This window comes from Candidatus Accumulibacter sp. ACC007 (assembly GCF_907163205.1).
GTDB classification, from domain to species: domain Bacteria; phylum Pseudomonadota; class Gammaproteobacteria; order Burkholderiales; family Rhodocyclaceae; genus Accumulibacter; species Accumulibacter regalis.
The window spans coordinates 57,672-115,342 of record NZ_CAJQUD010000010.1 but is presented as its reverse complement, the minus strand read 5'-3'; the positions used below and the strand labels follow the sequence as shown (position 1 = coordinate 115,342).

Genomic DNA, 57,671 nt, shown 5'->3' with positions numbered 1-57,671 from the left:
CGCGTCGGGGCGGGCGTGGACGCGATGAAAGATAAGGATCGACAGGCGCGGCGTGGTCAGGCGATGCAAGAGTCCGAACGCGCTCCGGGTGGCGCCGGCGAGCAGCGTGTCCACGACACCTCCTGCAGGTTTGGCGGGAGTCAACGGGGCAGCCCGGGCTTGCGCAGGGTGACCAGAATCCAGCCGCGCAGAAAGCGCAAGGCCTCGAAACGGCTGATCAATTTCTCGTAGCACGTGCCGACGAAGAAAAGGGCGCCGTTGAACATCAGGTAGTTCGGGTACTGGCTCAGGTACTTGAAAGACGCGATCTCCAGCCCTGCCGACGCCGCCAGACGTTCGACATCGCCCCTGGTATTGGTCCGGTAAGCGGTCGGGAAGGTGTCCTCCTCTTCGCGCCCCTCGACCATCTTGACAATCCGGGCGTGGAAGCGGTTGGGAACCAGGCGCGCGACCACGGTTCCGTAATCCCACATGTTGGCGGTCAGGAAGACCACCTCCCCGCCCGGACGCAGGATACGCGCGAACTCCCGGTACACCGACGCCGGGTCGGTGAGATGCTCGAAAACACTGCGCGACATGATCAGATCGACGCTGGCATCGGGCACGGGGATCTTGGCAAGGTCGGCATTGTGCGTTTCGATACCCGGCGGGACATCGGTAAAACTGACCAGCTCGACGCCAATCAGCGTCTTCGCCCGGCCAAGAAACTTTCTCAGGACGGGAACCGTGCGCCCGCAGCCCGCGTCAAGGAGAGTCGCGTCGGGGGTCAGGAGTTTCTCGACATGCTCCTCATAGACGCGATACGGATGGACGCTGTCGGCGTAGTACTTGCGGTGCAGGGTGTCGGCTAGTTTGGTCATTTTGATTTTGGCTTCAGGTTTACAGTGAAAAGCGGGTCAGCGACGCGAACCCCCATCGCCCGCCGCCAAGGCCGCAGCCTGAGGTAACGGGGAGGCAATCTGGGCACGCACAATGGCAGATCACTGCCTGCTCGCAGTAAGGGGCAATGGTGGCGGAGCCGTTGCGCTGGTTGCCGCGGCGGCCTGCCCGCCTTTCCGCTCACGCACCGTAGCGTCGGCAAGCACCACGATACCAAGAATGTAATAGCTGACATCGAAATGGGCCAGACTCAGAAAAGCCCCCCCGACGCTGTAACCGGCGATACTGACCTGCACCATGCGCATCAGAAGTGGTAGCCAGTCCGCATACTCGGGATCTTCCTTGCTTTCCCGGGCAAGCCTCCCGGCCATTTTCCAGGCAGTGATGCCGAGCAGCAGATAGAGCGCCAGCCCGGGGAAGCCATGTTCCCCGAGCATCTGGAAATAGATGCTGTGAGCGACATAGACGTTGCCATCGAGATTGTGGCCAAGGCCTTCCGCGGGGGCATAGATCGCAAACACCTGCGGCGTATCGACAACGAATCCACCGCCCACCAGCGGCCGGTCGAGGGCCAACGCCCACAGCGTTTTCCAGGTGTAGATGCGCGACATCGCCGAACCATCGTCCTCGTAGTTCTCGATGCTCTTCATCCGCCCGGTCCACGAATCGGGCATGAACATGACCGCCATCGCCACCGTCAGGGCGAGCACGAAGGTGGTCAGAACCGGGCGGCTGCTTTTCAGGCCGAGGAAGGTCGCCATGGCCAGCAGGGCAAGCAGGGCGCCGCGCGATTGCGAGCCCAGGATGCTCAGGGTGATGGTCACGAAGCAGACCAGAAGGCCGAGACGAACCACACGGCGAGTGGCCATCTTGTACAGGTAGTGGAAGAAGGGAAGCAGCATCACCAGCGCCAGGCCAAGCGCATTGTTATCGGCCGCCATGCCGCCGTCGGGCCCATAGACGCGCCCGCCGCCACCGGTGAGCACGGTCCATACGCCGCCCTTGACGCCGTAGAAGCCGATCGACAGCGCGATGACCCAGATCAGACGCTCGATTTGCTCGCGCCCACGGATCAGCATCAGGGTCACGAACAGCATGAGGTGGATCTTGACCACGAAAACCCAGCGGTCGAGAACCACCTGCGGCGCGTTGATGGCAAAGAAGCTGGTGATGGTCATCCAGAAGATCAAGACCAGGTAGACCACGGTCACCGCGTTCACCGGAAACGGACGGCGCTCTTTCGAAAAGAGGAAGGCGACCAGCGTGGCGATCGCCACCATCTGACCGAAGGGCATCGTGCGCGCAAACCCGTAGGCGGCGCGGTGCGGAATCATCATTGAAATCCACGCCCAGACATAAACGCCGAGACGGGGACTGCGCAGGATGAATGGCAGCAGGCCAATGACGATTGCCGTGATCACGAGGTCACGCACGGCTCCCCTCCTGCACTGGCATGCCGGCCTTGACCTGGCTGATGACGTAGCGGAACTTCCCGGATGACTCGTTGGCGATCTCGGCGACTCGCTCGACCCGGATATCGACCCTGGCGCCCAGGCGTCCCTTGAAATCCCGGATGATCCGCTCCTCGCCGGCAGGGTCAAAAGCGGGCCCGGTGACGAGTTTGACGACCGTCTGGTCGATCGATATCTGCTCGATGCGGAAACGTTCGACGCCGGGCAGGTCGCGGACGGTGTAGATCAGAGCCAGGCCGTGCATCACCGTGCCGTCCTGGGCGACGACGAAGTCGGTGGTCCGGCCCTGCACCTCTTCGAGCACCGGCAGCCCGCGGCCACAGGGACAAGGCTTGTCGCCGAGGATACCGACATCGCCGGTGCGGTAGCGAACAAAGGGGAAATCCGCCGTCCCGAGGTGGGTGACGACGATTTCGCCAGCCTCGCCGCGCGCGCTGGGCGCGCCGTCCGGACGAACGGTCTCGACGATGATGTCCTCGGCGCTGATGTGCAAGCTGCCCGACGGGCACTCGTGGGCGATGAAACCCGCGTCGCGGGCGCCGTAGCCGTTGGCCACGGGACAGCCAAAGACCTCGCTGATCACCGCCCGCTGCTCGTCATAGAGCTTTTCGGAGGTCACGAAAGCGACCTTGATTCCCAGGCTGCTCATGTCGATGTTCTTCTCACGAGCGTGCATGGCAATCAGCGAAAGGCTCGACGGGTAACCGAAAAGCATGGCCGGACGAGTCGCACGGATGGTATCCACGAAACGGTCGAGGTTGGCCGGGGACATTTCGAAGGCGGGCAACAAATGGCTGCGCATGAGCCCGTCGCGCAGGCGACGGATACGGTCCTGCGCGCCCAGTTCGACCGGACTTCCCCAGACCACCAGTTCGCGGTCACCGATGTCCACGTCCCACCAGCGGGTTGCCCGCCACTTGGCCGCCACGTCGTGACTCTTGCGCCCCTTGCCCATGAAGAAGATCAGCGGCTCGCCCGACGACCCGCCGGTGTTGTAGCGCGTCAGCGGGCCGTGCCCGTCGGCCTTGAGGCGCTCGACGTTGGCCCGGATGTCCGGCTTGTCGAGCAACGGCAACGCGGTCAGGGCGTCGCTGGAGCGTACCGACTGCGGGTCGAAGCCGCGTTGCCGGAACATCTCCCGGTAATAGGGAACACGCTGCCCGATGTCGACCAGGAACTCGCGCAGGCGCCGGTCGCGTTGGCCGGCGAGTTGCTCCGCAGACCACCACTGGCTTTCTTCCAGGCGCACCCGCAAGGCCAGCGAAGCGTGTCCCTTGATCCGCTCGTGCAGCGGAAACAGGAAGCGCGAACAGATTGCCGTATACAAGCTCACGCTCGCCTCCTGACGATGACGGTGTCGTGCACCCTGCGGCACGCCATCGCCAGCCACAGGCCGGCTGCGCAGCGGCGGCAGGGCTCAGCCATTCGTTTCCAGCCGCCGGCTGCTCGCCCCGACGGCAGCAGGCACGGAGCGCGCCAGTGCGCGGAACTCCGTCACCAGCACGGCGACGCGACTGTCCCATGTATTCGCCGCTGCGTAGTCGCGAAGCCGCTGACGGTCCCAATGGCGATCAAGCGCCTCCGCCAGTGCCTGCGTCAGCGCCCCGGCGTCGGCGAAGGGCACGATGCTTCCCAGATGCGGAGCGCTCACCACTTCCGCGTTGCCGCCGACATCGGTGGTCACCACGGGCAAGCCGCAGGCCATCGCCTCGAGGAAGACGTTGGCCCAGCCCTCGTTGCTCGTGGCGAGCACGAAGACGTCGGCCGCCGATAGCGGCCAGCGCAGTTCGGCCGCTGGCAAGGCACCGAGAAAATGGACGACGCCGTCCAGGCCCAGCGACGTCACCTGTTGTTTCAGGCGCGCACCGATATCGCCTTCCGGGCTCGGTCCGCCAACCACCAGGTAGCGCAAGCCGGGAAAGCGCTCGCGCAAGGCGGGCAGGCAGTCGATCACCCGGTGAAAACCCTTGCGTTCAACCAGGCCCCCGGCCGATACCAGCACCGGCGCATCGAGCGGAAGGCCCAGCCGGCTGCGCGCTGCGGCTTGCTCTTCGGGGAAGAAGCAGGCCAGGTCGACGCCATTGCCGACGACGCGGATGCGGTTCGTGTCAGCCCCCAGCTCGCCGGCATGCCGACGCAGCGAGTCGGACACCGAGAACACGCGCGACGCACCGTTCAGCGCGGCGACGATTTTCCGGCGCCGTACCGGATCGGCCGAAAGCGAGACTTCGCTGCCGCGCATGGTAATCGTCACCGGCAGGCCGAGCCATCGACCGAGGAGCACCGCGGCGTGCCCGCAAGGGTAGGCGAAATGGGCATCGATGATGTTCACGGGAGCCTCTCGCCTGAGCCGCTGCAGGAGCCGCAGGCAAGCGAGCGCGATAAAGAAACTATCCAGCCCGCGGAACAGGCCAGGCACCGAAAAATAGCGTGGCAGCAGGATCCGGATACCCTCCTGCACCTCGGCTCGCGGTGCCGGAGGGCGGTAGTTCGGAACGAAGCAGCGAATCAGCCCCTGCAGCGGGAACCACGGAACCGGGACGACGACGGTCATCGGCAGCTCGGCGGCGACACGAAACATGCGTGCCCGGATGAACATGCCCGCGCCGGGGGTGCCACTGTGGGGAAAGAGGTTGGTCAACACCACGAGGTGTGGCTGCAGCGCACCAGGCAACTCGCTTGCCCTTCGCCGCTGACCGGGCTCGCCAGCGGGCCGGCTTTCGCCGCTTCCCGTCACGCGCCCTTGTGGCGCCGGCAACGAGGAACGTCGCGCCTGGCAGCGACCGAGCAGCGAGACCAGCAGCGCCAGTAGCGCCGCGATCACCAGACCGCCAACGATCAACAGGTGCACGCGCACACGCTGCAAAGCCTCGACGAGCAGACGATTGCCCGGCTCCTCGATGATTCGGATGGGCGGATACACCCCCTGGGCGATGCCACCGAGTTGCTCGAGCGATCGCGAGACGCTTCCGAACGTACGCACCAGCGGCGCGCGATCGTAGGAGAAGACGTTGTTGCCCCACACCATGTACCATTGGCCGAGGCCTTGCCGATAGTACTCCCACGCTTTCTCCTCGATGACGAAGCCGGGTCGAGCGGCGGGGTCCAGTCGCGCAATGCGCAATGACGAGGGGTCTTCGCGCAGCGCCCGGCGAAATTCAAGCGCCGACAGCGGCACGCCCTCCGGGCCAAGGAAATAGTTGTTGTTGAAGATGCCCACCAGTTGCCAGCGACCCAGTTGCCGGTTCCAGATCTCCGGCCAGGTGTGGCCATGGCCACCGAAACCGTCGAAGGAAAAGGCCCAGGCGCGTACCGGAAGGCCGGCAGCGATGGCCAGCCCGACGAAAGCGCGCACGAAATCGCCGCAGTAGCCTTGTCCCTGGGTGACGATGCTGCGGTGGGTTTGCCGCAGGTCCGCCTGAATCGCGCCGCCCGACAGGACCGGACTCGATCCGAGCAGGTGCCGGCTGATGGCCAGCGCCCGCTCCCAGTCCGAAGACATCTCCTTCAGCCCGAGACGATCGACGACGTCGGCAAACTCCGGGTAGGGTGCCCCGCGCTCGAGCATGAAGTCGGCCGGAACGTTCGCCGGCGTCCAGTTGAAGTCGGTTTCGCCGCGCTGGCCACGAGCGCCAGAATCGGCGAGCAGGAGGGCGTGCCGCATGCGCACCATTTCGGTCGAACTGGTGAAGTAGGGGGCCAGCGACAGCAAGGCCAGCAGCAAGGCGGCCAGGCTGACCCACACCCCGCGCCGCCAGAAGCGAACAGCGTCCGACACGCTCGCGGCTCCTACCAGCAGAGGCCATCGACCCGGGCGGCGATCGCTTCGCCCCGGGGCAGATTGACCAGATCGAGCAACACCTGCTCGGGACGGCACAGTCGAGCCAGCGTCGCGGCGACTTCGGGCGTCGACAGCCCGACGACGAGCACCTCGGACTCGGCGATGACCCCTTCCAGATCGGCGCGCATCATCTCGCCGATGTGCGGCAGGTGACGCTCGATGAAGCTGCGGTTGGCGCCCAGGAGGCTTGCCAGGTGGACTTCGGGATCGTAGATCGTGAGTTGCATTCCCTTGCCGATCAGCTGTTCGGCCAGCGTCACCAACGGGCTCTCGCGCAGGTCGTCGGTGCCGGTCTTGAACGACAGGCCGACGAAACCGATCTTGCGCTTGCCGAGCGCCAGCAGCTTGCGCAGCGCCAGATCGAGGTGATTGCGATTGGACTGCATGATGCCGGCCAGCATGGGAATCTCGACGTCGTGCATCTTCGCCAGATAGGTGGTGGCGCGCAGGTCCTTCGGCAGACACGAACCGCCGAAAGCGAATCCGGGCTTGAGATAGGCCGGCGAGATATTGAGCTGGTGGTCCTGGCAGATCAGGTCCATGACCTCGAAAGGCTCGACGCCCAGGGCTTCGCAGAGCCGCGCAGTTTCGTTGGCGAAGGTGATCTTGAGGGCGTGAAAGTTGTTGCAGCAATACTTCATCATCTCTGCCGAGCGCACCGAGGTCTCGATGAAGCGGCACGGCAGCTTGCCGAAGAGCTCGCGCAGGCGCTCGACGGGGTAGGCATGATTGGCGCCGACGACGGTGAACGGCGGCTTGTCGTAGTCGCGAATCGACGACCCCTCACGCAGGAACTCGGGCTGGAAGCAGAGGAAGAAGCCTTCACCGTCCTTCTTGCCCGAATGCTTCTCGATGATCGGACGCAGCACATCCTCGACCGTACCCGGGACCAGCGTCGAACGCAGGACGACGATGTGCGGCGCGCTCTTGCCGGCAATCGCCCGGCCCATTTCTTCCGCCAGGCGCAGGATTGCGCCCTGATCCTGGCTGCCGTTGGCGGCCGAAGGCGTACCGACGCAGACCAGGGAAATCTCGCTGTCGAGCACTGCGCGCTGGGCGTCTGTGGTCACCGCGACACGGCCGCTGGCCGCGGCAGCGGCCATCAGGTCGACCATCCCCTCTTCGACCACCGGCGTTTTTCCGGCCATGATCAGATCGAGCTTGGTGGCGTCGATATCGACGCCGATCACCTCATGGCCGTCACGCGTCAGACACGCCAGCGAGACAGCCCCAACGTAGCCCAAACCGAAAATGCTGATCTTCATGCGAGTTTTCCTTTGCTTTCCCAAAAGTTCCCGACGCCGCGATCGATGATCCGATCGAGCCTCTCCATCGAGTGCGGCCAGGCATGATTGCTCAGCATGCGCTGCCGCCCGGCGAGCGCCAATCGCTGCCGTTCCGCCGGATCATCCAGGATCCGCAGGATGGCGTCAGAATATTCCTGGGGAGTATCCGCGACAAGGAAGTGTGTCACGGACTCGGCATCGACACCACCGGCAGCGACGCGGCTGGTGACCACCGGCACGCCCATGGCCATGGCCTCGAGAATCTTGTTCTGCGTGCCGCGGGCGATATTCAGCGGCGCGACCATCAACGCCGAGCGACGCACGAAGGGACGCACGTCCGGCACCGAGCCGGTGACCGTGACCCCGGGCAGGTCGCCGAGCTTGCGCATTTCGGGAGACGGATCGGCGCCGACGATGAGCAACTTGAGCTGCGGCCGGTGCGACTTCAGTGCTGGCCAGATCTGCGTGCAGAAGCGCGCCATGCACTCCTGATTCGGGTAGTAGTCCATGCGCCCGATGAAGCTCAACGTGTCGGCGTCGTAGGCCTCGTCGGTCGGGCAGAAGAAATCGGCGTCAACGCCGTTCGGAAACCAGTCCGTAGGCACACCGGTGCGATAGCTTTCGAGGGTCTCCCACTCGGCACGCGTGGTCGCCGTACACAGGTCGAAGCGCTGCGCCAGACGCTTCTCGGCAGCGAGCATCTTGGTGCCCTCGAGGCGATAGCCAAGCGACAGCGGGAAAGGCTTGTAATTGGCGTACTCGAGCCACTTCTGCGAGTCCATGTCGCCGAAGTCGAGAATCTTCGGCACGTCGCGAACGTGCTCCACATACTGGGCGACGGACGAGCAATGAACGAAAATCAGATCCCATTTCTGCGCGCCGAGCAGGCGCTGCACGCTCGCCTGCAGGGACGGCGAGAAAAAGAAACCCATCGACGAAGGCGTCGCCAGCGGCAGCCGGGCGACCATGCGCAGCGCCTGCAGCGGAGCGGACACCTGCGCCACTTCGAAAGCCGCGCAATGGGCGGCGATCCCCTGCCCTTCCGCAGCCTCCTCCGGCGAGCGCGCGAGCGAGCAGACGGTCACGCGGTGGCCACTCGCCGACAGGTGGCGGATCATGTTGAAGGGTCGGATCTTGCCGCCACGCTTGGGCGGAAACGGAAAGCGGTGACAGATATAGAGGATGTTCATGCAACGTAGCTCTTGAGTTCTTCGGCGACATCGGCGGGATCGCGACGATCGAGGAATATCCGGCTCCAGATTTCCAGATTCATCATCGCCAGCAGGATGTCGGTACCATCGATGCGGTTGGCCTGATGATCGGCGATCAGCCGATTGACCACCCCCTGATTGAACAGGCCGCGCGCCTGCACCACGTCGGCGGCGAGCAGCCGCTTCAGCAGGGGAGCCAGCTCACGCTTCAGCCAGGCGCCCATCGGCGTGCCGAAGCCACGCTTCTTGCGGTTGAGGATCTCGTCCGGCAGCAGATCGGCGAGCGACGCCTTGAGCAGGTGTTTGAGGCGGCCGTCGCGAACCTTGATCGAAGCCGGCATGGCCGCCGCCAGCTCGACCAGCTGATGGTCGAGCAGCGGCACCCGGCATTCGAGCGAGACCGCCATGCTCATCTTGTCGGTCAGCAGCAGGAGGTCGTCGGGGAGCTGCGTCTCGGCATCGACGGCAAACATCCGGTTCAGCTCGTCCTCGTTGCCGGCCGCCGCGAAAGCACGCGCCAGGCTATCCGAGGGGCCGGCCGCCGACTCCTCGAGCAACAAGGCGGAAACGTGGCGGCGACTGAGGACCTGCAGGTAGCTCCGATAGCGTTCGTCGGAACTCATTTCGGCGCTGGCCATGAAACCCTTGGCCAGGCGCAGATTGTTCAGCATGCCGGAATGCCGGTCGGTCGGCAGGCGCCGCGCAGCGTAGCTCGCCATGCGCCGCAACCAGCCCGGCCAGCGGCGGTAGCGCCTGGCGTAGTGACCACCGAGATAGCGTCGGTAACCGCCAAAGAGCTCATCGCCGCCGACGCCCGAGAGGATCACCTTGACGTCCTCGCGGGCAAACGCGGAGACCAGATAGGTGGTGATGAAAGCGGTATCCGACAGCGGTTCGTCCATATGCCAGAGCAGCTTGGGCAACAGCGCAACGACGTCGGGCTGGACGACGATCTCGCGATGGTTGGTGGCGAACAGCTTGGCCACCTGGCGCGCATAGGGCAGCTCGTTGTACAGCGCCTCGGCTTCGCCGCCGGAAAAGCCAATGGCGTAGGTGCGGATCGGTTGCTCGGAATGGCGAGCCATCAAGCCGACCACGGCGCTCGAGTCGACACCGCCGGAGAGAAAGGCACCGATCGGCACGTCGCTGACCATCTGCATGCGCACCGACTCGTCGAGCTGGACCTGGACGCGCTCGATCCACTGGCTCTCGGAAAGGCCGCTGACGATCTGCTCGGGCAGCCGCCAGTAGCGCCACTCGCGCACTTCACCGTCCTCGACGGCGAGCAGGGTGGCCGGAGGCAGCTTGCGGATTCCCTTGAAGATGCACCCGGGCGCGGCGACGTAGCCCAGATGCAGGTAATCGGCGACGACCTCGCGGTTGAGTTCGGCACTCACCCCGGGCAAGGCCAGCAGCGCCTTGGCTTCACTGGCGAAGGCCAGGCGTTGCCAGTCCTGCAGGACGTACAGCGGCTTCACGCCTAGCCGGTCACGACCGATCAGCAAGCGCCGCCGACGCGCATCCCAGAGCGCGAAGTCGAACATCCCGTTGAGGCGAAGAACGAAGTCGTCGCCCTCCGCATCGTAGAGGTGCAGGAGCACCTCGGAATCGGATCCGGTCTTGAAGCGATAGCCCTTGCCCTGCAGCTCGCTGCGCAACTCGCGGAAGTTGTAGATTTCGCCGTTGCACACCAGCCACAGGGTGCCGTCGGCATTCGACAGCGGCTGGTGACCACCCGCCAGGTCGATGATCGACAAGCGGCGCATGCCGATCCCGCACGGGCCATCGACATGACTGCCTTCGTCGTCGGGACCGCGGTGCCGGATACGATCGCCCATGCTCGACAGCATGCGCGGCTCGACACTCAGACCGTCAAAACGATAGATACCGTGAATACCACACACAATGGCGACTCCGAGTCAGATGGCGGGAGCGGACTGAGCGCGTCCAGCGCCGGCCAGCGCCCGGCGGTAGACCTCCCGATAGCGGGCAACGCTGCTCGCCCAGGTCCGTTCGACCTCGACAAAGCGGCGCGCCTGGGCAGCAATCTGCGGCCACTGCGAGCGTTTGGCGAGAAGGTCATCGAGCGCCGCCGCCAGCGCCGCGGGATCGCCGGCCGGAAACAGGAAGCCGGTCTCGCCGTGGCGAACCAGCTCGCGGTGACCGCCGACGTCGGAAGCGACGAACATCCTTCCCTGCGCCATCGCCTCCAGGGGCTTCAGCGGGGTGACCAGCTCGGTCAGCCGGATCGGCAGGCGCGGATAGGCGAGCACGTCGATCAGCTCATAATAGCGTTGCACGTCGGCATGCGCGACGCGGCCGGTAAAGATGACGCGATCGTGCAGCCCGGCGGCCAGCGCCTGCGCCTTCAGATTGGCCTCCTGCGGGCCGCCACCGACGAGCAGCAGACGCAGCTGCGGATGCCGGGGAAGCATCTGGCGAGCCGCCTCGATCAGCAGATCGAGACCTTCATAGCCGTAGAACGAGCCGGCAAAGCCAAGCACCGTCGCGCCGTCGAGTCCCAGCGAGCGGCGTAGCGTGGCATCCGCCTGGACAGCGAACTGAAACAGGCCGACATCCACCGCATTGGGGATCACCGTGATGCGCTCGGCCGCGATACCGCGCCCGGCGATGTCGCGGCGCAGCCCTTCACAGATCGTCGTCACCTGATCGGCGCGGCGCAGGGCCAGGCTTTCCAGGGCACGCGACGCGCGATAACGCAGACTGCCCTCCACCGTCGTGCCGTGATCGACCGCCGCATCCTCCCACGAGGCGCGCATTTCATAGACCACCGGCAGCCGCCGACGACGTCCGACCCAGAGACTCGGCAGGGCGTTGAGCACCGGCGAATGGGCGTGGATCAGGTCCGGCCGGGTCTCCCCGATGAGCTGATCGAGGCGGGCCGCAGTCAGGCGCATCTGGGCCAGCAGACCAACGCCCTCGACGCTCGGCGTGCGCTGGAAAGACCAGCCGTCGACCTCCTCGTGCAGCGCCGGGCCGGCGCCCTGCTTGGGTGTCGTGAGATGGACGGTCTGCCAGCCGAGCGCGCGCTGTTCGCGCAGGATGGCCAGCGAGCGAAAGCTGTAGCCGCTGTGCAGTGGCAGCGAATGGTCGAAGACGTGCAGGATGCGCAAGCTCATGCCGGTGCCTGCAGACCCGTGACCAGCGCCGGATCGCTCACTGGCGCGTCGAGCACATTGCGCAGGAAGGCTTCGAACATGAGCACCGTCCACAGCGGCGAGCTGTAGTCGCGCACGCCCGACTGATGGGCATCGACGAGATGGCGCAGATAGTCCTGGTTGAACCAGCCGGTTTCGGCCAGACGCGGACCGAGCACCGCCTCGCGGACGCGTTCGCGCAATGGACCGCGGAACCAGCGTGCCAGGGGAACGGCAAAGCCCATTTTCGGGCGATAGAGGATGTCCTGCGGCAGGCTGGGCTCGAGCGCCTTCTTGAGCAGGAACTTGCCTTCCTGCCCGCGCACCTTGAGTGAAGAGGACTGCGTCGCCATCCATTCGACCAGTTCGTGATCCATCAGCGGCTCGCGCACTTCGAGCGAGTGCGCCATGCTGGCGCGGTCGACCTTGGTGTTGATGTCGCCGACCAGGTAGGTCTTCAGGTCGAGGTACTGGATCAGCGCCAGCGGATCGTCGGTGTTGGCCTTTCCGGCATGGCTGCGAAAGACTTCCTCGGCGCTGTAGCCGGCCAGTTCGCGCCGGAAAGCGGCGCTGAACAGCTGCGTGCGCATCGGCCCGCGCAGGATCGACACGGAATGAAAATAGGCTTCGACCGAAGTTCGGGCCATGCCTTCGAAAGTGGTCTTGGCGCGAAACATGCGCGGCGCCCAGTCGGCTTTCGGATAAACCCGCCCGAGGAGGCCAAAGATGCGCCGGCGCACGCCGTGCGGCAACGCCGCACGCAACCGCTCTTCCATCAGGTGCATTCGATAACGCCGGTAACCGCCGAAGGTCTCGTCGCCGCCATCGCCCGAAAGCGCCACCGTCACGTGCTTGCGCGCCAGCTGGCAAACGCGGTAGGTGGGGATCGCCGAGCTGTCGGCATAGGGTTCGTCGTAGAGCCGGGCCAGGGTGTCGATGAGATCGAAATCGTCGCTGGCGACCAGCTCGCAGTGGTGGTTGGTGCGGTAGTGGTCGGCCACCTGCTGGGCAAAGGCAGCTTCGTTGAAGGCCGGGTCGTCGAAGGCAATCGAGCAGGTATTGACCGGCTCGGCCGACAGCCCGGCCATCACCGCGACGACGGCGCTCGAATCGACGCCGCCGGACAGGAAAGCGCCAAGCGGCACTTCCGAGATCATGCGCAGGCGAATCGACTCGCGCAGCCTGTCGTTGAGTTGCGCGCAGGCCTCCTCGACGTCCACCGGCTGATCGAGGCTGAAGCGCACGTCCCAGTAGGCTTTCGGCTCGGCCAGCGGCTGCCCGCGACGGACGCTGAGCATGTGCGCCGGCGGCAGCTTCCGGGCCTGACGAAAGATCGTCCGCGGTTCGGCGACGTAGCCGAGGGCGAAGTACTCCTCGACGGCCAGCGGATCGATATCGCGCGCCAGTCCGCCGTGCGCGAGCAGTGACTTGAGCTCGGAGCCGAAGAGAAAGCTGCCATCGGCGAGCAAGGCGTAGAAGAGCGGCTTGACGGCCAGCCGGTCGCGCGCCAGGAACAGCGTCTCGCGATTGCGATCCCAGAGCGCAAAGGCAAACATGCCGCGAAAGCGGTGCACGCAGTCTTCGCCCCAGGCTTCCCAGGCGTGGACAATGACCTCGGTATCACTGCGCGTGTGGAAAACGTGGCCCAGTGCCTGCAGTTCGGGAATCAGTTCCTGGTAGTTGTAGATTTCGCCATTGAACACCACGCAGACACTCTGATCCTCGTTGTAGAGCGGCTGCTGCCCGGTGGACAGGTCGATGATCGACAGCCGGCGATGGCCCAGGCCGACGCCCGGCTCCACGTGCAGGCCACCTTCGTCGGGGCCACGATGGTGTTGCGACTCGTTCATTCGCGAGAGCACGCGGCGATCGATGTCACGCCGGCCACGGGTATCAAAAATTCCGGTTATTCCGCACATATTCTTGGGTCAGTTTCCTTGTCGCTCTTGTTGGGGTTTTCGCCTAGGGGTGCAGCAAAGCCTTGCCGCCCGCCTGACCGGCACGCGCGCTCAGCAGCCGGTCGTAGAGATTCTGGTAACTCCGGCTCATCGCCTGCAGGCTGAATTCATTTTCCACCCTGGCCCGCCCCGCCAGGCCGGCGGCACGTGCCTGCGGCGCATCCTGCGCGTAGCGGGCGATCTGCTGCGCCATCGCCTGCGGATCGGAAACCGCGACCAGCTCGCCGGAACGGCCCGCTTCGATCAGCTCGGCGTTGCCGCCGACATCGGTCGCGATCACCGGCAGGCCGCTGGCCATCGCTTCGAGGATGGTATTCGAGATCCCTTCGGCCAGTGATGGCAGGACGAAGCAGTCCAGGCCGCGCAGAATTTCGGGAATATCGTCGCGTTGTCCGGGCAACCACGCCAGGTCTGCGACGCCGGCCTCTTCGAGCATCGCCTGCGCCTGCGCGCGCAACGGGCCCGCACCGATCATCACCAGGCGCAGACGGCTCCTCAGCTCGGGAAAGGTGGCCAGCACCCGGATGAAAGCCTGCGCCAATGTCGTCTGATCCTTGACCTGCTGCATACGCCCCACGCTACCGACCAGCCAGCATCCCGGGTCGGTAAACGGGCAGCCGGCAATCGCCTGGCGCTGAGCGAGCGGATGGAAACGCTGCACGTCGACGCCGTTGTATATCTGCGCAACGCGAGCCGGCGACATGCCGACCCGCAAAGTCAGATAATCTTCGAGATCACGCGACAGCGCTATGTAATGGCTCACGAATGGGCGATAAAAGCGGCGCAGCCACTGGTTTTTCCGGTTCAAACCGTCGAGGTCGCCGATATCGCGGCCGTGCTCGCCATGGATACGCACCGGCACGCCTGCCGCCCAGGCAGGGACGCTCACTTCCAGCGCCGCGAGGTTGCGACTGTGCACGATGGCCGGACGCAAACGGCGCAACAGCCGCCACAGCTGCGGGTAGATCCACAGCGTGTGACCGGGCGGTTTGGCCAGGGCAATGAAGCTGACATCGTCGCGAACGATGCGCCGCTTGAAATCGGTGATCTCGGTCAGGGAAATCACCGCGTGACGATACGCCTCGCGCGGCATGTGGTTGATCAGATTGACGACACCATTCTCGAGGCCGCCGACGTCGAAACGGAAGACCACATGGGCGACCAGCGGACGCTGGTCCGCGGCGTGCCTCACTGAGCGTCCATGGTCTGCCGTAGTGCAGCATCGACTGCCGGTCCGGCGCTGCGCACGAAGTCATCGAGCGAGGCCTCGCCGGCCCCGGCGCCAGCGCCGTCCAGCGGCGTGTAGAGGACGATCAGCGCGGAATCGTCGCCATTGCCGGTCAGGCGCGACAGTGCAAGGTAGGCCTTGGCCATGGCGTCGCTGGCCGTCCAGCGCCCGTTGACCCAGTACCACTGCCAGACGATCATCCGTGCCGGCGGGTGTCCGCGCAACAAGGCTGTGCGCACCTTGATGTCCTGCGCGTTGAACGAGATTTCCCGCGTTCCGTGGCCCACCACGACCCATTGCGAATCGTCGCTCCTGACCAGTGCATTGTTGGAACTGACCAGTTTCCGCTGCTCGTCCTGGTTTCGGTAATAGGCGAGGAAGACGCCGACCTCACGACCGTCCTTGGCGAAGGTGGCGAGTGTGCTCGCCGCGTAATTCTCGAAGCTGGGCTGCCAGGCATGCACACCGGGATGCGTCATCTGCCAGCCAGCAATCGAGCCGAGCGGTGCGGTCTGGCCGATCTGCGGCGCCCGACGCTCGGCGATCTGCCATTGCGCGAAGGTCCACAATCCTGCCACCACGACGGTAGCCACGGCGGCGGCCAGCGACGCCGACGTCGCCGCGACGGCGGGCGCCGCGGTGCGCACCGTCGCCTGCGGCTCGGCCTCGACTTCATCCTCGCGCCAGCGCGCACCGACCCAGAACATGACCAGAATGACGATACCGAAGAACGCCCAGCCGTAGATCAGATGGTCGACGCCGACCGCCAGCTTGTTCCCCGACAGATGGCCGATCATGACGATCATGTAGGCCCGCATCCAGTTGGCAACAATCGGAACCAGGAAGGAAACCAGAACGAAAACCAGGCGCCGCGTCAGCGAGCGATAGGTGAGGTAGGCGAACAGCGTCCCGACGGTCACCGAAGCGATCAGATAGCGAACGCCACTACAGGCCTCGACCACCGACCAGCTGCCCGTGGGAATGACGAAGCGCAGGCCTTCGGCATGCACGGGAATGCCCGAGACGCGCAAGCCGAGAATGGTGAAATGCGCCGTCCATTCCATAAGCATGGGCATCGCAAAGTCGCCAAAGGGCACCGCGAAGAAGAGGTAGAGCAGCGGAAAGGCAACACGCCGTGCGACTCCCCAGCCGAGGACCGCAGGCACGGCCAGAATCAGCATCGCCACCAGCGCAAACTGGGAAAGTGCATTGACTGCAGCCACCTCTCCCAGCAGCCAGACAAAGCCGGCGCCGGCAAACAGGAGCACCGCCAGAAAGCTGTACCTGGGCGCCAAGACGGCGAGACTGGAACGTATCCGCCAGATCAGCCACAAGGTGATCGGCGGCACGATGAAGCCGTGCGCATAGGTATCGGAACGCTCCCAGATAACGGCCATGGCCAGCGCCGTCTCGCGAAAGAGCAGCAGGATGACGAGCAGGGTCAGAATCAGGGCGGGGAGAGCAACGCGCCAGGCCGGATCTGCTGCAAGGGAGGTCGGACGCGGTTCGGCTTGGTTCATGAAGTGGCTTTCAACAGGCAGGAACACTCAGGAGTCATCGAAGGCATCGAAGGCGTCGAGGGCAGCGGTCTTCGATGCGCGTACGCAGCGCAGCACCGCTTCCCCTGAACGGCTAACCCAGGTTGCGCACGATGAATGGCCCAAGCCAGTTGGCGAGGCCAATCGGCATGCGCCGCCAGGTCTTGATCAGCATTTGGTACTTGGCGTTGGAGGGGTTGTTTTGCGGGATGGAATCGCGGCGGTACAGGCAATGCTCATAAAACAGCGGTTGCGGTTCGAAGCCCCAGTTTTTCTTGAAGGAATACGAGCCGGTACCCTGCTTGCTGCGGCCATAGTCGAAAATCTTCAGCCCGCGCTCGCAGGAGCGGCGCATCAACTCCCAGTACTTGAAATCGTTGGCCGCCAGCTGGCGCGCCGAGACATCGTCGCCGGCGTAGTACGGCAGCACTTCGTCGCGAAAATAGAAACTCAAGACGACACTCAGCGGCCGACCACTGTCGTCCACCACGGTGAGCGCCTCGCAGTCGGCAGCAAATACGCGCTGCAAGGTCTCGAAGTAGCGCCGGGGGAGTGCCGGCGTCCCGTGGCGATGAACGTTGTCGGCGTAGAGCGCAAAGAAGCGCCCCAGATCCTGGTCGATCTCGCTGCGCAAGCCGTTCTTGATCCCCTTGCGAACCATCGCCCGCTGCTTGCGCGGGATGGCCAGCAGGTTGTCGTCGACCTCGGGTTCGAGTGGCTTGCGAAAGCGCACGTAGAGATCCTGCAGCGGCCAGTCCGGATGACGGTGGCGCAGGTTGCGCAGTTCCAGGTGGTCGACACCGAGACGCGTGGCGATCGCCTGCGCTTCGCCTTCCAGCGCCTCGACCGCCGCCGCGCTGTTCGCTGCGACCCCGCCATAGACGGCAAAGGGCAGCGACACCAGGGTATTGCCGAAGAGCACGCTCTTGACCTGGGCCAGCGGCAGTACGCCCTCGATGGCGCCGGAACGCTCGGCGTAGAGGAAATGCGTACGATGCGCGAAAACCTCCTTGAGGACCTGCTGCCAGCCCGACTTGTGAAAGAAGGTGGCTTCCGGACAGGCGTCGACGAAAGCATCCCACTGGCGAACCGCGACGCGGTCGGCAGGATCCAGCGTCTTGACGACCAGCGGCGTGCTGGCCGCGACCAGCCTGGCAATTTCCTCGATTCTCGTGTCCATCAGTTCACTGTCAGCGGCGGCGCGGCCGGGCCCAGAAAGATCTCGTCCATTCGCCCCCAGCGGAAGTCGCCGAGCAGGCGCTTGATCCGACCTTCGGTGTGCCGCAGATTGACGTAATGACGAAAGCGGGTCTTCGCACTGATGCCGGCAACGCGCGGTTGGTCGGCGTCGATTTCCCAGGGGTGGAAGTAGAAGATCGCCGGCTGACGATCGCGCTGATTGACTTTCTCCAGCAGCCAGCGCGACAGTGGATACGGCAGCAGGCGGAAGTAGCCGCCACCACTGGCCGGCCAGTTACGGTCGAAGTAGCGCAGCGTGGTCACCGGCAGTTCGAGCAGTCCGGCGCGCACGCGGTGCGCGAAGCGCGGTGCATCGGGCATGCCGTAGTGGTCGTGGCGAATCGGATAGATGCTCGAACTGTAGCGATAGCCGGCACGTTCGAGGCAATCGAAGGCCCAGAGATTCCCTTCGCCGATGGAAAAACTCGGCGCCCGATAGCCCTTGACCTCTTCTCCGGAGATGTCCTCCAGCAACTTCTTGGCGGCACCGATATCGGCCGAAAACTCGGCTTCGCTGAGATCGCTGGCGCGCTGATGGCCGTAACCGTGACTGGCCAGCTCGTGCCCGCCGGCGACGATACGACGGACCAGCTGCGGGTAGCGCTCGGCGACCCAGCCAAGGGTGAAGAAGGTCGCCCGCGTCTGCCCTTCGTCGAGCATCAGCAGAATTCGCTCGACGTTCCGTTCGACGCGGCACTCGCGCGAATCCCACAGCTCGCGAGGGATGTACGGGGCGAGCGCGGAGACCTGAAAGTAGTCTTCGACGTCGATCGTCAGCGCGTTGGTGATCGGCTGGCCGGGCATCTTGTGCCTGTCGTCCTGGTTACGCGGCACGGGCACGCAACGCGTGCCGCGCGAGCAGCCAGGCGGCGAGGTCAGCGACGATTCTCGGCGCTGCCTGGCCATCCCAGAACTCGGGGATGCGACCGCGCTTGCCCGCGCCGGAAAGAATCTCGGCAACCCCCTTGCGAATAGCCTGCGGGTCGCAACCGACCAGGGTATTGGTGCCCTGCTCGATGGTGATCGGACGCTCGGTGTTTTCGCGGATCGTCAGGCAGGGGACGCCGAGTGCGGTGCTTTCCTCCTGCAGCCCTCCGGAATCGGAAAGGACGAGCTTGGCTCCGGCCATCAGGCCGAGCATTTCCAGGTAGCCCTGCGCGGGTAGCAGGGCGATGCGCGGGCTACGCAGCAGCTCGCCCAGGCCGAAACGCTCGATGTTCGCGCGCGTCCGCGGATGCAGGGCAAAAACCAGCGGCAGCTGTTCGGAAACTTCGCGCAGGACCGCCAGCAGGGGCTGCAGCGTGTCGACCCGATCGACGTTGGAGGGCCGGTGCAGGGTCACTACCCCGTAGCCATTCGCGTCGTCGAGCAGCGCCGCGTCGATGCCCGCCGTGTGCAGCGTTCGCGCTGGCGGGTGCGCCAGATCGAGATTCGAGAGCAGCGAGTCGATCATCACGTTGCCGACGAAGCGTACGCGCTCCTCGGCCACCCCTTCGCGTGTCAGGTTGGCCAGCGCGCTGCGCTCGGTGGTGTACAGGCGATCGGCAATCTGGTCGGTGAGCAGGCGATTGATTTCCTCGGGCATCGCGCGATCGTGGCTGCGCAGGCCGGCTTCGACATGCACCACCGGCACGTCTTTCTTGACCGCGACCAGCGAGCAGGCGAGCGTCGAATTCACGTCGCCGACCACCAGGACGCACGACGGCCGATGGCTGTCCAGCACCGGCTCGAAACGCTTCATGACCTCGGCCGTCTGCATGGCGTGCGTCCCTGAACCGACTTCCAGGTTGATATCCGGATGCGGCAGGCGCAGGTCGACGAACAGACGGTCGTTCATGTCCTTGTCGTAGTGCTGGCCGGTATGCACGAGCAGTGCCGGAACGGCCGGCTGGTGAGCGCACAAGGCACGCAGGATCGGTGCCATCTTCATGAAATTGGGCCGCGCGCCAACGACGCAGACGACCGGGCCGAGATCGGCAGGCCACTGCTCGTCAGCCAAGATCACTCTCCGTCATGGTTTCACCCGCAGCGCGTCAACCAGTTGCTGAATCAGCGAAAGAACCGCTGCATTGCTGCGTTCGAGACGAACGATGCTGCGCTCGATACGTATCATCCGCTGCTCGGCCTGGCCACTTTTCAGCTCGGCAATGGCGCGCGACGCACGTTCCGCGGTACTGGCGTCGAGATCGAGCCGCGACAGATCGATATCCAGAATGCCGCTCTCGGTCAGTTGCGGATGGGCCGCGCTCTCGCCGCCTTCGCCGGGGCTGTTCGACGTGATGACCGATTGCGATTGTGTTTCTTCCTTGAGTTCCCTGGCCACTTCTTCGACGTCGGTACGGGTAAAATCGCTCCTGCCAGCGAGGAAGCCGGACAACAGCAGGCGATCGCAATGCGCGTTGATGCGCCGCGGAATGCCGCCGCTGGCCTCGAAAATGGCCTCGAAGGCGCCCGCGTCAAAATGCGGTGAACCCTGCGCTCCGGCGCACTTCAGCCGGTGCTCGATGTACGCCTGCGTTTCGTCCTGAGCCATCGGACCAATGTGACAGGCGGCGATCACGCGCTGGCGCAACTGCTTCATTTGCGGGCTCTGCATGACCTTGCGGAACTCCGGTTGCCCGATCAGGAAACTCTGCAGCAGGGCCTGCGTGCCAAACTGGAAATTCGACAGCATGCGCAGCTCCTCGACCGCACGCGGGGTCAGGTTCTGCGCTTCATCGACGATCAGCAGACAGCGTTTTCCCTGGCCCGTCACCTCGACCAGAAAAGCTTCCAGAGCCAGCAGCAGCTCCGATTTGCCAACATTCTTGCCGCCAACGCCAAACGCTGCGGCGACCATGCGCAGCGTGTCCTCGGCGTCGAGTTGAGTGCTCACCAGCTGCGCCGCAACGACCTTGTCCGAGTCCAGGTCGTTGAGCAGACCGCGCACGATCGTTGTCTTTCCGGCACCGATCTCGCCCGTGACGACGATGAAGCCCTCGTTCTGATTCAGGCCATATTCAAGGTAGGCCATCGCCCGCCGGTGCTGCTTGGAAGCGTAATAGAAGCTTGGGTCGGGGTTGAGCTGGAAAGGCTTGCTGGTCAAGCCGTAGAAGGATTCGTACATGACGACCGATCAAAAACTGTGGGAAAGTGCGCCGGTCAGCGCGTTCTCGGTATAGCTGGTGACGCCGCTGGAAATGACCCGGCGGGCGCCGATGTTGGCGCTGGTCTTCGGCGTGATGCGGGTCGACAGCAGCAGATATCCACCGGTGGTGGTGGTTTCCGGCGAGCTGGTTATGAACGAGCTGCTCCGCTGCTGATTGAACGACAGCGAGAGCGACGACAGGCCCGACAATTGATGCGCCCAGATGATGCCGTAGCCGACCTGCAGAATGCGATCTCGCGTTGAATAATCATCGGTCAGGCCATTGATGACACTCAGACCCTGCTGCTCGCTGCGCGTCGCCGTGAAGGTGACGGTGTTGCGGGAACCGATCAGGGCCGCCGTCAGCTGCTGCAGATTCTGCACCTGGGGGCGATCGTTGAGGTAGCCATTGACCACCGTGCTGTCGGCCGGAATACCTCGATCAACCAGCAGTTGCGCGGTCTGCGCACCGATCTGCGCCGGGGTGAACGTCGGATTGGTGGCGGCGATGATCGCATAGAAGGCATCGTAATTATTGCCTTGCCCGGTGTTGCCCACCCCTTGCGGCTGCAGCGACACGTCCTTGCTGGAGCGAAAAGTGAACATCGACCGTGGCCGCCGATGGCTGAAGTTGATATCCCAGCCGGTTCCGAAAAAGCGGTTGCGCACGGTCGCGTTGAGCCGCGTACGCGTGCTCGGCGTCCAGTCAAAACCGACACCCCGCGTAAAGTTGGTCTGCTGGTCCAGGCTTGCGTAGTTGTTCGATTCACGCCCGCCGAGCAGGGATACCTGAAACTGCGGATTGAAACGGTAGGCGACGGTCACGTCATAGCGGGTTGCATCGTAATCGCGACCAAACTCGTAGTCGTTCTTCAGGCTGCTCGCATCCAGCGCCCAGGTGATGTGGTTCCAGCGCGTCGAGCCGTTCAGCCCACCGGTCCACTGACTGGAGTTCAGCCCCGGCGCCAGGTTCGACTGCGAGCTGGTCGTCGTCGCCTGGTAACGCAAGCGGTAATCGGCCCAGCCCAGCAGTTTGCCCCTGAGGTAAGGCGACAGAGAGTAACTCGACGTCTCGGTTCGGTTGCTATCAACGTTGGCGTTGCTCGGCGAAACGGCGCCGAACGCCGATAGATATTGCTGCGAAATCCTTCCCGTGGCGTCGATGAAGAAGAAGTCCTCGATGGCCTCGAGCGTGCCGACAGCGTTCAGCGCATTCTGGCGATTCCTCTGGCTACTCTCGCGCAGATAGAGTTGCTCGGTAAGGCCATAGTCGAGACGCAGGTTGGCGCGGGCACCTTGTCCGTTGATCGAGATAGACGGCGTAATGCCGGTCACCAGATCGCCCTGCTTGTTCGACGACGAGGAGAGGAAAACATTGTCGGTCAGCGTCTCGCTGACCGCGATCGACGGCACGATCGTCCAGTTCTCGGCGTGCAGGGGAGTCGCGGCACAGGCCAGGACGACCGGCAACAGTGCGACCACGCGAGCCTGGCGCAGCTGGCCATCACCGACAGCGAGGCGCCGCCGCCCCCGCGGAGCCCCCCCCTTGCCCTCAAGCACCGTCTGAACCATAACCGTAGCCGTAACCGTAGCCATAACCATAGCCATAGCCATAGCCATAACCATCCTGACTGCTGCCGCGAGCCTGGTTGAGCAGCATCATTTTCACCGGGCACGATTCAATCGCCGCCAGGGCGTGCTTGACGTCACTGCGAACCGTGCTTTCTGCCTTCACCACGACCACTACCTGTCCCATGTGCGTGGCCAGCACGCGCGATTCTGTGGTCATCAACAGCGGTGGCGAGTCGAAGATGATGATCCGATCCGGATAGCGTGTGGCCATCTCCTCGAGCAGATCGACCATCGCGTCACTGGCCAGGAGTTCGGTCGCCCGCGCGTGCTGCGTACCGCTCGGCAGAATGGTCAGTGTTTCGACGTTGGTCTTCATCAACACCTGTGAGAACTCGACCGAGTCGTCGGTCAGCACGTCGAGCAGGCCGCGCGACGGCGGCAAACCAAGCATCTTGAGCACCGAGGGCTTCGGTAAATCGGCGTCGACCAGCATCACCGTGTTGTCCATCTCCATGGCGATGCTCATCGCCAGATTGATTGCCGAGAAGCTCTTGCCCTCACCGGAAATCGCGCTGGTGACCATGATCAGGTTGCCACGCTTGACCGGGGCCGCACCCTTGCCCATGGCGTTGGCAATCAAGGGCCGCTTGATCACCCGATACTGATCGGCAATCTGCGAGCGTGGCGCATCCGGGCTGATCAGCCCGCTGGCGGCCAGCGCCTGCAGGTCGAGCTCGATACGCCGCGAAGCCGGCGCGTTGGCCGCCGGCGCCGTGCTTGCCGACCACTCGGCACGTTGGCGCTTGAGGTCGGCAACCGCCTCGACACGCGCGGCAGCCTCGGCTGCGGGAGGCACTGGCTCGACGTCGGCGACGGGAGCGCCGGCTTCCACACCCGCGCTGCGCAACTGTGCAAGACGCTTGGCCGCTTGTTCAATGAGGCTCATCGCTTTTCCTCAGGCAGTACGGACGGAAAAAAGAAACAAGGCGAGAAGCCCCGCACCGTAGGCACCGACCAGCGAGATGCAGGCCGCAGCAAAGCGGATCAAGTCGCGGCGCTGGCTACGTTTCGTCGCGTCATTGGTGAGCATGGACACGGTTCCCAGAAGAGGCAGACCACAGGTTTCCCGTAGCGAGCGCGAATCGAAGAACACCGGCCGAACCTGACTGGCAGCGAAGGTCACGGCGATGCCGGCCCCCAGGGCCAGCAGCAGGGTCAGCGGCAGGAACAGGGTACGGTTCGGTGCGACCGGCTTCGGCGAGACACGCGGCGGGTCGATCAGACGGAAATCGACACCAACGGTGTTGTTGATCTCGCTGCCCATATTGGCCGATTCACGCCGCTTGACCAGTTGCTCGTAGTTATTCTTGTTGATTTCGTAGTCACGATTGAGCTGGGCGAACTCGGCTTCGATCTGCGGCATCAACTTGACCGCCTCTTTCATGCGGTCGTAACGCGCCTGATACTCCGCGACACGGGTCTGCAGGGCGGCAATATTCGCCTCCGCCTCGGATACGGAAATGGCCAGTTGCTGGTGCACCGGATTGGTCGACATCGAAGTCGCGGGGCTGGCCAGCGCCACCTTCCTCCGCGCCTTGATCTCTTCGCGCTTCTGCTCTTCGAGGTCCTTGATCAGACGGCGGGAACTGACCACATCCGGATGCCTTTCCGTGAACCGCTGCAGCATGGCGTCCAGATTGCGCTGCATGATGTCGAGTCGGCTGTCGATCTCCGGAATCGAAACGCCGGAAATATTCTCCTGCACCGGCGCCGGCAAGAGGGCCGGCTCGTCGCCGAGGATGTGACGCTTGAGCGCCTCGTGCGACTGCTCGGCCTCGCGCAAGGCGAGTTTGCTCTGCTCGAGGAGCGCACCGGTCTCGCTCATCTGGGCAAAGTGGTCCTTGCCCTCCGCACTCTGCGTTGCCAGGTTGCGCAACTTGAACTCCTTCAGCCTGGCCTCCGCCTCCTCGAGCTTCTTCTCGTAGGTGGTGATCTGTTCGTCGATGAATTTGCGCGCCGACTCCGAGTCCTTGCGCGCGTCACCGAGGTTCGATTCGACAAATATTGAAACCAGCGACTGCACCACTCGCTTCGCATGCTCTGGCTGGGTGTCGCGATAGTTGATGGTGTAGATATTATCGCGCGAGGTATTGGCGATCTTGAGTGACGACATCAGGTTCTCGGCCAGCGCATCGCGCTCGCCCTTAGACTGGATGCCGAGATCGAGATCGGCCATGCGGATCAGCTTTTCCACGTTTGGTCGCGTAATCAGCGTGCGGCTCAGCATCATCACCTGCTGGTCGATATTGGGCTGCGTCACCAGCCCGGACATCAGCGGCCGCAGGATCGACTGCGTATCGACAAAAATTCGTGCCGAAGCCTCGTATTTGTCAGGTATTGCCAGCACCGCCGCCACACTCGCCAGACCAACAACCCAGGCGACGATGATCCCCAGCCAGCGACGCTTCCACATGCCGAGCAATATCGTTGTCGCTTGTCGAAGCAGTTCATCCATGGGATTCAGACTTTATCGGTATCGGTTTGAGGATTGCCGACGGCATCGTGCACGGTCATCGGCAGGCGGGGAAAAATGTCAAAGCAGAAAACAAGCGAAACGTCCGGCGACCATCAGAACCAGCTCTGCGGAATGATCAGCACATCGCCGGGCTTGACATCCACATTGGCCGAAATATCGCCACGGCGGATCAGATCGTGAAGGCGAACGCTGTACTGTTTGTTGTCGTCGGAAGCGCGCAGCAGCGTCGCGCCGTTGCCATCGGCAAAATCGGTCAAGCCGCCAACCGCAATCATCACGTCAAGCAGGGTCATCTTCTGGCGGTACGGAAGGGCCTGCGGCTTGGACGCCTCGCCGATGACGCGAATCTGCTCGCTCTGGCTGCCGACAAAACCGGTCACCACAACGGTCACCACCGGATCGCGGATGAAGACCCCCAAAGCCTTCTCCATATCGCGCGCCAGCATCGTCGGCGTCTTGCCCATTGCCGGCATGTCCTCGATCAAGGGACCGGCAATCATTCCATCCGGACGGACGGGAACCGACAGGGAAAGCTCGGGGTTGCGCCAGACGATGATATTCACGTTGTCGCCAGGCCCGATAAGGTAGCGATAATCCGGTGAAGCGGCAACCTCCGGGGCGGGCGGAAAATTGGCCGCGCAACCCGCGACAAGTGCGCCGACAGCGCCCAACGCAAGCCAACGCAAGGCGGCGCCGATAAGATGATGCAAGCGTGAAACCATGACCCTCTCCTTTGTAGCCGCCGGCCTGGAAACGGAATGCGGCGAATCCCCAAGACACTGCGCTGACGGGTATCGTAAAGCGCGCCACAGTATAGTTGAATTGACACTGGCCACGAAAGCCTCGCGCTTGCCAGCGTCACGACCCATGCTCAGATCGTGACTACGGCTGCAGGCCGTCCCGGCTCCTGACGCCAACCTCACCCCGCCGCTTGATTGTCGCCAAGCCGCAGTGAATGGAACGAGAATACTTGCTGCACCGCGCCCAACAAGAGGAATAACGCACAATTCACGGCATTTCTTTAGGGCCATCGCAAAAGAAAACACGGCGCATTCTATAACACGCTGATATAGCTCGACAAAGAATTGCGCCATAGCTTTCGCCCCTGGCCCGCACACGAGCTGCGATGACGGGCATGACTTGCCACAACCGTCGTCATGGTGGAGCATGTGGCGCAGATGAGCGCTGCCGACAAACCGACAGGGTGAACCGCGCCGGCAACCGACGCCCGCCCACCGTCAATCAACGCCACCGGCGACCCAGCCGCCTGACGGCGGAAGCTAAGCGAGGTATGGATGGACCAGGCGTCGATCACCGACCAGGAGTTTGCTCTTTTCCAGCGACTCATTTACAGACTCGCCGGCATCAACCTGGCCGACAGCAAGAAGATTCTTCTCGTGGGTCGCTTGCAGCGGCGCCTCCGGGAGCGCCAGCTCGGCAGCTTCGGCGACTACTATCGCCTGGTCAGCAGCGGCCAGCACCCGGACGAGCAGCAGACGATGGTCGACCTGCTGACCACCAACGAAACCTACTTCTTCCGCGAAGCCCGCCACTTCGACTTCCTGCGCGACGAAATTCTCGGCAGCCAACGCCCGAGACGCAGCTTTCGCGTCTGGAGCGCCGCCAGTTCGAGTGGCGAAGAGGCCTACAGCGTCGCCATGCTGCTGGCCGAAGTGCTCCCCAACACCCCGTGGGAGGTATTCGGGTCGGACATCAGTACGCAGGTGCTGGCCAGGGCGCGCAATGCCTGTTACCCGGTCAACCGCAACGAAGGCATCCCCGAAGCCTATCGGCGCAAGTACTGCCTGCCCGGCGAAGACGGCGACGAGGGGACTTTCCGGATCGCTCCGCGCATCCGCCAGCAGGTCCGCTTCGCACAGGTCAACCTGACCCTGCCGATCAGCCCCGCTGTCGGCAGCTTCAACGTCATTCTCGTGCGCAACGTGATGATTTATTTCGATACCGCGACCAAGCGCAAGGTCGTTGCCAACCTCCTGCCGCGGCTGCTCCCGGGCGGCCATTTCATCGTCGGCCATTCCGAATCGCTGAACGGCATCACCGACCAGCTGTCGGCCGTCAGACCGACGGTCTACCGCAAGCCGGAGTGAGCGCTCGGGCGGCGGCGCGCTTCAGGCCGCGTCCAGCAAGCCCCGCGACTCGATGAAGGCGATGATCTCCGCCAGCCCCGCGCCGGTCTTCATGTTGCTGAAAACGAACGGCCGCGCGCCGCGCATGCGCCGGCTGTCGCTGTCCATGACTTCCAGCGAGGCACCAACCAGCGCAGCCAGATCCGTCTTGTTGATCACCAGCAGGTCGGACTTGGTAATCCCCGGCCCGCCCTTGCGCGGAATCTTTTCGCCAGCGGCGACGTCGATCACGTAGATCGTCAGGTCGGAGAGTTCGGGGCTGAAGGTCGCCGCCAGATTGTCGCCGCCGGACTCGACGAAGACGATCTCGATGTCCGGAAAGGCCGTCGTCAGGCGGGCCACCGCCTCGAGATTGATCGACGCGTCCTCGCGAATCGCGGTATGCGGGCAGCCGCCGGTCTCGACACCGAGAATGCGCGCCTGCGGCAGCGCAGCGTGGTGGACCAGGAACTTCGCGTCTTCGGCGGTGTAGATGTCGTTGGTCACCACGCCGAGGCTGTATTTGTCGCGCAGCGCGAGACACAGGGCCAGGGTGAGCGCGGTCTTGCCGGAACCGACCGGGCCGCCGATGCCGATGCGCAGCGCAGGACGTGGGGTCATCTTGGGGTCCCTTTCTATCATGATCGGAAGAGTCTCGTGTATTGCGTTTCGTGGCAGCTGCACGCCAGCGCCAGCCCGGGAGCGAAGTTGCTCCAGCGCTCTTCGCGCAATTCAAGTGCGCGCTCGACGACACCTGGCAGGCGGCCGCCGAGGGCGAACAGGATTCGCTGCCCGGCCGCCTGCCCGAGGGGCACCGCCTTGAGCGCCGCCATGGTCTGGTTTTCGCACCACGACCAAAGGTACGCGGTCAGCGAATCGGCGAGCGGGATTTTCCAGCCGTCGGCGGCCAGCGCCCAGCCCACCGGAAAGGAAACCTCGGCCAGCGCGTCGAAGGCGGGCGGCAAGACGAGGTCGTCCAGCTCGTGCAGCAGGCGACGCAGCGAATAGCCCATCTGCAGCGTCTCGGCGCGCAGCTCGGAGGACTCGCGGCTGGCCACGAAATCGGCGTTGAGACGCTCGACCTCCGCATGCTCCGCCGCCGCCCAGGCACGCTGCAACTGGCCCGTGAGCGGCGCCTCGAAGCAACCGATACCCTCTTCGAGCAGCGCGGCAATCCACCCCAGCGCGCTCGCCTGGTCGCGCACCAGACCGCTTTCGACCGCCCACTCGAGGCCTTGCGAATAGGTGTAAGCGCCGACCGGCAGCGCCGGACTGGCGAGCTGGAGCAGACGCGGCAGTGTCGGATTCAATGACTCAAGGACTCAATGCCTCACTTGAACTCGTGGATCCTGGCCGGCGAGCGGTGTGCGCCGTGCCCGGGATGGTGGGGTTCGCTGACGTCCGCGCCGGACAGCGGACGATAGCCGTGTCGCCGGGAATGACTATCGACGTGCGCGTGCGCGCCATAAGCGCCACCTTCAGGGTCGAACGGCGCCTCGACCTCGCTGACCGTACACCCCAGGCCGACGAGCATTTCGGCGAGCACGTGATCCGGCTGGAAGCGCAGGAAACACTCGCCAAACTGTACCGGCACGTGCCGGTTGCCGAGATGGTAGGCCGCGCAGACGAGCTGCAAGCGGTCGCTGGTGCGCACTTCGAGCAATGCTTCCGGGGCCGCTTCAACCTCGACGACCAGGCCGTTGCCGGTGAGCAGGCGGTCGCCCTGCCGGAGCACGGTGCCGGACGGCAGAACGTAGCCCAGCTCCTCGCCGCTGACCAGCATCACCCGCTGCCGGCTCTTGCGGCGCACCTCGTAAGGAAGCACCAGGCGATCACTGGCGGGCGTCTGGTCATCGGCGAAGGACTCGGCAAAAAGCATGTTCGGCTCAGAAAAGGAAGTAACGTTGGGCCATCGGCAGGACGCTCGCCGGCTCGCAGACCAGCAGCTCGCCATCGGCGCGTACGGCGTAGGTTTCGGGGTCGACGTCGATCTTCGGCGTCGCTTCGTTGTGCACCATATCCGACTTGCGCAGCTGACGGGTGTCGCGAACGGCAATCAGCGGCTTGGCGAGTTGCAGCGCAGCGAGCTCGGGATTATCCAGTGCCGCCTGCGAAACGAAGGTCACCGAAGTCCGCAAGGCCTTCCCGAAGGCAGCGAACATCGGCCGGTAGTGCACCGGTTGCGGCGTCGGGATCGAGGCGTTGGCGTCGCCCATCGCCGCTGCGGCGATCATCCCGCCCTTGACGATCAGCGTCGGCTTGACGCCGAAGAATGCCGGTTTCCAGAGGACCAGGTCGGCGAGCTTGCCGACGGCGATCGAACCGACCAGATGGCCGATACCGTGCGTGATCGCCGGGTTGATGGTGTACTTGGCAAGGTAGCGCTTGACACGGAAATTGTCGTTGGCGCCGTTGGCGCTCGCCCGCGCAGCCTGGGCGTCCGTCGGCGCCGGCAGATGCCCGCGCTGCACCTTCATCTTGTGCGCCGTCTGCCAGGTGCGGATGATCACCTCGCCGACACGGCCCATCGCCTGCGAGTCCGACGACATCATCGACAGCGCGCCGAGGTCGTGCAGGATATCCTCGGCGGCGATCGTCTCGCGGCGGATACGGCTCTCGGCGAAAGCAACGTCCTCGGCGATCGCCGGATCCAGGTGATGACAGACCATCAGCATGTCGAGATGCTCGTCGACGGTATTCACCGTGTACGGCCGCGTCGGGTTGGTCGACGAGGGCAGGACGTTGGGCGCACTGATCGCGCGCAGGATGTCCGGCGCGTGCCCGCCGCCGGCGCCTTCGGTATGGAAGGTATGGATCGTCCTCCCCCGGAAAGCGGCCAGTGTCGTTTCGACGAAGCCGGATTCATTGAGCGTGTCGGTGTGGATGGCCACCTGCACGTCCATCTCCTCAGCCACCGCCAGGCAGTTGTCGATCGCCGCCGGCGTCGTCCCCCAGTCCTCGTGCAGCTTGAGACCGATGGCGCCGGCGCGCACCTGCTCGCGCAGGGGTTCGGGCAGCGAGACGTTGCCCTTGGCGTAGAAACCGAGATTCATCGGAAAGGCGTCGGCGGCTTCGAGCATGCGCTGGATATGCCACGGCCCCGGCGTGCAGGTCGTCGCGTAGGTGCCGGTCGCCGGGCCCGTGCCGCCGCCGAGCATGGTCGTTATTCCCGACATCAGCGCTTCGTCGATCTGCTGCGGGCAGATGAAATGGATGTGCGCGTCGATGCCGCCGGCGGTGACGATCATCCCTTCGCCGGCAATGATCTCGGTGCTGCCGCCGATGGCGATGGTCACGCCCGGCTGGATGTCCGCGTTGCCGGCCTTGCCGATGGCGCTGATCCGCCCACCCTTGATGCCGATGTCGGCCTTGACGATTCCCCAGTGGTCGACGATCAGCGCGTTGGTGATCACCGTATCGGCGACCTCCGCGGCGCTCAGCTGGCCCTGCCCCATGCCGTCACGAATGACCTTGCCGCCGCCGAACTTGACCTCGTCGCCGTAAACGGTGAAGTCTTCCTCGACTTCTATCCACAACTCGGTGTCGGCCAGGCGCACGCGGTCGCCGATCGTCGGCCCGAACATTTCCGCGTACGCCTGGCGGGAGATCCTGACGCTCATTTCAGCGCTCCCATCACCAGACCGTTGAAACCATAGACCCGCCGCGCGCCGGCCAGCGCCACGAGTTGCACGCTGCGCGTCTGCCCCGGTTCGAAACGCACCGCCGTGCCAGCCGCGATGTCGAGCCGAAAACCGCGCGCCGCCGCGCGGTCGAAAGCCAGAGCGCCATTGGTTTCGGCGAAGTGATAGTGCGAACCGACCTGAATCGGGCGGTCGCCGGTATTGGCGACACTCAGCTGCAGCGTTGCCCGGCCGGCGTTGAGTTCGATCTCGCCGGGCAGGACGTGCATTTCTCCTGGAATCATCGATGCCCTCCTCAGACGATCGGGTGGTGAACGGTGACCAGCTTGGTGCCGTCCGGGAAGGTCGCTTCCACCTGGATGTCGTGGATCATTTCCGGCACGCCTTCCATGACCTCGTCGCGGCCCAGGATGGTGGTTCCGAAACTCATCAGCTCGGCGACCGTTCGCCCGTCGCGGGCGCCCTCGATGATCGCCGCACTGATCAGGGCCACGGCCTCCGGGTAGTTCAACTTCAGCCCGCGCGCCTTGCGCCGTTCGGCGAGCAGCGCAGCGGTAAAAACGAGCAGCTTGTCCTTCTCTCTCGGCGTCAGTTCCATACGTCTTCCTCAGGCTTCCTGGTTCAGTGCTGCGTTCCCATGATACTTTCGGCAACCGTGCCTGGCGCGCAACCCCCGTGCGGGCCGGGATCCGCATGTTCCGCACCGCGCCCCTCGTCGCCACACCCCGTCATTGCGAGGAGCGCAGCGACGCGGCAATCCAGTTCCATCCTCTCACCTTCTTCCGCCGCATCGACCAAACGAAAAACAAAACCCCTGGATTGCCACGTCGGCTGCGCCTCCTCGCAATGACGGACGCGCCGCTGGAATCCATCCGCCCGGCACCGCGCCCCTCGTCGGCCCACACCGCGCCCCTCGTCGGCCCAACCGCGCAAGCATCCCGCCCCCCCAAACCCCGTCATTGCGAGGAGCGTAGCGACGCGGCAATCCAGTTCCATCCTCTCACTTTCTTCCGCCGCATCAGCCAAACGAAAAACAAAACCCCTGGATTGCCACGTCGGCTGCGCCTCCTCGCAATGACGGACGGGCCGCTGGAATCCATCCGCCCCACCCGCGCCCCTCGTCGGCCCGCACCGCGCCCCTCGTCGGCCCACACCGCGCCCCTCGTCGCCCCAACCGCGCAAGCATCCCGCCCCCCCAAACCCCGTCATTGCGAGGAGCGCAGCGACGCGGCAATCCAGTTCCATCCTCTGACTACTGGTGCGCCGCATCAGCCAAACGAGAAACAAAACCCCTGGATTGCCACGTCGGCTGCGCCTCCTCGCAATGACGGACGCGCCGCTGGAATCCATCCGCCCCACACCGCGCCCCTCGCCGCCACAACCGGGCAACCATCCCGCATCCCCCAAACCCCGTCATTGCGAGGAGCGTAGCGACGCGGCAATCCAGTTCCATCCTCTCACTTTCTTCCGCCGCATCAGCCAAACGAAAAACAAAACCCCTGGATTGCCACGTCGGCTGCGCCTCCTCGCAATGACGGACGCGCCGCTGGAATCCATCCGCCCCACACCGCGCCCCTCGCCGCCCCAACCGCGCAACCCTCCCGCCCCCCCCCAAACCCCGTCATTGCGAGGAGCGTAGCGACGCGGCAATCCAGTTCCATCCTCTGACTACCTGTCCGCCACATCAGCCAAACGAAAAACAAAACCCCTGGATTGCCACGTCGGCTGCACCTCCTCGCAATGACGGACGGGCGTCTGTGGCGGCGCATTTTCGACGAGGCTTCCAGCAAGCCGGACAGCCGCTTGCAACCACGTCGTCGTGCGCATTCCCGTCGTGGGCATTCCTATGTTCCATCCTGCGTGCAACACGACCCTGCCTACGCAGGCCGTCCGTCAGGCCGGCGGTCAGGTACTCCAGATACGCGGCGGCACGGCCGGCTTGCCGAGCGCCAGCGGGCGCAACTGCTGCCATACCTCGCTCAACCATTCCCGTGCCGCCTCGGCGCCCGGAGCCAGGCAGCGGGCAACGAGCAGCTCGGGCAGCGCGGTCACCCCGGTCAGCAGGCCATCGGCCACCGGGAGCGCACGGCAGGCTGCCAGCCAGTCGGGATCGACCGGCCTGCCGGCGAGCAGCAGCGTCGCACTCACCGGCCGACCGGCGAGACCCGCGCCAGCGTCCAGCCACGCCGAGCCACCGAGCAGCCGGCCGCGTTCCAGCCACAGCGGCCGTCCCTGCCTTTCGATGCGCGTCGCCAGGTCCAGCCGGCCGCGGCTGAAGCGCTCGCCGGACGCGGTTCTTCCCAGGCAGAGAATCTCCCAGCCGCAGAACAGCGCCCCGGCAGCCAGCTCGACCTGCGTCTGCATCTGCGCTTCAGCGCCGTCGAAGACGATCGTCTCCTGCGGCAGATACTCAACGACGCCACCCTCGCCAACGCGCACGCTCAGCGACTGGCGCGCCTGCCGACCGCCCGAACGATACCACTTGCCGGCGCCCGGCGTCGTCACCAGCACGCGCGCACCGGCTCCGACGCTGAGCGAAATCTCCAGGCTGTCGCCACCGGCGATGCCGCCTGGCGGGTGCAGCACGATCGCGTGGCAGACGTCCGGGCCTTCCGGGTAGAGCGCCTTCTGCACGCGCAAGGGTCCGAAATGCTCACGCTGCACCAGCACGCTGGTCCCGCCGCGGCGTTCGACGCCCAGCGCCAACCGCGCCTGCCAGCCCGGGCGTGCCGCCTCCTCGAGCGCCTGGCGGCTAGGGCGCGGAGCTTCATCGCGCCTCTCCAGACCTTCGCGCGCAGCTTCATCGCGCCACCCCTCCTCGCCCTGCGCCGCGATCAAACGGCGAGGGCTGCGAGAACCCCGTCTTTTTCCATGTCTTCGCCTCGTCCGCGCATGATGATTTCGCCACGTTCCATGACCAGATACTGATCGGCCAGCGAACGCGCGAAATCATAGTACTGTTCGACGAGCAGGATGGCCATTTCGCCGCTTTGCGCAAGCGCCCGGATGGCGCGCTCGATGTCCTTGATGATCGACGGCTGGATGCCTTCGGTCGGCTCGTCGAGGATCAGCAGCCTGGGGCCCATGGCCAGCGCGCGGCCGATGGCCAGCTGCTGCTGCTGGCCGCCGGAAAGGTCGCCGCCGCGGCGGCGCAGCATCTGGCGCAACACCGGGAACATCTCGAAGATGCGCTCGGGAATCGGCGTACTGCCCGGACAACTGGCCAGCCCCATGAGCAGGTTCTCGTGCACCGTCAGGCGCGGGAAGATCTCGCGCCCCTGCGGCACGTAACCGATGCCCGCCTTGACCCGCTGGTGCGACGCGCTGCGGGTCAGGTCACGGCCGGCAAACTCGATGCTGCCGCCTTTCGTCGGCACCATTCCCATCAGCGACTTGAGCAGGGTCGACTTGCCGACGCCATTGCGGCCGAGAACCGCCGTCACCTTGCCGGCCTCGGCGCTGAAACTGAGGTCGCGCAGGATGTGGCTGCCGCCGTAGAACTGGTTGAGATTCCTTACGTCGAGCATGTTCTCAGCGCCCCAGGTAGACTTCGATGACCCGCGCGTCGGCCTGCACATCTTCGAGCGCGCCTTCGGCGAGAACGCTGCCTTCGTGCAGCACCGTGACCTTGCCGCCGAGCTGCTTGACGAAAGCCATGTCGTGTTCGACGACGACCAGCGAATGCTTGCCGGCCAGGGTCAGGAAGAGCTCGCCGGTGCGTGCGGTTTCCTCGTCGGTCATGCCGGCAACCGGTTCGTCGAGGAGCAGCAGCTTCGGCTCCTGCATCAGCAGCATGCCGATCTCCAGCCATTGCTTCTGGCCATGCGAGAGCAGGCCGGCCAGGCGATCGGCGTGGGCAATGAGGCGAATCGTCTGCAGCGTCTCGGCAATGCGGTCGCCGGCCGCGGAATCGAGCAGCGCCAGCAGGCTGCGCCAGACGCGCTTGTCGGTCTTCATCGCCAGCTCGAGATTCTCGAACACCGTATGGTTCTCGAAAATGGTCGGCTTCTGGAATTTCCGGCCGATGCCGAGATGCGCGATCTCGGGTTCGGAAAGCCGCGTCAGATCGAGCGTCTGGCCGAAAAAGGCCTTGCCTTCGTCAGGCCGCGTCTTGCCGGTGATGACGTCCATCATCGTCGTCTTGCCGGCGCCGTTCGGCCCGATGATGCAGCGCAGCTCGCCGGCGTCGATGGTCAGGGAGAGCTTGTTCAGTGCGCGGAAGCCGTCGAAGCTGACCGTGATCTCGTCGAGATAGAGGACGACCTTGTGCGACAGGTCGAGTTCACCCGGCTTGAACATATGCCCGAGTTCGGCGGTACCGCTGCCCCAGTCGGGGTTGTCGGTGACCAGCAGGTCGGCGGTGTTCATGCGCCTGCTCCTTTCGCTGCCGGTAACGGCGTCGCCGCGGGCGCACGGTATTTTCCGGCCTCTTTCCCCGCCTCTTTCCCGGACTCTTCCTCGCGCTCGCGCCGGACATCGTTCGCCGTGCCCTGCGCGCTGCTCTGCCCGGCGCGCAGCCGCCGGTAGAGCCCGACGACGCCCTGCGGCAGCCACAGCGTGGACACGATGAACAGCGTACCGAGGAAGAACAGCCAGTACTCGGGGAAGCTGACCGTGAACCAGCTCTTGGCGAGATTGACGAGGAAGGCGCCGATGACCGCGCCGATCAGCGTTCCGCGCCCGCCGACGGCCACCCAGATGGCGATTTCGATCGAGTTGGCCACCGCCATTTCGGAGGGGTTGATGATCCCCACCTGCGGCACGTAGAGCGCACCGGCAATGGCACAGAGCATGGCCGACAGGGTCCATACAAAAAGCTTGTACCACAGCGGGTTGTAGCCGATGAACATGACCCGCGACTCGGCGTCGCGGATCGCCGTCAGGATGCGCCCGAACTTCGAAGTGACCAGGAAGCGCGCCAGCAACAGGGTGCCGATCAGCGCCAGCGCCGAGAGCGCGAAGAGCACGACGCGGGTTTCCGGGGCGGTGATCGAATAGCCGAGGATGCGCTTGAAATCGGTGAAGCCATTGTTGCCGCCGAAACCGGTCTCGTTGCGGAAGAAGAGGAGCATCGCCGCGTAGGTCAGCGCCTGCGTGATGATCGAGAAGTAGACGCCCTTGATCCGCGAGCGAAACGCGAAGTAGCCAAAGATGAAGGCGATCAGCGCCGGCACGATCAGCACCATCAGAACAGCCCACAGGAAATGATCGCTGCCGGTCCAGAACCAGGGCAGCTCCTTCCAGTCGAGGAAGACCATGAAATCGGGCAGGTCGCTCTGGTAGCTGCCGTCACGACCGATTTCGCGCATCAGGTACATGCCGAAGGTGTAGCCGCCGAGGGCGAAGAAAAGGCCGTGGCCGAGCGAGAGGATGCCGCCGTAACCCCAGATCAGGTCCATGGCCACGGCGACGATCGCATAGCAGAGGATCTTGCCGGTCAGGGTGATGAAGTAGGTCGACAGGTGCAGCGGATTCGCGGGCGGCAGCAGCAGGTGCATGACCGGAACGGCCACCAGCGCGAAGGCGGCGAACAGCCCGATCAGCAGCCAGCTGCGCGCGTCGAAGCTGCGCCCGAGGCGGACGATGAAGGGCGTGCGGGCAGGCGAGGAAGTCATGGACGCTCCGGTCACGATGTCACGAGTCAATGTCACGATTAAACGTCACGATTCGACGAAACGGCCCTTGAGGGCGAACAGCCCCTGCGGACGCTTCTGGATGAAGATGATGATGATCACCAGGACGACGATCTTGGCGACCACCGCACCGGTCCAGCCTTCGAGGAACTTGGTCATCACGCCGAGGCCGAGCGCAGCCCAGACCGCGCCGGCAAGCTGCCCGACGCCGCCGAGGACGACGACCATGAACGAATCGACGATATAGCCCTGCCCCATGTCCGGGCCGACGTTGGCGATCTGCGACAGCGCCACGCCGCCAAGTCCGGCGATGCCGGCGCCAAGCGCGAAGGCCATGGTGTCGATGCGCCCCGTCGGCACGCCGACGCAGCCGGCCATCGGCCGATTCTGGGTCACCGCGCGGACGAACATTCCCATGCGCGAGAGGTTGAGGATCGACCACATGGCGGCCAGCACGGCAACCGAAAAGCCGATGATGATGATCCGGTTCCACGGCAACAACAGATTGGGCAGCACTTCAATGCCACCGGCCATCCACACCGGGTTGGCGACCTCGACGTTCTGCGCGCCGAAAACGGTGCGCGCAACCTGGATCAGGAACAGCGAGATCCCCCAGGTGGCGAGGAGCGTTTCCAGCGGACGCCCGTAGAGGTGGCGGATGACGACGCGCTCCATGAGCACGCCGACCAGCGCCGCGGCGAGGAAACCGGCCGGGATCGCCGCCAGCAGGTACCAGTCGAGCAAGTTCGGGAAATAGGCCTGGAAGACGCTCTGCATCGCCCACGCCGAGTAGGCGCCGACCATCAGCAGCTCGCCGTGCGCCATGTTGATCACCCCCATGACGCCGTAGGTGATCGCCAGGCCGAGAGCCGCCAGCAACAGGATCGACGCCAGCGAGACGCCGGTGAAGGCGCGCCCGACGTTCTCGGCAAACGCCAGGCGTTTCTCGATCGCCCGGATCGACGTACCGGCAGCCGCACGTACGGCACTGTCCGGTTCGGCCCAGCTGTCGCCGCGCTTTTCGGTCAGCGGCCCGAGCAGCTGAAGAACATTGGGATCGCCGCTTTCGCCGAGCAGGCGAACGGCCGACAGGCGAACGACAGCGTCGCTTGAACCGACGCTGCCCTGCGCGTACGCCATCTGCAGACGCGCCTTGATCTCGGGATCGGCTTCGGAAGCCAGCGCCTTTTCCAGCAAGGGCAGCATCTCGGCGTCGGCACCCGACGCCAGTTCCTGCGCTGCCTCCCAGCGGATTTCGCGGTCGCTGGAAAAAAGACGCAGCGCGGCGAGCGTCGACGAAAGTTCACGGCGCAGGCGGTTGTTGATGCCGATCGACCCGGTTACTTCCGGCGCCGGGGTAAGCTCGGTATTGGTCGCCGCGTCGATCACCCGCTCGCCGTCGACGATCACCACGCGTTCGCCGGCCAGCGCCAGCGAGCCCTTGACCATGGCCTTGAGCACCGGCAGCGCCTCACTTTGCGCGCCATCGACCAGCGCCGTGATGGCGACGATCTTGGCGTCGTTGCCGTCGGACGCCAGCGGGCCGAGCAGCGCCGGGTCGATCGCCGCGTGCGCGCACGCCATGCTCAACAGCCAGCCCGCAACGAGTAATCGAATAGTACGCATGCTTTCTCCAGGATCAGGCACGGACGGCGGCAACGCGCCGCCCGTGCCGTCAGCCATTCATTCAACGAACGACGCTTGCTTGCTTATTTGCCTTCCGGCTCGCCCTTCTTCTTGTCGTTGCCCGGGATGTACGGGCTCCACGGTGCCGCCTTGACCGGACCAGGCGTCTTCCAGACGACGTCGAACTGCCCGTCGGCACGGATCTCGCCGATGAACACCGGCTTGTGCAGGTGGTGGTTCTTCTCGTCCATCTTGATGGTGAACCCGGACGGCGCCTTGAAGGTCTGCCCGGCCATCGCCGCGATGACCTTGTCGACGTCGGTCGACTTGGCCTTCTCGACCGCCTGCTTCCACATATAGACGCCGATATAGGTCGCCTCCATCGGGTCGTTGGTCACCGCCTTGTCGGCGTTCGGCAGGCCCTGCTTGACCGCCCAGGCGCGGTAGGCCTTGGTGAAGCCGTCGTTCACCGGATTCTTCAGGGTCATGAAGTAGTTCCACGCCGCCAGATGGCCGACCAGTGGCTTGGTATCGACGCCGCGCAGCTCTTCCTCGCCGACCGAAAAGGCGACCACCGGCACCTCGGTGGCCTTGATGCCGGCGTTGCCGAGTTCCTTGTAGAAGGGAACGTTCGAGTCGCCGTTGATCGTCGAGATCACCGCCGTGCGCTTGCCTTCGCTGGAGAACTTCTTGATCTTGGCGATGATCGTCTGGTAGTCGCTATGCCCGAAAGGCGTGTACTCCTCCATGATGTCGGCGTCGGCGACACCCTTGGACTTCAGGAAGGCACGCAGGATCTTGTTGGTCGTGCGCGGATAGACGTAGTCGGTGCCGAGCAGGACGAAACGCTTCGCCGAACCACCATCCTTGCTCATCAGGTACTCGACCGCCGGGATCGCCTGCTGGTTTGGCGCCGCACCGGTGTAGAAGACGTTGTACTCGAGTTCCTCGCCTTCGTACTGCACCGGGTAGAAGAGCAGGCCGTTGAGTTCCTTGTACACCGGCAGCACCGACTTGCGCGACACCGAGGTCCAGCAGCCGAAAGTCACCGCCACCTTGTCCTGGCTGAGCAGCTGCCGCGCCTTCTCGGCGAACAGCGGCCAGTTGGACGCCGGATCGACGACCACCGGCTCCAGCTGCTTGCCGAGCACGCCGCCCTTGGCGTTGATCTCGGCGATGGCCATGAGCACGGTTTCCTTGAGCGCCGTCTCGGAAATCGCCATCGTCCCCGAGAGGGAATGCAGGACACCGACCTTGATCGTCTCGGCGGCCAGCGCGTTGAACGAGGCCAGGCCCAGGGCCGCGCTAACGGCAACGGCGGAAACGGTTTTGACGAAATTGCGACGTAGCATTTGTTTGCTCCTCGAAGTTGGGAAAGTGGCCAATCAGAAAAATTTCTTCCAGCAAGAGGCACTAAGCAATCCGCGTGCCAGGAACTGAACCGACCGGGAAGAGGAGGCTATAAGGAGGGATTGACGGCCAGCCGCAGCCGCACGCCCGCCTTTCGACAGGAGCACCGCACCAAAGCGGGGCGTTTCGCGGCGGCGTGCACCACGATGGAAACGCACACCACCAGCAAGGCCATACGCTGCTCGAAGATCTGACTTGCGACCGGCGGACGGACCCGCGTGATGTACACTTCGCGGCAAACCATGCAGCCATTCCAGGCCGCACGACGCCGGGGCCGCGACGACTTTCGCGGTGGTGGGGACCTGCCGAATCACCCGCCTGGCGAACATCCGCCATCCACGACGCCAGGCCGCCCGCCCCAGGAAGAGTTCCGATCGATCCCTGCCTCACCCCCCTTCCGCACCCGCTCTCGCACCGACGCTCGCTGGCCTGGGCCGTCGCCGCGTCGCTGCTCGTGCACGCCGTGGCGCTTTTCCTTCCCGAGAAAGAAACGCCACCGGCGCAGAGCACAGCGCGCTTCGAAGCCACCCTGTCACGCGCCGCGCCGGCCATCGCGCAAGCGAGCCCGCCGCGGCCGCCCCGCCCGGCGACTCCGGCCAAACCACCCACTCCAGCCACGCGGCCTGCTCCCCCTGCTCCGCCCCCGGCGAAGCGCGCACCGGCCAAAGCGGCGGTCAAGAAACCTGCGCCGGTCAAGCCGAGCAAGCCACAGCCACCGCCCCAGCCGCAGGTCATCGCCATTCCGGAAGCCGCGGCACCGGCGGTCCCCGACACCAAGCGCTGGTTCACCGGCGAGAAGATGGAAATGAAGCATTTTCTCGACGACCTGGAAACGCAGGCCACGGCGCCGGCCAAGCCCAGCCTGGCGCAGCGCTCGCTGGCCATGGCGCGCGGCCAGGGCCAACAGCAGGCTCGCCAGGACGAAGAGGGCACGGCGACCGTCGAGCTCCTGCCCAACATGCCGCCACCCGATCCCTTCAGCCTCGACTTCTACCTCGACAGCCTCGTCAAGCGACTCAATCGCAGCGCCGCCTTTGTCCGCAACGACCCGCGCAGCAAGGGCGTGCGCCTGGCCGCCGTGCACTTTCGGATCAATCCCGACGGCAGCCTGAAAACCTTCAAGGTTCTCAACGCCGGCGATCAGCAGGACGAGATCGCCTTCATCAAGTCGGTCGTCGAACGCGCCATCCCCTTCGCCGCCTTCCCGCCCGCCGTCGCCCGCTCGGCCCGCTCGCTGGGGATCACCATCTGCATCCAGCCAAGCAGCGGCGGCAATTTCGGCTTCTCGCGCACGTCCGACGGCCGCGCCTGCTGATCGGGAGCTTGATAGAAATCATGTCGCGCCGCTGGCATGCAGCGGCCCGCAAGCACGTCATGAACAACGACAAACAGACCACGCCCTCACACCGTGATAGCGAGGAGGCGCAGCCGACGCGGCAATCCAGTTCCACCCTCTCACTGCCTTTCCGGCACAGCGAAAAAACGAAAAGCCAAACCCCTGGATTGCCACGTCGGCTGCGCCTCCTCGCAATGACGTGCGGGTTGACTGGAGTGCGCCGTCGGCTACTTTTCCTCGCAATGGCGCTCCGGCTGACTGGATCGCGCCGTCGGCTACGCGAGATCGTCATGACGCACGCGTAGCCGATCACCACCGTCCAGCCCCATGCGTCGCCAAACATCCGCCGGACTTTCCGTGCGTCAGCCTTCGCGCCGCAGACGCCTCGTGAACAACGACCAACAGCCCCCCCCACCACGCCGTCATTGCGAGGAGGCGCAGCCGACGCGGCAATCCAGTTCCACCCTCTCACTGCCTTTCCGGCACAGCGAAAAAACGAAAAGCCAAACCCCTGGATTGCCACGTCGGCTGCGCCTCCTCGCAATGACGTGCGGGTTGACTGGAGTGCGCCGTCGGCTACTTTTCCTCGCAATGGCGCTCCGGCTGACTGGATCGCGCCGTCGGCTACGCGAGCTCGTCATGACGCACGCGTAGCCGATCACCACCGTCCAGCCCCATGCGTCGCCAAACATCCGCCGGACTTTCCGTGCGTCAGCCTTCGCGCCGCAGACGCCTCGTGAACAACGACCAACAGCCCCCCCCACCACGCCGTCATTGCGAGGAGGCGCAGCCGACGCGGCAATCCAGTTCCACCCTCTCACTGCCTTTCCGGCACAGCGAAAAAACGAAAAGCCAAACCCCTGGATTGCCACGTCGGCTGCGCCTCCTCGCAATGACGTGCGGGTTGACTGGAGTGCGCCGTCGGCTACTTTTCCTCGCAATGGCGCTCCGGCTGACTGGATCGGGCCGTCGGCTACGCGAGCTCGTCATGACGCACGCGTAGCCGATCACCATGGTCCAGCCCATGCGTCGCCAAACATCCGCCGGACTTTCCGTGCGTCAGCCTTCGCGCCGCAGACGCCTCGTGAACAACGACCAACAGCCCCCCCCACCACGCCGTCATTGCGAGGAGGCGCAGCCGACGCGGCAATCCAGTTCCATCCTCTCACTGCCTTTCCTGCGCAGCGAAAAAACGAAAAGCCAAACCCCTGGATTGCCACGTCGGCTGCGCCTCCTCGCAATGACGTGCGGGTTGACTGAATCGCGCCGCTGGCTGATTTACCTCGTCATGACGCGCGGGTTGACGGTATCGCGCCGTCGGCTACGCGAGCTCGTCATGACGCACGCGTAGCCGATCACCACCGTCCAGCCCCATGCGTCGCCAAACATCCGCCGGACTGTCGGTGCGTCAGGCGTCGCGCCAAAATGCGTCGTGGAAAACGACGAACAGCCCATCGCCCCCACCCCGTCATTGCGAAGAGCGTAGCGACGCGGCAATCCAGTTCCACCGTCTCGCTGCTTTTCAGGCGTAGCGAAAAAGCGAAAAGCCAAATCCCTGGATTGCCACGTCGGCTACGCCTCCTCGCAATGACGTGCCGGTTGACTGAATTGCGCGGTCGGCCACTTTACCTCGCAATGACGTGGAGGCTACCTGGATCGCGCCGTCGGCCACTTCACCGCGTCATGACGCACGGGTTTCCGCTCACACAATGCCCCCATAAAGATCCTCCCACCCCGGGTTCATCGCCTCGATCAACTGCAACTTCTTGAGCCGCGACCCGGCCTTGATCTGTTTCTCGCGTGCAATGGCCAGCTCCATCGAGTCATGCAGCTCGTAGAACACCAGCAGGTGCGCTGCATATCGGCGCGAAAAACCATCAACCAGATCGTTCCTGTGCTCCCAGACCCGCTTCACGAGATTCGACGTCACGCCGCTGTACAGCGTCCCGTTGCGTCGACTGGCCAAAATGTAAACGGCTGGCTGCCTGATCATCAGAAACCCTGTCTCCCCACAAAAGATAGCGAATCGCCACCCGCAAGACGCCCCGACAAACACACCGTCATTGCGAGGAGCGCAGCGACGCGGCAATCCAGTTCCACCGTCTCGCTGCTTTTCGAGCGCATCAATAAAAGCGAAAAGCCAAACCCCTGGATTGCCACGTCGGCTGCGCCTCCTCGCAATGACGTGCGGGTTGACCGGATTGCGCCGTCGGCCACGTTACCTCGCAATGACGGGCGGGCTACCTGAATCGCACCGTCGGCCAATTTACCGCGTCATGACGCACGGGTCGCCGATCACCACCGTCCACCCCATGCGTCGGCGAACATCCGCCGGACCTTCCGTGCGTCAGGCTTCGAGCCAGAAACTCTGATCATCGAGATCTGGCGCCAGTGACAGCAAGGCTGCCTTGCCCTGCAACGCCCGCCTCTGCCAGCCACGTCCGCGCGAAAGCGCGTCTCGCCATGCCTCATTGAAAGCTTCCACCGGTCCATGCTCGGCGAAGAAGGACATCAGACAGGCAGCCTGAAGCAGATCCTTGCCCGCTTTCGTCCGCTCCCTGACCGGACGCTCCCCATAGACAAGCAGCTTGTGAACCGCGTAGCGCGCCGGATCAGGCAGATTGACCATGCACGCTCCCTCGCGCCCCAGAACACACCCCTGGGTGGAGCCCTGCAACGAGAACTCCATGAACTTCAGAGGCTCCAGTACCAGACCGAGCTCTGGCAGGACAACCGGCGCCTTCCCCCTACGATGGGCAGAAGTCACAAAATCCAGACGCAATTCGGGATCGAGCGGGTTCCGATATTGAGCACCGGCACCGCCATCGAACTGGCTGATCGGCAGCAAGCCCATCTCCAGTGCGGTCAAGGCGTCATGGACACTCAAGTGCAAGTTCGCCGGCAGCGCCACCGACACGTTCTTGCCCGCATGTGCGAAATCCACGTCCTGGGTACGCTGACCCGATTGCCAGCGAACACCCAGCAGGTTGCCCATGGCGACAAAGGCATGGGTACCGATCAGCAAGCCACCGGCTCGGAAAAAACCATACTCCGCCAAGCGCTTGATGATTCGGAAGTGCTTCGCAGCCACCACCTCGCAGCCCAGCGCCACCGCGGCACCGGTCAAAGGCAGCAGCGGCCTGTGGTTTTTGCCTTCCGCGAAGCGCCCTACCAGGGCACGGACACGATCACTGTCCGGCCCCACGTATGCCATGCGACCCTTGCCATCGAAATCCCGATAGCCAAAGTACCAGTATTCCCGGCCTTTGATCGTGCGCTTGTGGAAAGCACCGGGGAACCCCGCCAGCGCGGCATGGAGTTCCACGACATGCGCTTGCTCGGCCAGTTCCGCATAGGCTGTCTGGGCGGTTAGAGAAAGATCCGAGAATCGCGCCATCGCAGCGCCAGCTCCGTGAGTGAATTACTACACAATCCATCGTAACGTATAGTAACTCAGCGTGGACTTCTGGCGCGCCGACCTACATGGCGCAAGGTCCGGCAACTGGCGTTCCCTTTTCACCAACCGAACGACGATTGAACACTACAGATCAGCGCCGCCACACAGCTCACCCCGATCGGTGAGGAGCCCGATTCATCGGGCGACAAAGCGACACCAGGAACTGCCAGAGGCGCCAGACCCCTGTTGCCTTTCTCTGGCGCGTTGCGAAGAGGCGCAGCCGACACGGTAATCCTGGTACCCAGCCGTCATTGCGAGGAGCACAGCGACGCGGCAATCCAGTGCCACCGTCTCACTGCATTTCCGGCACAAAGAAAAGACGAAAAGCCAAACCTCTGGATTGCCACGTCGGCCGCTCCTCCTCGCAATGACGTGCGGGTTGACCGGATTGTGCCGTCGGCAACTTTACCGCGTCATGACCCACGGGTTGCCGATCACCACGGTTCAGCCCCATGCGTCGGCGAACATCCGCCGGACCTTCCGTGAGTAAGGCTTCGAGCCACAAGCGCGTCGACGACAACGACGAGCAGACCATCCCCCCACACCGTCATTGCGAGGAGCGCAGCGACGCGGCAATCCAGAGGTCTGGCTTTTCGCCTTATCGGTGCGGCGGTCGCAAAATAGCCAGACGGTGGAACTGGATTGCCGCGTCGGCTTCGCCTCCTCGCAATGACGTGCGGGCTATCTGGATGGCGATGGCGGCTTCGACTCCTCCCCGCAATGACGTGCGGGTTTTCTGGATTGCCGCGTCGGCTTCGCCTCCTCGCAATGACGTGCGGGCTATCTGGAGACCACAATGGCAGCGTTCCCCGCAACGGCGCGCGAGGGGTCGGCTACCGGCTCGGCTTCGCCCCCCGCAATGACGCGCGGGTTATCTGGAGCCGCAACCGCGCCCCTCGCGTTTCCCCCTACAGGCGCCCGATCGCAAAGTACTCCAGCCCGGCCCGGCGCGGAACCGCCGGGTCGTAGAGATTGCGGCCGTCAAAGATCGCCGGCGTCTTGAGCAGTGCCTTGATGGCCGGGAAATCCGGCGCGCGGAACTCCTTCCACTCGGTGACGATCGCCAGCACGTCGGCACCCTGCACGGCGAGCATCGGCTTGTCGACAAAGTCGATGCGCGTTTCGCCGGCAAAAATCCGCTGTGCTTCATGGCTGGCCACCGGGTCGTAGGCGCGCACGCGAGCGCCACGCGCCAGCAGGTCGGCGATCAGCACCCGGCTCGGCGCCTCGCGCATGTCGTCGGTGTTGGGCTTGAACGCCAGCCCCCAGAGGGCGATGGTCTTGCCCGAGAGGTCTTCGCCGAGGCGCTTGACGATCTTTTGCGTAAGCACGCTCTTCTGCGCGTCGTTGGCGTCCTCGACCGCCTGCAGCACCTTGAGGTCGTGCCCGGCGGCGTGCGCGGTGCGAATCAGCGCCTGCACGTCTTTCGGAAAACACGAGCCGCCGTAACCGGCACCGGGGTAGAGAAAGTCGAAACCGATGCGCGGGTCGGAACCAATGCCCTTGCGCACCAGTTCGATATCCGCGCCCAGCCGTTCGCTGAGGTTGGCCAGCTCGTTCATGAAGCTGATCCGCGTCGCCAGCATCGCGTTGGCGGCGTACTTGGTCAGCTCGGCGCTGCGCACGTCCATCACCAGCAGGCGCTCGTGATTGCGCTGGAAAGGCGCATAGAGTTCGCGCATCACGTCGATCGCGCGCGGGTCCTCGGTTCCGACGACGATGCGATCGGGCTTCATGAAGTCGGCCAGCGCCGCGCCTTCCTTGAGGAACTCGGGGTTGGAGACGACGCTGTAGTCGATGCTTTCCCCGCGCGCAGCGAGTTCCTCGGCAAGCGCCGCCTGCACCTTGTCGGCGGTACCCACCGGCACCGTCGATTTATCAACGACGACCTTGTACCCGGTCATGAAACGGCCCACGTTGCGCGCCGCCGCCACCACGTACTGCAGGTCGGCCGAGCCATCCTCGTCCGGTGGCGTGCCGACGGCGATGAACTGCAGCAGGCCGTGCGCAACGGCTTCCTCGACATCGGTGGTGAATCGCAGTCGGCCGGCGTCGACGTTCGCCTTGACCATCGCATCCAGACCGGGTTCGAAGATCGGAATTCCGCCTTCCTTGAGAATGCGGATCTTTTCCGCATCGACGTCGAGACAGAGCACGTCGTTGCCCACGTCGGCCAGACAGGTTCCAGATACCAGACCGACGTAGCCGGTACCAATGACAGTAATTTTCACTTCAAACGACCTCGCAAGACGAACAGCAAAACCAACCGATCAATGCCGCCGAGACGATCCGGGCCACGGCGTAGCACGACCGCAACAGTTCGGGCACAAGTTTAGTGGCTGCATACCCGATGAGACCTTCGGCGCCCGTGAAGCCTGGCACCGATCCCGCACCTACCCGCACCTACCCGCACCATCCCGCACCTACCCCGCACCCACCCCGTCATTGCGAGGAGGCGTAGCCGACGCGGCAATCCAGTTCCACCCTCTGACTACTCTTCCGCCACACCACTCCAGCGAAAACCAAAACCTCTGGATTGCCACGTCGGCTACGCCTCCTCGCAATGACGTATGGGCTGGTGTAGCACCGCCTCCGCGACAAAACGTTCGGCCAACCGGAAAGCCGCCTAAAACCGTAGGGAAACTGCAGCACCAGACTTCGCACCTCCCACACCGCCGCCCTCGCCGCCGCTCTCGCCACCATTCCCGGCACCATCCCGCACCCGCCCCGCACCTACCCCGTCATTGCGAGGAGGCGCAGCCGACGCGGCAATCCAGTTCCACCCTCTGACTCCTCTTCCGCCGCATCGACCACGGGAACAAGCAAGATTCTCCCACCACCATCGACCGCCACCTGTGCGAATTTCCCGCAAGAACAGCGCAGGTCACACCTTGTAGTAGTCCCGGTACCAGGCAACGAAGCGCTTCACCCCTTCCGCCACCGGCGTGGCAGGCGCGAAGCCAATCCAGCCCTCCAGCAATTCCGTATCGGCATAGGTCGCCGGCACGTCGCCGTCCTGCATCGGCAGCAGGCGCTTTTCCGCCTTCCTGCCAATCGCGTCCTCGATCGCACCGATGAAATCGAGCAGCGGCACCGGCTGGTGATTGCCGATGTTGAATACCCGGTAAGGCACGTTGCTCGTCGCCGGGTCGGCCTCGTCCGGCAGATACGCGGCATTGGCCGTGGCGCAGCGATCCGTCACCCGGATCACGCCTTCGACGATGTCGTCCACGTAGGTGAAGTCGCGCTGCATCTCGCCGTTGTTGAAAACGTCGATCGGCCGACCTTCGAGGATCGCCCGGGTAAACAGAAACAGCGCCATGTCCGGCCGGCCCCACGGCCCATACACCGTGAAGAAGCGCAGGCCGGTGGTCGGCAAGCCGTAAAGGTGGCTATAGGTGTGCGCCATCAGCTCGTTGGCCTTCTTGGTCGCCGCGTAGAGACTCACCGGGTGGTCGACACTGTCGTGCTCGGAGAACGGCATGCGGGTGTTGCCACCGTAGACGCTCGAACTCGAGGCATAGACCAGGTGCTGCACCCGGTTGTGGCGGCAGCCTTCGAGGATATTCACGAAACCGACCACATTGCTATCGACGTAGGCGTGCGGGTTCTTCAGCGAATAGCGCACGCCCGCCTGCGCAGCGAGATGAATCACGCGCTCGAATCCCTCCTCCGCAAACAGCCGCTCGATGCCCGGCCGATCGGCGACATCAAGCTTCGCAAAGCGAAAGCCCGGCAGCGAGGTGAGCCGCCGCAAGCGGTCTTCCTTCAGCGAAACCTCGTAGTAGTCGTTGAGATTGTCGAGCCCGACGACTTCGTCGCCGCGCGCCAGCAGGCGCAGTGCGGTGCTCATGCCGATGAAGCCGGCGGCACCGGTAACCAGGATTTTCATGGGGTGATCACGAAGAATAGAGGCGCGATTCTACCGCGGCGACGGGGTTCAAGACAGCCTCCCATTGCACCAGCCCGCAGCAACTGATGGCCCGCTTGTGGGCGGCCGTGAAAGGAATCGACCATGGATGAGCGAGCCTCGAACGTCAGCATGAAAAGACGTGCAGAAGACAAGCGGCGACATGGTTTCAAGCGGCTGTCCGGCGTCCTGGAAGTCTTGTCGGAAATACAGCGCCACAGCAGCCTGCCCGTCATTGCGAGGAGGCGTAGCCGACGTGGCAATCCAGTTCCATGCTCTGACTACCGGTGCGCCACAGCAGCCTGCCCGTCATTGCGAGGAGGCGCAGCCGACGCGGCAATCCAGTTCCATGCTCTGACTACCGGTGCGCGACATCAGCCGAGCGAAAAACAGAACCTCTGGATTGCCGCGTCGGCTGCGCCTCCTCGCAATGACGGTGGGTGGGGAATGCTTGCCCGGATTTGGCGACGCGGGCAGCGGCATGGGCCGGGCGAACTCCAGCCACCCTGCGCTTTCACGCTGCTGTCAGGGTCGCTGAAAGTCTCATCAAGAATCCAGCAATGCACGGGCACGTGGAGAAGAGCCTCCGCCCTGCTTCGCGGTGCCTGTCGAGAATGCAAGCCCGATGCCCGCCGCGTTTCCCCCGAAACGCGGGCAATTGCTCGCAGCGCTGCGTCGGGGGCACCATGACCATCGCCGAACCTGCTCGCCGGCTGAGCTGCAACTGTAGGAGCTTGCGCAATGCCGGCAGGTAATGGCTCTTGATATAGGCCCCTTAACGGTATATATCTTGATACATCACAGGAGAGAGGCCCCATGTCACATATCGCCAAGCTGTTCAAGAATGGCCGCAGCCAGGCGGTTCGCCTGCCTGCCGAATACCGTTTCGATAGCCCCGAGGTCTATATCCGGCGCGACCCGCAGACGGGCGACGTCATCCTTTCGCGCAAGCCGGCAACGTGGGAGGGCTTCTTTGCGGCCCTCAAGGAGGCTCAGGTGCCGGCAGACTTTCTGGCCGCCGAGGAGCGTCGACAGAACGCCCAGGACCGTGACCCGTTTGACGGGTGGAAAGAGTGACCCGGTACATGCTGGATACCAATACGGTGAGCCACCTAATCAGGGAGCACCCGGCTGTTGTCCGGCGTGTGCTGGCCGTGCCGATGGCGGCTGTTTGCATCTCGTCGATAACCAAAGCCGAGTTGCTGTTCGGACTGGCGCGACGGCCTGAGGCGAAACGCTTGCATACCGCGGTGGGGGAGTTCCTGCGGCGCGTCGATGTGCTGCCCTGGGATGGCGAAGTCGCGCAGCGTTACGGAGCCACCCGTGCGGCCATGGAGCGGCAGGGCAAGCCCCTTGGGCCACTCGACCTTCTGATTGCCTCGCACGCTCGTTGTGCGGAAGCGGTGCTGGTAACGAATGACCGGGCTTTTGCTCAGGTCGATGGGCTCAGGGTTGAAGACTGGACGGCTGACGCTGCATGACGTTGGACAAACGGTTCTGCAATCCGCAAGCACCGGACCGGTAAGTGCACGCCATGCTGGCCTGCCAGCAGCCATCGCCCGATAAATCGCGCTCCTACGCAAACCGTCCCGAACCAGGCCACCCTGTAGCCTGTTCGCTCAGCTCTGCGAACGCCGCTGACACCAACAAAGACAAATCCGTAAGTCGCATCACCAGCTCCTTCCGCGGTTACAAATCACGCCACCCTGTAGGAGCCCGATTCATCGGGCGATAGGGCGCCTTGTCCGCCACCGACACCGACACCGACACCGACAATCAGCGCATCAGAACTCACGTATCATCGATATCCGGAGGTAAGCACCATGACGCAACTGACCCTGCAAATTCCTGAATCGGCTTTCGCGGCTTTACATCAGGCGCCCGACGAGTTCGGCCAGGAAATGCGTATCGCGGCGGCGGTGAAATGGTATGAGCTCGGGCGAGTATCGCAGGGACGCGCTGCCGAAATCGCCGGATTGACGCGGGCCGCCTTCATCGACGCCTTGTCGCGCTACCGGGTCAGCCCCTTTCAATACACCGCTGACGAGCTGGCCGAGGAACTCGACGATGGGGATTGATGCGGTCGTCGTCAATGCGTCGCCGCTGATCACACTCTTCCGGAGCGCGCAGGCCAATCTCCTACCAGGCCTGTTTGCGCAAATCATCGTGCCTGAAGCCGTATGGACGGAAGTCGTTGTCGACGGGTGGGACGATAAGGCGGCACGCGAACTCAGCGCGCAGCCGTGGCCCATTCGCGAACACGTAGCGGTTTCGGCTCGCGTCGAAGCGTGGAACCTTGGCGCGGGTGAAAGTGCGGTATTGAGTTACGCCCTGGCGAATCCACCTGTGCGAGCGATCATAGACGACTCTGAGGCTCGCCGCTGCGCCAAGACCCTGAGTATCCCCATCCTTGGCACTGGTGGCATTCTGCTGTTGGCCAAACGGCACGGTTTGCTCCCGTCGGTTGCCGAGGGCATCAAGAAGCTACGCCACGCGGGGCTGTGGCTTTCGGATGATCTGGTCAGAATGCTGACGTCCCAAAGCGGCGAGTAGTACCGGCGGCCCGCACACCGTTATCGCTACGAACGGTTGCCGCTGCGCCCCTTCAACCTGACTCCATGAGGGCCCGCTAAAACCGCGGAAGCACCTGCAAAGTTAAGTCGCCGGACGGATAACAAGCCCACGCGAACCCGTGCTTTGCGCCACAAGGAGACTATGGTGTAATTAGCCATATGAAGGCTGTCGAACCCTTCAGAACGAAAGACGTTTACGGTCGGGGCATCGTCGAAATCGTGATCTGGCGCGTGCCGGAGCCAGTACCGCCATCCGAACATCCATGGAAGTATCGGCTGGTCTATGTCGTCGAAGGCGAACGGATCGTTGGCTTCGACAACGAGCGGGGGAAGGGCGACCATCAACACATTGCCGACGGTGAGACACCCTACCAGTTCACCAGCCCGCAGCAACTGATGGCCGACTTCTGGGCGGCCGTGAAAGGAATCGACGATGAATGAAAGGATTCTGAATATCAGGGTGGGGCAACGTGTGGAAGACAGCCTGGACCGTGCAGCCGCCGTGATGGGTGCTCTGGAACGTGGAGAAGACACGCCGCCCTACTTTGCAGTGGGCTTCGAGAGCACAGGCCAAATGCTCGCCGTGTTCACCCCGAAACGCTGGGAATTGCTCGCCTCGCTGCGTCAGGGGGGCAGCATGACCATCGCCGAACTCGCTCGACGGCTGGGTCGCAACTACAAAAATGTCCATAGCGACGTGGTAAAGCTGACCGAATGGCTGGCAGTGGAAAAAGACGTCGAAGGACAAATCTTCGCCCCCTATTCTGAAATCATAGTGGACGTACGGCTCCCTGAAGCAGTGGCCGCCTGAGCCTCACAGCAATGCTCACCAGGAAGCCGTGTAGCAACCCACTCGGTACCAGGAACCCAATTTGGCCGTCGCCAAATCTCCGGCAAGTACCAGACGACCCTACCCGGCGAGGTTCCGCGAGAGGCGCAGAACTTGCTCACCGGCTGGGCGCCTCTCGTAGGAGCCCGATTCGCGATGACGACCCCAAACATACCTGCGGCGAGTGCGGCCCATTGAGCCGAGAGAGGTTGTATGTTTAAAAAGGACAACTTCTGCTACGCTTGTCCTCTATGGAAAGCTTACTTCGCACAACAATTCAGCAGAAGATCGTCGATTCTCAGGCTCTGCCGCTGCCAGGGCTCACGCGTCGTGATATCTGGTTGCCAACCGTCAATGGCAAGGCCACGGCAGTTATCGGTATGCGCCGGGCCGGCAAGACCAGTCTGCTTTGGCAACTTCTCGCCGATCGTCACGCGCATGGCACATCACGCGAGGGCTTGCTCTATTTCAGCTTTGAAGATGAGCGTCTCGGCGACCTGCGGGTGCAAGACCTCGACCTGCTGGTCGAAATATTCTACCAACTCAACCCGGCCTGGCGCGACGCCCGCCGAGCCACCTTCTTCCTCGATGAAATTCAGATCGTCCCGGGTTGGGAACTGTTTGCCAGACGACTGCTGGATAGCGAAAACATCGACCTGTTCGTCTCTGGATCGTCCGCGCGCATGCTCTCGCGTGAAGTGGCCACCAGCATGCGCGGCCGAGCCATGGAAGCAGTGGTTTCTCCATTCAGCTTTCGCGAAATGCTGCGTCACGCGGGCCGAGAACCCGAAAAGCCAAGCGAACGCTTCACCAAAGCCGAGCGTTCACAACTCGCCAGAGACCTGCTGGACTACCTGGCCCACGGCGGTTTTCCTGAAGTCCAGGGACTCGATAGCCGCAACCGCATCGAGCTCTTGCGGACCTATGTTGATGTGGTACTCCTGCGCGACGTACTCGAACGGCACAACCTCAGCCAGCCGCAGGTCTTGCACTGGCTGGTCAGGCAACTGCTCGGCAACGCCGCCGGCGCTTTCAGCATCAACAAGTTCCACGCCGATCTCAAGTCGCGCGGGGTCGCGATAGGCAAGGACACCCTCCACGCCTACCTTGCGCACCTCGAAGACGCCTTTCTGTTGAGCAGCCTTGACCTCGCCTCCGACTCCGAACGTCGTCGGCAAGTCAATCCCCGGAAAGTGTACCCGGTGGATACCGGGCTGATGGCGCTCTTTTCTCGATCAGGCAACACCAACGTAGGCGACGCGCTCGAAACCGCAGTGCTGCACGAACTACAACGCCGCGGCAACCAGGTGAACTACGTGCGCACCCACGCCGGTTTCGAGGTCGACTTCCACGCGCGCAGCCTGACCGGCAGGGAAGCACTACTTCAAGTCTGCGCCGATCTCGACAGCCCGGACACTCTGGCACGAGAGGTACGTGCACTCCAGGATGCGGCCGCTACCTGGCCCGAGGCCACGTTGCAGATCATCACGCTCAACGCGCCAAAAAGTGGCATGCCTCCGCCCGAAATCCAGCTTCACCTGGCGGCTGACTGGTTGTTACAGCGCCAAGAGGCTCAACAGCGATGAAGACGAATTCTCGACTTCCGGCGCGCCGATCAAGTGTCGTGTTGTGCGCAGCAGGGAACCTATAAATTCCGGCGACCGCGTCGGTTTCGCTCCGCTGTCAGGCCTGCTGAAAAGCTCGTCAGGAATGGTGAATGGGGAACGCGAATGCGGCGCCACACCCCACCGCACGTCATTGCGAGGAGGCGCAGCCGACGCGGCAATCCAGTTCCACCCGCTCACTATTTCCCGGCGCATTGACCTAGTGACAACGCAAAAAGCAAAACCTCTGGATTGCCGCGTCGGCTTCGCCTCCTCGCAATGACGGTGGATCGGAGCGGCGACAGGACGCCCAGGACCGTGACCCGTTTGACGGGTGGAAAGAACACGAGGAACGGGGCCACATCCGTGCGTGCGACAGGCTGCAACGCAAGGGCTTGCCTGAACCTTGCCAGAAAGACAATCGTCTATACTGCGGCATGAACTTCACTTGGAACGACGCCAAGCGGCAGGCCAACTTGAAAAAGCATGGGCTTGATTTCGCCGAAACGTCCCGGGTATTTGCAGGACATACCCTGACGCGCCCGGATACGCGCTTCTCCTACGGTGAAGCGCGGTTTTCCACGGTTGGTTTGCTGGGGGTTGAGGTGGTGCTCATTGCGCACACCGAGGCCGAAGACACAATCCACGTCATTTCGATGCGAAAAGCGGAACGCCATGAACGAGAATACGACTTCACCAGTCTGTGACGACCTCGACGAAGCACCCGTCTGGTCATCTGACGATTTTGAGCAGGCAGTGCACCGGGTGGGCCTGCAGTCAGTGCCAACGAAAAAGCAGAAGATCAACATCACGCTCGATCCGGATGTCGTCGCCTGGTTCAAGCAACAGGCCGGTGCACGCGGATACCAAACCCTCATCAACGCCGCGTTGCGCGAGGCGATGCAGAAAAAGACCATCGAAGAGACGCTGCGCAGGGTGATCCGGGAGGAATTGCACTCGGCCTGAGAAGCGATTCTCGTCAGCCCCCTGGCGTAGGGCTGCACTCGTGATGAGACTTTCGGCAACCACCCCCGCCCATCGTCATTGCGAGGAGCGCAGTACCAACCCACACCGTCATTGCGAGGAGCGCAGTACCAACCCACACCGTCATTGCCAGGAGCGCAGTACCAACCCACACCGTCATTGCGAGGAGCGCAGCGACGCGGCAATCCAGTTCCACCATCTGACTACTTGCAGCCGCCGCACCGATAAGGCAAAAGCCAGACCTCTGGATTGCCGCGTCGGCTTCGCCTCCTCGCAATGACGTGCGGCCTATCTGGAGCCCAAGCTTCCTGCCCCTCGCGCTTCCCCCGACAAGTCCAAGCTGCGCCGTCATTGCGAGGAGCGCAGTACCAACCCACACCGTCATTGCCAGGAGCGCAGTACCAACCCACGCCGTCATTGCGAGGAGCGCAGTACCAACCTGCGCCGTCATTGCGAGGAGCGCAGCGACGCGGCAATCCAGTTCCACCATCTGACTACTTGCAGCCGCCGCACCGATAAGGCGAAAAGCCAGGCCTCTGGATTGCCGCGTCGGCTTCGCCTCCTCGCAATGACGTGCGGCCTATCTGGAGCCCAGCCTTCCTGCCCCTCGCGTTTCCCCCGACAAGTCCAAGCTGCGCCGTCATTGCGAGGAGCGCAGCACCAACCCACACCGTCATTGCGAGGAGCGGAGCACCAACCCACACCGTCATTGCGAGGAGCGCAGCGACGCGGCAATCCAGTTCCACCATCTGACTACTTGCAGCCGCCGCACCGATAAGGCGAAAAACCAGACCTCTGGATTGCCGCGTCGGCTTCGCCTCCTCGCAGTGACGTGCGGCCGATCTGGAGCCCAAGCTTCCTGCCCCTCGCGTTTCCCCCTACAAGTCCAACCCACACCGTCATTGCGAGGAGCGCAGTACCAACCTGCGCCGTCATTGCGAGGAGCGCAGCGACGCGGCAATCCAGTTCCACCGTCTGACTACTTGCAGCCGCCGCACCGATAAGGCGAAAAGCCAGGCCTCTGGATTGCCGCGTCGGCTTCGCCTCCTCGCAATGACGTGCGGCCTATCCAACAAGCACGTTGACACCCAGCAGCGCGACCACATCAAACGCCCTCGTGCTCGCGAAGGGCATTGACCTGGCCATTGCTCACCAACACGCCCCTTGCAGGCAACGGCCTGAAGCCAGCCACTGTCTGCGCGGACGGCTGCTGATCAACCCGCGCCGTCAAGGCCAGCCGTGCAAGGCGGGAAATGACCTGCCCGACCGTCAGGTGCTCACGACGTGCAATTTCCTTGGCGGCGACCAGCACGTCATCTTCAATGTCCAGGGTTGTGCGCATCCAAGCATTACCCGATGTTTTGATGTGTCGACGATACATCATCAGCACACCACAGCTGCCGCATGACTCACTTATCCAAACGCCCATCAGCGCGACAATCCGGTGAAGCCTAGCAAGCGGAGCCGGGAGCAAAGAGGTTAAGCGCGTTGCCGTAGCGAAGACGAGTGACCGGAGGCAATCATAACCGCGATGCCAGATAGATTGCGCCCGTCGAAAAGCGCCGCGCAATCCGGCGCGCGGAATTCCTTCCACTCGCCCTCGGCGCCAAACTCGGCATCCACCGCCCACACCGACCACGTCACCGCACCACGCCGTCACCGACCCACACCGTCATTGCGAGGAGCGAAGCGACGCGGCAATCCAGCTCCATCCTCTTACTACTTCCCCACCGCCTCGACCATGCAAAGAGCCAAACCTCTGGATTGCCACGTCTGCTACGCCTCCTCGCAATGACAGGCCGAAAATCTGAAGCGTGAGACCGCCCCTGCGAGCGTCAAACAAGGCAAGATTCTCTCACCATAATCGACAGGCGCCCGTGAGATTTTCCCGGAAGAACGGCACCCATCCCGCACCCACCGTCATTGCGAGGAGGCGCAGCCGACGCGGCAATCCAGTTCCATTCCCTGTTCCTGCTTTTCGGCCGCATCGAAAACACGAAGAGCCAAACCTCTGGATTGCCGCGTCGGCTGCGCCTCCTCGCAATGACGTGCCAAAAACCGTGAGATTTTCCCGGAAGAACAGCGCAAGTCAAACCTTGTAGTAATCGCGGTACCAGGCCACAAAGCGCTTCACCCCTTCCTCCATCGGTGTAGCGGGTGCAAAGCCTGCCCAGTCCTCAAGCAGCGCCGTATCGGCCCAAGTCGCCGGCACGTCGCCATCCTGCATCGGCAGCAGGCGTTTTTTCCGCCTTCTTGCCGAGCACTACCACCAGTTCAGTCGATTCTGCGGCGCCTGCGCGCAGCGAGAGAATTGTTCCGAGTGAGAAGAAACACAGCAGGAAGGCCGCGAGGCGCCACCAAAAGAGGCGCAGTCGCGCGGCCATACCAGCTACGATCTTGCCGACAAAGCCGGAACAATCTGCGAAACCGCAGTTCCTGGCTTCTCGCACATTGCTGCTCGCCCGGCGACGTTGTCGCAGAGCGCAACCGCGAGCGTCTGCAGCTCATCAAGCGAATCACCGATGTAGGGGCTGCCGCGGTTTTCCTGCCGGATCAGACCCACCTCGCACCCTGCCCCCGTCTGGCCGCCAATGGACTCAGCCCAGCAACCGCTGCAGCGCCGCCACGATACGCTCAGCCGCTCGCCCATCCCACTTTTCCGGCACCGCGCCCTTTTTCCAATCACCCGCCATCAGACGCGCCAGCGCCGGGCCAAGCTTGGCCGGGTCGGTGCCGATCAATTCATTCGTCCCCACGGTGACCGTCTCCGGGCGTTCCGTATTGTCACGCAGTGTCAGGCAGGGCACGCCCATCACCGTCGTTTCCTCGGTAATCCCGCCGGAATCCGTGATCACGCCCTTGGCGTGCTTCACCAGGTAGTTGAATTCCAGATACCCTTGCGGATCGACATAGTGCAGCCCCGGTATCTGACCGGCCAATTCCCGCAGGTTCTTCGCCGTGCGCGGATGCACCGGAAACACCACCGGCAAGCCGCCTGTACCGTCGGCAATAGCCTGTAACAAGCGCAGCAACTGCTGCTCACCGTCGACATTCGCCGGGCGATGCAAAGTGACCACAAAATACTGCCCCGGCTGCAAGTCCAGGTCGGACCAGAATCCCGGCGGCTGCAGACGCGGCATCTGCTTGAGCAAAGTGTCGATCATCGTGTTGCCAACGAAGAAGATGCTCGCTTCGCTAACCCCGGCGCGGCGCAGGTTCTCGTTGGCCGTCGCGCTGGTCGTGAAAAACCAGTTGGTAATCGAATCGGTGACTACCCGGTTGATCTCCTCCGGCATGCTCCAGTCGCCGGAACGGATGCCGCCTTCCACGTGCGCGACAGCCATGCCAAGTTTACGGGCGACAATCGAACAGGCCATGGTCGACGTGACATCGCCAACCACCAGGCACAGATCACTGCGCTGCTCGATCAAGGCTTTCTCGTAACGCACCATGATCGCGGCGGTCTGCTCCGCCTGGGTGCCCGAACCCACTTCCAG

49 protein-coding genes and 2 pseudogenes (2 of these 51 cut by a window edge) are annotated in these 57,671 nt (G+C 63.8%); 11 read left to right on the top strand and 40 right to left on the bottom strand.

What is annotated here, in order from left to right; translation table 11 throughout:
* The 21 genes and pseudogenes from QZ634_RS19705 to QZ634_RS19605 all read right to left on the bottom strand — a co-directional run.
* Positions 1–114 carry the 5' end (the start) of a polysaccharide deacetylase family protein gene (locus QZ634_RS19705; RefSeq protein ID WP_291991201.1) on the bottom strand. It extends 876 nt beyond the left edge of the window, so 114 of the gene's 990 nt are visible here — the first part of the coding sequence; its start codon is at positions 112–114; its stop codon lies beyond the left edge, outside the window.
* 26 nt (positions 115–140) lie between these two features.
* Entirely contained in the window at positions 141–860 is a 720-nt protein-coding gene (locus QZ634_RS19700; RefSeq protein ID WP_291991200.1) for a class I SAM-dependent methyltransferase, read from the bottom strand.
* 120 nt (positions 861–980) lie between these two features.
* Positions 981–2,312: a putative O-glycosylation ligase, exosortase A system-associated gene (locus QZ634_RS19695; protein ID WP_291991199.1), complete on the bottom strand. Its 1,332-nt coding sequence runs from the start codon at positions 2,310–2,312 to the stop codon at positions 981–983.
* Complete coding sequence (locus QZ634_RS19690; RefSeq protein ID WP_291991198.1) at positions 2,305–3,684, bottom strand: phenylacetate--CoA ligase family protein; 1,380 nt, start codon at positions 3,682–3,684, stop codon at positions 2,305–2,307. Before QZ634_RS19690 ends, QZ634_RS19695 begins: the two co-directional genes overlap by 8 nt.
* Before the next feature lie 84 nt (positions 3,685–3,768).
* The gene (locus tag QZ634_RS19685) at positions 3,769–5,025 is read right to left on the bottom strand and encodes a glycosyltransferase (protein WP_291991245.1); all 1,257 of its coding nucleotides are present in this window, start codon (positions 5,023–5,025) and stop codon (positions 3,769–3,771) included.
* Positions 5,026–5,586: 561 nt separating this feature from the next.
* Positions 5,587–5,853: pseudogene (locus QZ634_RS19680) on the bottom strand (transglutaminase domain-containing protein); the annotation flags it as partial.
* Positions 5,854–6,140: 287 nt separating this feature from the next.
* Positions 6,141–7,457 (bottom strand): nucleotide sugar dehydrogenase, encoded by a 1,317-nt coding sequence (locus QZ634_RS19675; RefSeq protein WP_291991197.1) that lies wholly within the window; start codon positions 7,455–7,457, stop codon positions 6,141–6,143.
* Positions 7,454–8,668: a TIGR03087 family PEP-CTERM/XrtA system glycosyltransferase gene (locus QZ634_RS19670; protein WP_291991196.1), complete on the bottom strand. Its 1,215-nt coding sequence runs from the start codon at positions 8,666–8,668 to the stop codon at positions 7,454–7,456. The genes QZ634_RS19675 and QZ634_RS19670 overlap by 4 nt, the downstream gene beginning before the upstream one ends.
* The gene (gene asnB, locus QZ634_RS19665; protein WP_291991195.1) at positions 8,665–10,593 is read right to left on the bottom strand and encodes an asparagine synthase (glutamine-hydrolyzing); all 1,929 of its coding nucleotides are present in this window, start codon (positions 10,591–10,593) and stop codon (positions 8,665–8,667) included. Before asnB ends, QZ634_RS19670 begins: the two co-directional genes overlap by 4 nt.
* Positions 10,594–10,608: 15 nt before the next feature.
* Complete coding sequence (locus tag QZ634_RS19660; protein ID WP_291991194.1) at positions 10,609–11,829, bottom strand: TIGR04063 family PEP-CTERM/XrtA system glycosyltransferase; 1,221 nt, start codon at positions 11,827–11,829, stop codon at positions 10,609–10,611.
* Positions 11,826–13,766 (bottom strand): XrtA/PEP-CTERM system amidotransferase, encoded by a 1,941-nt coding sequence (locus tag QZ634_RS19655; protein WP_291991193.1) that lies wholly within the window; start codon positions 13,764–13,766, stop codon positions 11,826–11,828. The genes QZ634_RS19660 and QZ634_RS19655 overlap by 4 nt, the downstream gene beginning before the upstream one ends.
* A gap of 43 nt (positions 13,767–13,809) precedes the next feature.
* Entirely contained in the window at positions 13,810–14,997 is a 1,188-nt protein-coding gene (locus tag QZ634_RS19650) for a TIGR03088 family PEP-CTERM/XrtA system glycosyltransferase (protein WP_291991192.1), read from the bottom strand.
* Entirely contained in the window at positions 14,994–16,553 is a 1,560-nt protein-coding gene (xrtA, locus tag QZ634_RS19645; RefSeq protein WP_291991191.1) for an exosortase A, read from the bottom strand. Before xrtA ends, QZ634_RS19650 begins: the two co-directional genes overlap by 4 nt.
* Before the next feature lie 112 nt (positions 16,554–16,665).
* The gene (locus QZ634_RS19640; RefSeq protein WP_291991190.1) at positions 16,666–17,751 is read right to left on the bottom strand and encodes a FemAB family XrtA/PEP-CTERM system-associated protein; all 1,086 of its coding nucleotides are present in this window, start codon (positions 17,749–17,751) and stop codon (positions 16,666–16,668) included.
* Positions 17,751–18,614, bottom strand: a complete 864-nt coding sequence (locus QZ634_RS19635; RefSeq protein ID WP_291991244.1) for an XrtA system polysaccharide deacetylase — start codon at positions 18,612–18,614, stop codon at positions 17,751–17,753. The genes QZ634_RS19640 and QZ634_RS19635 overlap by 1 nt, the downstream gene beginning before the upstream one ends.
* 19 nt (positions 18,615–18,633) lie before the next feature.
* Positions 18,634–19,809: a UDP-N-acetylglucosamine 2-epimerase (non-hydrolyzing) gene (gene wecB, locus QZ634_RS19630; RefSeq protein ID WP_291991189.1), complete on the bottom strand. Its 1,176-nt coding sequence runs from the start codon at positions 19,807–19,809 to the stop codon at positions 18,634–18,636.
* A 12-nt stretch (positions 19,810–19,821) separates the two neighbouring features.
* On the bottom strand, positions 19,822–20,916 hold the full coding sequence (locus QZ634_RS19625) for an XrtA/PEP-CTERM system-associated ATPase (RefSeq protein WP_291991188.1): 1,095 nt from the start codon (positions 20,914–20,916) through the stop codon (positions 19,822–19,824).
* Between the two features lie 9 nt (positions 20,917–20,925).
* Positions 20,926–22,533: a TIGR03016 family PEP-CTERM system-associated outer membrane protein gene (locus tag QZ634_RS19620; protein ID WP_291991187.1), complete on the bottom strand. Its 1,608-nt coding sequence runs from the start codon at positions 22,531–22,533 to the stop codon at positions 20,926–20,928.
* A complete protein-coding gene (locus QZ634_RS19615; protein ID WP_291991186.1) occupies positions 22,490–23,455 on the bottom strand; it encodes an XrtA-associated tyrosine autokinase in 966 nt (321 codons plus the stop codon). Before QZ634_RS19615 ends, QZ634_RS19620 begins: the two co-directional genes overlap by 44 nt.
* A 9-nt stretch (positions 23,456–23,464) precedes the next feature.
* The gene (locus QZ634_RS19610) at positions 23,465–25,024 is read right to left on the bottom strand and encodes an XrtA system polysaccharide chain length determinant (protein WP_291991185.1); all 1,560 of its coding nucleotides are present in this window, start codon (positions 25,022–25,024) and stop codon (positions 23,465–23,467) included.
* A 113-nt stretch (positions 25,025–25,137) separates the two neighbouring features.
* The gene (locus tag QZ634_RS19605) at positions 25,138–25,767 is read right to left on the bottom strand and encodes an XrtA/PEP-CTERM system exopolysaccharide export protein (protein WP_291991243.1); all 630 of its coding nucleotides are present in this window, start codon (positions 25,765–25,767) and stop codon (positions 25,138–25,140) included.
* Between the two features lie 573 nt (positions 25,768–26,340).
* On the opposite strand from QZ634_RS19605, the gene QZ634_RS19600 reads away from it, so the two are divergent.
* Positions 26,341–27,153, top strand: a complete 813-nt coding sequence (locus QZ634_RS19600) for a protein-glutamate O-methyltransferase CheR (RefSeq protein ID WP_291991184.1) — start codon at positions 26,341–26,343, stop codon at positions 27,151–27,153.
* Positions 27,154–27,174: 21 nt separating this feature from the next.
* Here QZ634_RS19600 and ureG read toward each other — a convergent pair whose 3' ends face one another.
* The 12 genes from ureG to urtA form a co-directional block, all read right to left on the bottom strand.
* Positions 27,175–27,792, bottom strand: coding sequence for an urease accessory protein UreG (ureG, locus tag QZ634_RS19595; protein ID WP_291991183.1), 618 nt, complete (start codon positions 27,790–27,792; stop codon positions 27,175–27,177).
* A 17-nt stretch (positions 27,793–27,809) separates the two neighbouring features.
* The gene (locus QZ634_RS19590) at positions 27,810–28,481 is read right to left on the bottom strand and encodes an urease accessory protein UreF (RefSeq protein WP_291991182.1); all 672 of its coding nucleotides are present in this window, start codon (positions 28,479–28,481) and stop codon (positions 27,810–27,812) included.
* Positions 28,482–28,501: 20 nt separating this feature from the next.
* Complete coding sequence (gene ureE / locus QZ634_RS19585; RefSeq protein ID WP_291991181.1) at positions 28,502–29,050, bottom strand: urease accessory protein UreE; 549 nt, start codon at positions 29,048–29,050, stop codon at positions 28,502–28,504.
* 7 nt (positions 29,051–29,057) lie between these two features.
* The gene (ureC, locus tag QZ634_RS19580) at positions 29,058–30,791 is read right to left on the bottom strand and encodes an urease subunit alpha (RefSeq protein WP_291991180.1); all 1,734 of its coding nucleotides are present in this window, start codon (positions 30,789–30,791) and stop codon (positions 29,058–29,060) included.
* Positions 30,788–31,096, bottom strand: coding sequence for an urease subunit beta (locus QZ634_RS19575; protein WP_291991179.1), 309 nt, complete (start codon positions 31,094–31,096; stop codon positions 30,788–30,790). Before QZ634_RS19575 ends, ureC begins: the two co-directional genes overlap by 4 nt.
* 11 nt (positions 31,097–31,107) lie before the next feature.
* Complete coding sequence (locus tag QZ634_RS19570; protein ID WP_043566894.1) at positions 31,108–31,410, bottom strand: urease subunit gamma; 303 nt, start codon at positions 31,408–31,410, stop codon at positions 31,108–31,110.
* Between the two features lie 1,307 nt (positions 31,411–32,717).
* Positions 32,718–33,650: an urease accessory protein UreD gene (locus QZ634_RS19565; RefSeq protein WP_366145431.1), complete on the bottom strand. Its 933-nt coding sequence runs from the start codon at positions 33,648–33,650 to the stop codon at positions 32,718–32,720.
* Complete coding sequence (urtE, locus tag QZ634_RS19560; protein WP_291991178.1) at positions 33,647–34,339, bottom strand: urea ABC transporter ATP-binding subunit UrtE; 693 nt, start codon at positions 34,337–34,339, stop codon at positions 33,647–33,649. The genes QZ634_RS19565 and urtE overlap by 4 nt, the downstream gene beginning before the upstream one ends.
* 4 nt (positions 34,340–34,343) lie before the next feature.
* A complete protein-coding gene (gene urtD / locus QZ634_RS19555) occupies positions 34,344–35,180 on the bottom strand; it encodes an urea ABC transporter ATP-binding protein UrtD (protein ID WP_291991177.1) in 837 nt (278 codons plus the stop codon).
* A complete protein-coding gene (gene urtC / locus QZ634_RS19550) occupies positions 35,177–36,427 on the bottom strand; it encodes an urea ABC transporter permease subunit UrtC (RefSeq protein WP_291991176.1) in 1,251 nt (416 codons plus the stop codon). Before urtC ends, urtD begins: the two co-directional genes overlap by 4 nt.
* Before the next feature lie 45 nt (positions 36,428–36,472).
* The gene (gene urtB, locus QZ634_RS19545) at positions 36,473–38,071 is read right to left on the bottom strand and encodes an urea ABC transporter permease subunit UrtB (RefSeq protein WP_291991175.1); all 1,599 of its coding nucleotides are present in this window, start codon (positions 38,069–38,071) and stop codon (positions 36,473–36,475) included.
* An 83-nt stretch (positions 38,072–38,154) separates the two neighbouring features.
* Positions 38,155–39,423 (bottom strand): urea ABC transporter substrate-binding protein, encoded by a 1,269-nt coding sequence (gene urtA / locus QZ634_RS19540; protein ID WP_291991174.1) that lies wholly within the window; start codon positions 39,421–39,423, stop codon positions 38,155–38,157.
* Positions 39,424–39,944: 521 nt separating this feature from the next.
* Between urtA and QZ634_RS19535 the strand changes: the two genes are divergently transcribed.
* Positions 39,945–40,796 (top strand): hypothetical protein, encoded by an 852-nt coding sequence (locus QZ634_RS19535; protein ID WP_291991173.1) that lies wholly within the window; start codon positions 39,945–39,947, stop codon positions 40,794–40,796.
* Positions 40,797–42,519: 1,723 nt separating this feature from the next.
* Here QZ634_RS19535 and QZ634_RS19530 read toward each other — a convergent pair.
* The 4 genes from QZ634_RS19530 to QZ634_RS19515 form a co-directional block, all read right to left on the bottom strand.
* Positions 42,520–42,807: a GIY-YIG nuclease family protein gene (locus QZ634_RS19530; RefSeq protein WP_291991241.1), complete on the bottom strand. Its 288-nt coding sequence runs from the start codon at positions 42,805–42,807 to the stop codon at positions 42,520–42,522.
* Between the two features lie 357 nt (positions 42,808–43,164).
* Positions 43,165–44,214 (bottom strand): nucleotidyltransferase domain-containing protein, encoded by a 1,050-nt coding sequence (locus QZ634_RS19525; RefSeq protein ID WP_291991172.1) that lies wholly within the window; start codon positions 44,212–44,214, stop codon positions 43,165–43,167.
* Between the two features lie 968 nt (positions 44,215–45,182).
* Positions 45,183–46,505, bottom strand: a complete 1,323-nt coding sequence (locus QZ634_RS19520; protein ID WP_291991171.1) for a UDP-glucose/GDP-mannose dehydrogenase family protein — start codon at positions 46,503–46,505, stop codon at positions 45,183–45,185.
* Positions 46,506–47,158: 653 nt separating this feature from the next.
* On the bottom strand, positions 47,159–48,166 hold the full coding sequence (locus QZ634_RS19515) for an NAD-dependent epimerase (RefSeq protein WP_291991170.1): 1,008 nt from the start codon (positions 48,164–48,166) through the stop codon (positions 47,159–47,161).
* A gap of 834 nt (positions 48,167–49,000) precedes the next feature.
* On the opposite strand from QZ634_RS19515, the gene vapB reads away from it, so the two are divergent.
* The 9 genes from vapB (at position 49,001) to QZ634_RS19470 (ending at position 54,156) form a co-directional block, all read left to right on the top strand.
* Complete coding sequence (gene vapB / locus QZ634_RS19510; RefSeq protein ID WP_291991169.1) at positions 49,001–49,261, top strand: type II toxin-antitoxin system VapB family antitoxin; 261 nt, start codon at positions 49,001–49,003, stop codon at positions 49,259–49,261.
* Entirely contained in the window at positions 49,258–49,665 is a 408-nt protein-coding gene (locus tag QZ634_RS19505) for a type II toxin-antitoxin system VapC family toxin (protein ID WP_291991168.1), read from the top strand. The genes vapB and QZ634_RS19505 overlap by 4 nt, the downstream gene beginning before the upstream one ends.
* 342 nt (positions 49,666–50,007) lie before the next feature.
* A complete protein-coding gene (locus QZ634_RS19500; RefSeq protein WP_291991167.1) occupies positions 50,008–50,262 on the top strand; it encodes a UPF0175 family protein in 255 nt (84 codons plus the stop codon).
* Positions 50,252–50,737 carry a DUF3368 domain-containing protein gene (locus tag QZ634_RS19495; RefSeq protein WP_291991166.1) on the top strand — a complete coding sequence of 162 codons (486 nt, stop codon included), beginning with the start codon at positions 50,252–50,254 and terminating at the stop codon, positions 50,735–50,737. The genes QZ634_RS19500 and QZ634_RS19495 overlap by 11 nt, the downstream gene beginning before the upstream one ends.
* 179 nt (positions 50,738–50,916) lie before the next feature.
* A complete protein-coding gene (locus QZ634_RS19490; RefSeq protein ID WP_291991165.1) occupies positions 50,917–51,198 on the top strand; it encodes a DUF6516 family protein in 282 nt (93 codons plus the stop codon).
* Positions 51,191–51,568 carry a hypothetical protein gene (locus QZ634_RS19485; RefSeq protein WP_291991163.1) on the top strand — a complete coding sequence of 126 codons (378 nt, stop codon included), beginning with the start codon at positions 51,191–51,193 and terminating at the stop codon, positions 51,566–51,568. The genes QZ634_RS19490 and QZ634_RS19485 overlap by 8 nt, the downstream gene beginning before the upstream one ends.
* Before the next feature lie 269 nt (positions 51,569–51,837).
* Complete coding sequence (locus QZ634_RS19480) at positions 51,838–53,172, top strand: ATP-binding protein (protein WP_291991162.1); 1,335 nt, start codon at positions 51,838–51,840, stop codon at positions 53,170–53,172.
* 455 nt (positions 53,173–53,627) lie between these two features.
* The gene (locus QZ634_RS19475; RefSeq protein ID WP_291991161.1) at positions 53,628–53,897 is read left to right on the top strand and encodes a BrnT family toxin; all 270 of its coding nucleotides are present in this window, start codon (positions 53,628–53,630) and stop codon (positions 53,895–53,897) included.
* Complete coding sequence (locus QZ634_RS19470) at positions 53,866–54,156, top strand: BrnA antitoxin family protein (RefSeq protein ID WP_291991160.1); 291 nt, start codon at positions 53,866–53,868, stop codon at positions 54,154–54,156. Before QZ634_RS19475 ends, QZ634_RS19470 begins: the two co-directional genes overlap by 32 nt.
* A 1,123-nt stretch (positions 54,157–55,279) precedes the next feature.
* Here the strand turns inward: QZ634_RS19470 and QZ634_RS19465 are convergent.
* The 3 genes and pseudogenes from QZ634_RS19465 to wecB (QZ634_RS19455) all read right to left on the bottom strand — a co-directional run.
* Positions 55,280–55,558, bottom strand: a complete 279-nt coding sequence (locus QZ634_RS19465; RefSeq protein WP_291991240.1) for a hypothetical protein — start codon at positions 55,556–55,558, stop codon at positions 55,280–55,282.
* Between the two features lie 705 nt (positions 55,559–56,263).
* Positions 56,264–56,419, bottom strand: a pseudogene (locus tag QZ634_RS19460) (protein CapI); the annotation flags it as partial.
* 352 nt (positions 56,420–56,771) lie between these two features.
* Positions 56,772–57,671, bottom strand: partial view of a UDP-N-acetylglucosamine 2-epimerase (non-hydrolyzing) gene (wecB, locus tag QZ634_RS19455; protein ID WP_291991159.1) — the 3' portion only. Its footprint extends 195 nt past the window's final position; only the last 900 of its 1,095 coding nucleotides appear in the window; its start codon lies beyond the right edge, outside the window; the stop codon is at positions 56,772–56,774.

What these genes read in the sequence shown, in the direction of transcription:
- ureE (WP_291991181.1), bottom strand. Translation starts at nt 29,050, where the DNA reads ATGCTTTTTGCCGAGTCCTTCGCCGATGACCAGACGCCCGCCAGTGAT.
- QZ634_RS19600 (WP_291991184.1), top strand. Translation starts at nt 26,341, where the DNA reads ATGGACCAGGCGTCGATCACCGACCAGGAGTTTGCTCTTTTCCAGCGA.
- QZ634_RS19640 (WP_291991190.1), bottom strand. Translation starts at nt 17,751, where the DNA reads ATGGACACGAGAATCGAGGAAATTGCCAGGCTGGTCGCGGCCAGCACG.
- urtA (WP_291991174.1), bottom strand. Translation starts at nt 39,423, where the DNA reads ATGCTACGTCGCAATTTCGTCAAAACCGTTTCCGCCGTTGCCGTTAGC.
- QZ634_RS19485 (WP_291991163.1), top strand. Translation starts at nt 51,191, where the DNA reads ATGAATGAAAGGATTCTGAATATCAGGGTGGGGCAACGTGTGGAAGAC.
- QZ634_RS19495 (WP_291991166.1), top strand. Translation starts at nt 50,252, where the DNA reads ATGGGGATTGATGCGGTCGTCGTCAATGCGTCGCCGCTGATCACACTC.
- urtE (WP_291991178.1), bottom strand. Translation starts at nt 34,339, where the DNA reads ATGCTCGACGTAAGGAATCTCAACCAGTTCTACGGCGGCAGCCACATC.
- QZ634_RS19525 (WP_291991172.1), bottom strand. Translation starts at nt 44,214, where the DNA reads ATGGCGCGATTCTCGGATCTTTCTCTAACCGCCCAGACAGCCTATGCG.
- QZ634_RS19500 (WP_291991167.1), top strand. Translation starts at nt 50,008, where the DNA reads ATGACGCAACTGACCCTGCAAATTCCTGAATCGGCTTTCGCGGCTTTA.
- xrtA (WP_291991191.1), bottom strand. Translation starts at nt 16,553, where the DNA reads ATGAACCAAGCCGAACCGCGTCCGACCTCCCTTGCAGCAGATCCGGCC.
- QZ634_RS19660 (WP_291991194.1), bottom strand. Translation starts at nt 11,829, where the DNA reads ATGAGCTTGCGCATCCTGCACGTCTTCGACCATTCGCTGCCACTGCAC.
- vapB (WP_291991169.1), top strand. Translation starts at nt 49,001, where the DNA reads ATGTCACATATCGCCAAGCTGTTCAAGAATGGCCGCAGCCAGGCGGTT.
- QZ634_RS19490 (WP_291991165.1), top strand. Translation starts at nt 50,917, where the DNA reads ATGAAGGCTGTCGAACCCTTCAGAACGAAAGACGTTTACGGTCGGGGC.
- QZ634_RS19615 (WP_291991186.1), bottom strand. Translation starts at nt 23,455, where the DNA reads ATGAGCCTCATTGAACAAGCGGCCAAGCGTCTTGCACAGTTGCGCAGC.
- ureC (WP_291991180.1), bottom strand. Translation starts at nt 30,791, where the DNA reads ATGAGCGTCAGGATCTCCCGCCAGGCGTACGCGGAAATGTTCGGGCCG.
- QZ634_RS19670 (WP_291991196.1), bottom strand. Translation starts at nt 8,668, where the DNA reads ATGAACATCCTCTATATCTGTCACCGCTTTCCGTTTCCGCCCAAGCGT.
- QZ634_RS19700 (WP_291991200.1), bottom strand. Translation starts at nt 860, where the DNA reads ATGACCAAACTAGCCGACACCCTGCACCGCAAGTACTACGCCGACAGC.
- QZ634_RS19620 (WP_291991187.1), bottom strand. Translation starts at nt 22,533, where the DNA reads ATGGCTACGGTTACGGCTACGGTTATGGTTCAGACGGTGCTTGAGGGC.
- ureG (WP_291991183.1), bottom strand. Translation starts at nt 27,792, where the DNA reads ATGACCCCACGTCCTGCGCTGCGCATCGGCATCGGCGGCCCGGTCGGT.
- QZ634_RS19605 (WP_291991243.1), bottom strand. Translation starts at nt 25,767, where the DNA reads ATGGTTTCACGCTTGCATCATCTTATCGGCGCCGCCTTGCGTTGGCTT.
- QZ634_RS19575 (WP_291991179.1), bottom strand. Translation starts at nt 31,096, where the DNA reads ATGATTCCAGGAGAAATGCACGTCCTGCCCGGCGAGATCGAACTCAAC.
- QZ634_RS19610 (WP_291991185.1), bottom strand. Translation starts at nt 25,024, where the DNA reads ATGGATGAACTGCTTCGACAAGCGACAACGATATTGCTCGGCATGTGG.
- QZ634_RS19465 (WP_291991240.1), bottom strand. Translation starts at nt 55,558, where the DNA reads ATGATGTATCGTCGACACATCAAAACATCGGGTAATGCTTGGATGCGC.
- QZ634_RS19655 (WP_291991193.1), bottom strand. Translation starts at nt 13,766, where the DNA reads ATGTGCGGAATAACCGGAATTTTTGATACCCGTGGCCGGCGTGACATC.
- urtD (WP_291991177.1), bottom strand. Translation starts at nt 35,180, where the DNA reads ATGAACACCGCCGACCTGCTGGTCACCGACAACCCCGACTGGGGCAGC.
- QZ634_RS19625 (WP_291991188.1), bottom strand. Translation starts at nt 20,916, where the DNA reads ATGTACGAATCCTTCTACGGCTTGACCAGCAAGCCTTTCCAGCTCAAC.
- QZ634_RS19470 (WP_291991160.1), top strand. Translation starts at nt 53,866, where the DNA reads ATGAACGAGAATACGACTTCACCAGTCTGTGACGACCTCGACGAAGCA.
- QZ634_RS19515 (WP_291991170.1), bottom strand. Translation starts at nt 48,166, where the DNA reads ATGAAAATCCTGGTTACCGGTGCCGCCGGCTTCATCGGCATGAGCACC.
- QZ634_RS19570 (WP_043566894.1), bottom strand. Translation starts at nt 31,410, where the DNA reads ATGGAACTGACGCCGAGAGAGAAGGACAAGCTGCTCGTTTTTACCGCT.
- urtB (WP_291991175.1), bottom strand. Translation starts at nt 38,071, where the DNA reads ATGCGTACTATTCGATTACTCGTTGCGGGCTGGCTGTTGAGCATGGCG.
- QZ634_RS19635 (WP_291991244.1), bottom strand. Translation starts at nt 18,614, where the DNA reads ATGCCCGGCCAGCCGATCACCAACGCGCTGACGATCGACGTCGAAGAC.
- QZ634_RS19675 (WP_291991197.1), bottom strand. Translation starts at nt 7,457, where the DNA reads ATGAAGATCAGCATTTTCGGTTTGGGCTACGTTGGGGCTGTCTCGCTG.
- urtC (WP_291991176.1), bottom strand. Translation starts at nt 36,427, where the DNA reads ATGACTTCCTCGCCTGCCCGCACGCCCTTCATCGTCCGCCTCGGGCGC.
- QZ634_RS19480 (WP_291991162.1), top strand. Translation starts at nt 51,838, where the DNA reads ATGGAAAGCTTACTTCGCACAACAATTCAGCAGAAGATCGTCGATTCT.
- QZ634_RS19475 (WP_291991161.1), top strand. Translation starts at nt 53,628, where the DNA reads ATGAACTTCACTTGGAACGACGCCAAGCGGCAGGCCAACTTGAAAAAG.